We start from the raw sequence: 57,671 nt of genomic DNA on the forward strand, positions 1-57,671 counted from the left end.
ACTCGTCGGATGGCGAAAGCAGACTACGTACCATCGCCCGGTCCACATGGCTCAATCCGCGCGCGATCCACGGCAGCACCGGCCAGGCGATGAACAGCCCCACCAGGGTGATGGCGAACGTCAGCACATCCCACGGCAGGCGGATGAGCAGGTAGAGCGTGTGCCGCCAGCCGACCGTGTCCTTCAGGCTCGTCCACAGCCAGGAGAAGAAGCCGCCGTGCGTACGGTGGCGCAGCGGGCTCGGCTCATCGACGTGTACCCCGAGCAGCGCCCTGGCGCGGGCCCGCTCGAACTTGCCGATCTGTCGGCTGCCGAGCAGTCCGAGCGCCAGCATCGGCAACCCGATGACGGTGACCGACAGGGCGATGCCCGCGAAGACCCAGATCGATACGTAGACAAACCCAAAGATTCCCACCGGCAGATTGGCGAGCAGATGCGCGATTTCACGCCAGGTCGCCGCGGGAAACGCGAAGGCCGGGAGGCGCGGCAACCGCTCGTTGGAGGTGGCGCCGGACGAGACTTCGCTGCCGGTGCTGGTACCGCTATTGGCCCCGGGGCCGGGACCGGCTCCCGTTCCAGCGCCGGGACCGGTGCCGGAGGTGGCGCCACCTCCTGGGGCGGACGCGGGGTGCGGCCAGGCCGCGGGAGCGCTGCGGGTCTGGTCGCCGGGTCCGCGGCCGTCGGACGTGGCGCCGGACACATTCGCGCGGGAATCGGCCGTAGATCTGGCGTTCATACCCCTAAGACTGCCGGGCCAAGTCCCCAAAAGGCCATGGGGAAAGTCCCTCCGACGAACTGGGGATAACCCCACCCCCCTGCGGACAGGCTGGTCACCGGGGCGCGCACAGGGCCTAGACTCCCGTGCGTACGGATCGCCGCACCGCGAAAACGGCGATGAGCAGGTCACAGAGCAGTCATAGAGCAGTCACCGAGCAGGAAAGCGGCAGAAGGAGCGAGGGGCGGACGTGACGTATGTGACGGACGTGCCGGAGGCGACGATTGTGTCCGCCGTGGGTTTCTCGGGCCATGGTGCCGCTGGTTCCCCAGCTCCCGGTCTGGACCGCCTCGGTGATGAGGTGCCCACCCACGCCGCCCAGGTGTTGGATGGCAGCCTGACGCCGCCCGCGGCTGAACCCGCGACGGCCCACGATGTCGTCCGGCTGGCCGCCGACTACTTCGACGGCTACTCGACAGTCGGCCTGCTCGCGGTGGTCGGCGTTCTCTTCGTGACCGTCGCCTTCGTGGGCGGACGGCTACTGCGCCCCGTGGTGCCGACGCCGGAGAAGCTGCTCACCTACGAGTGCGGCGTGGACCCGGTCGGCGAGGGGTGGGCACACACCCAGGTCCGCTACTACGTCTACGCCTTCCTCTACGTGATCTTCGCGGTGGACTCGATCTTCCTGTTCCCGTGGGCGACGGTCTTCGCCGAACCCGGCTTCGGCGGCACCACCCTGGTGGAGATGTTCGTCTTCCTCGGTTTCCTGACAGTCGGCCTGTTGTACGCATGGAAGAAGGGCGTCCTCGAATGGACGTGACCCCCCGAACGACTCCCGTGGACCTCCCGGCCCCCACGCTGACCCGGCCCACCAGCAGCGTAGGCACGCTCGGCTCGTTGGCCCGCCTGGCGCCGGAGCCGATGAAGGTCGTCCTCAACTGGGGCCGCCGCTACAGCCTCTGGGTCTTCAACTTCGGGCTGGCCTGCTGCGCGATCGAGTTCATCGCCGCATCCATGGCCCGGCACGACTTCATCAGGCTCGGCGTCATCCCCTTCGCGCCGGGGCCGCGCCAGGCCGACCTCATGATCGTCTCGGGCACCGTGACGGACAAGATGGCACCCGCCGTCAAGCGGCTGTACGAGCAGATGCCCGAGCCGAAGTATGTGATCTCCTTCGGCGCCTGCTCCAACTGCGGCGGCCCGTACTGGGACTCGTACTCCGTCACCAAGGGCGTCGATCAAATCATCCCGGTCGATGTGTACGTACCGGGCTGCCCGCCCCGCCCCGAAGCACTTCTCCAGGGCATCCTGAAGCTTCAGGAGAAGATCGCCAACGAGTCCCTCGCGAGCCGCTACTCGAACAGCGACCCGGCCCCGCGCCCGTCCACCGATGCGCTACGCAGCGCACTGGTGCCCGCGCCGGAACGGCCCGCGCCAACGGTGGAGGGCACCCCATGAGCACGCCCGACGACCCGGGGAGGGCTGCGGACGCGGTCAGCGCCGGCGACGCGGTGAGCGTGGCTCGCGCGGCGGACACCGGCGCGCCTGCCGAGGAAACGCCCTCTGAAGACGCCGCGACGAAGGGCGAAGCGGCCGAAGACGGCGGTGCGGCTGGTACTGGTGATACGGCTGGTTCTGGTGGTACGGCTGGTACTGGTGGTGTGCGCGGGGGCGATGGTGTGACGGTTGGCTCGGCCGGCGTGGGTGAGGGCGGCGGTGTGACCGCTGACGCGGCCGGGGCGGATGTGGTTGTCGAGCAGCCGGTGGCGCCCCCTGTGGGCTGGCTGCCGCGCTCCGCCGAAGACCTGTTCGGGCCCGAGGCGCGGGCCGAAAAGACCTACGAGCTGCTGACCGTAGACGTTCCGGCCGAGTCCTGGATTTCCGCGCTTGAGACGGCCCGCACCACGCTGGGCTGCACGTACTTCGACTGGTTGAGCGCGGTGGACGAACCGGGCGCGGGCTTTCGTATCGCCGCACACCTGGTCGCCCTGCCCGACGCCGAAGCGGTGGCCCGGGCCGAGGAGGCTGCGGCCCACGCGGGATCGGCTGATGGGCCGGCCGCTGGGACGGGGCTTGGTGCGGGTGCTGAGGCGGGCGCGGGTGCTGAGACTGGGGCGAGTACGGGCACGGCGGCTGAGGCTGGCCCGGGCACGGCGGCTGGCCCGGGGATCGGTGCTGGTCAGGGCGGCTCCGGTGGCCGAGGTGGCAACGCTCCGGCTCAGGGGCTGCGGCGGCTGCTGGTGCGTACGACGGTTCCGCATGATGCACCCGTGCTGCCGACCGCCGTCGGCGTCTACTCAGGTGCCGCCTGGCACGAGCGAGAGACGCACGAAATGTTCGGCGTTGACTTCACCGGCCATCCCCATCTCGCCCCGTTGCTGCTTCCCGATGGCTTCGAGGGCCATCCCTTGCGAAAGGACTTCGTGTTGGCGGCACGGGTCGCCAAGGCGTGGCCGGGAGCCAAGGAACCGGGGGAGTCCGACCACGGCGGCCCGAAGCGGCGTCAGATGCTGCCGCCCGGTGTTCCCGACCCCAACGAGTGGGGCCCGCTCAAGGGTCAACTCCCGCCCGCCCCGGCCCGCGCAACGCGCGGGACTCGTGCGGCGGCCGGTGCCAAGGGCGACCGCCCGGTCCGGCGTGCTCGCTCCGCCGACGCCGGCTCGGCGAGCCAGCGGACCGAGGGCAGCGCGCCGGCGGCCGAAGGCGCCGGCGCGGAGTCGAGCCAGGAAGCGCCCCCGCAGTCCGAGGCGCCCGCCGCACGTCCGCCGCGCCGTACGCGGAGTGCGAACACGGGCTCGGCCGGCCAGCGCGGCGCTGAGGCGCGCGAGCCGCGGCCCAGCACACCGGAGGGTGACGAGCCCACGGCCAAACCCGCACGCCGAGCCACCGACGCCCCCTGGCACCACCCCCACCCAGCGACCGAGGAACCGCAGACAACCCCGGAGCCGCAGGCTGCGCCCGATGAGTCTGCGGCTGTGTCTGGTGGGTCTGACAGGTCCGGTGGGCCTGGTGGGTCGGAGGCTGCGACTGACGGGGCTGACGGGACTGACAGGGCTGACGGTACGGGCGAGCCCGCGGTGCCACCACGGGCTGCGCAGCCGGAGCCGGAAGCTCCGCAGCAGGCGGCCGAGCCAGGGGCGGGACCAGTGGACCCAGCGGGACCCACTGGCGATGCCGGCACGGATGCCGACCGAAACGCTGGCGGTGCCGGGCGGGATGCCGGAGGTGACGCATGAACGACACCCTTGAAATCGCCTTGCGGCTGATCGCCGTCTTTGTGATCTTCCTGGTGTTCCCGCTGGTCGTCGGCCAGACCGAGCACAAGGTGATGGCCCACATGCAGGGCCGTCTCGGGCCCATGTACGCGGGTGGCTTCCACGGCTGGGCTCAACTTGTCGCGGATGGCGTGAAGTTCGCGCAGAAGGAAGACGTCGTTCCGGCGGGAGCCGACCGGCGGATCTTCCACCTTGCACCTGCCGTCGCGTTGCTCCCGTACCTGCTGGTGCTCCTCGTCATCCCCATCGGCCCTGGCAACGCCGTGGGCGAGGTCATCGATGCGGGCATTTTCTTCGTGCTCGCCGTGATGGGCATCGGCGTGCTCGGCTCGCTCATGGCGGGCTGGGCTTCGGCCAATAAGTTTTCCCTTCTGGGTGGTCTACGCACCGCCGCCCAGCTCATGGCGTACGAGCTGCCGATGCTGCTCACCGCCGCCTCCGTCGCGATGGCCGCCGGCACGGTCTCGCTGCCCGGCATGCTCGACGCGTTCGAGTGGTGGTGGGTGCCGTGGCAGATCGTCGGCGGCCTGGTGTTCTTCACCGCCGGGCTGGCTGAGCTGCAACGGCCTCCCTTCGACGCCCCGGTCGCCGACTCCGAGATCATCTTCGGCGCGTATACGGAGTACACCGGTCTGCGCTTCGCGCTGTTCATGCTTGCCGAGTACGTGGGCATCGTCGTTCTCTGCGGACTGACCACGGTCCTCTTCCTTGGTGGTTGGCACGGGCCTTTCGCCGATGAGCTGGGCTGGCTGTGGACCTTGCTGAAGACGCTGGCCCTGGCGTTCGTCGTGATCTGGCTCCGGGCGACCTATCCGCGACTTCGCGAAGACCAGGTGCAGAAGCTCGCCTGGACCGTTCTCATTCCTCTCGCCCTGGCCCAGATCGCCCTCACCGGCGTCGTGAAGGTGGTGACCTCCTGATGGCCTTGGACAACCTGCCGGAGAAGAAGACCGGTTGGCCCGGCTCAGGGCTGGCCAAGGGGCTGGCCGTCACCTTGCGCACCATGACCCGGAAGACGAAGACCGCGCAGTACCCCGACGCGCTGCCCGAACTGCCGCCGCGGAGCCGGGGCGTCATCGGGCTGTTCGAAGAGAACTGCACGGTGTGCATGCTCTGCGCGCGTGAATGCCCCGACTGGTGCATCTACATCGACTCCCACAAGGAGACGGTGCCCCCCGCGACGCCCGGCGGCCGGGAGCGCAGCCAAAACGTGCTCGACCGCTTCGCCATCGACTTCGCCCTGTGCATGTACTGCGGTATCTGCATTGAGGTGTGCCCCTTCGACGCGCTGTTCTGGTCCCCGGAGTTCGAGTACGCGGAGACCGACATCCGTGAGCTGACCCACGAGCGGGACAAGCTCCGCGAGTGGATGTGGACCGTGCCGGCGCCGCCCGCGCTGGACCCGGCCGCGGAGGAGCCCAAGGAGATCGCCACCGCCCGTAAAACGGCCGACAAACGTGCCGCTGCGCATGCGGCGGAGGCCGCAGCGGCAACGGAAGCAACACCAGCCGCACCGGCCACACCTCCCGCCGGCGAGTCCGGTGAGTCCGCCGCACCTGGCGAGTCCAGCGCACCCGGCACATCCGGCACATCCGGCGCATCGGGTGAAGGAGCGCCCTCATGACACTCGCTGCGGGCAACGGCTTCCTGTCGCCCACGGGAGTCGAGGTCGCCTTCCTCCTGGTCGGCATCGCCACGCTCGGCGCGGCCATCGTCACCGTCACCACCAAGCAACTCGTGCACGCCGCGCTGTGGCTCGTGGTGGCGCTGGGTGGGCTCGCCGTCGAATACCTCCTCCTCACGGCCGAGTTCATCGCCTGGGTACAGGTGCTGATCTACGTCGGCTCCGTGGTCGTCCTCCTGCTCTTCGGGTTGATGTTGACCAAGGCGCCCATCGGACGGTCGCCGGACGCGGATTCCGGCAACCGTTGGGCCGCCCTTACGGTGGCGGTCGCTGCCGCGGCCACCTTGGTGTGGGTGGTCGTGGACGCCTTCCGCTCCACCTGGATCGACCTGGACACGCCCCTGCCCGGTGGCAAGGGCGAGGCCGGGCATGGCTCGACCCGGGTGACGGGAGAGTTCCTCTTTCGGCACTGGGTGCTGCCGTTCGAAGCGCTCTCCGTCCTCCTGCTCGCGGCGCTGGTCGGCGCCATCGTGCTCTCCCGCAAGGACCGCGAGGGTGGCCCCGAGGACGCTAAGGGCCGGCGTACCCCCGGGCGCCGCCCGCCGCGTAACGGCGGCGGCCGAAACACAGCGGTCGGGGCTGTCGGGCCGGGCGCACGGTCCGGCCGGCGCGCCGGGACAACCGGCAGCGCTGCCCGGGCCAACACCGCCACCGGCACGCGCACCCCTCGTACCACCCGAGCCACGAGTGACGCCCCCGCCACCCGCGACGCGCGCACCCCTCGTGCCGCCGCTGCCCCCCGTGACAGCGACGACGTCGCGAGGCCGACCAGGCCCCCTGGTCCTGCCGATCCCACCAGCCCCACCGGTGACGGCACCGACGAAGGCACCCCTAGGGAGGGCACTAGCTGATGCATCTCGTCTATCCCGCTGTGCTCGCTGCCCTCCTCTTCTGCGTCGGGCTGTACGGCGTGCTCGCCCGGCGCAATGCGATCCTCGTCCTGATGTCCGTTGAGCTGATGCTCAACGCCGTCAACCTCAACCTCGTCGCCTTCGACGTCTGGCTCCGCGACACCCTGCACGCGGGCCAGGCGCTCACCCTCTTCACCATTGCCATCGCCGCCGCCGAGATCGGCATCGGCCTCGCCATCGTGCTGCTCGTGTACCGCAACCGCGGCACATCCGACGTCGATAAGCTCCGCGATCTCGCCGACGTCCCACCCACTGCCGACAGCATGACAGCCACCACTGACAATGCCGCTGGCCCCGCCGATGGCAAGCGTCTGACCAGCGGAGAGGCCGCCGCGTGACGACCACGACCATCGCCGTCCTCGTCCCCCTGCTGCCCTTCATCGGCGCCATCGCGGGGCTGCTGTGCGGCCGGCGGGCCCCCGGGTTCGTACGGCCGCTCGCCGTGCTGCCCACGGTGGCCGCCGCGGTGCTGGCCGTCGTCGTCGCCGTACGGCAGGGCGGCGACGCGCCGGTTCAGGCGGCAACCAAGTTCACCGACACCGGGTCGATCCCGATCGACCTCGCGCTGCACATCGACGGCTTCGCCGCCCTCGTCGCCATCTTGGTCGGAACCGTCGCCACCTGCGTACAGATCTACTCGACCGGCTATCTACGCGACGATGCGCGCTACCCCTCGTACGCCGCACTCGTCTCGCTCTTCACCTCCGCGATGCTGCTCGTCGTCTACTCCGACGACCTGATCGTGCTGCTCGTCGGCTGGGAGGTCATGGGCATCTGCTCGTACTTCCTGGTCGGGCATTACTGGGAGACGGCCGCGGCGCGCTCCGCATCGCTGAAGGCGTTTCTGATCACCAAGTTGGGCGACGTACCGTTTTTGATCGGTATCTTCGCGCTTGCGGCCGATGCTGGAACGTTTCGGATCAGCGAGATTTACACCGGCCTGACCGCCAGTGGCTCCGGGCACCCCGGAAGCGGCTTCGAGCTCGACCATCCGACCGCCATCGCCCTACTGCTGCTCGCCGGAGTGGCGGGCAAGTCGGCACAGTTCCCGCTGCATACCTGGTTGCCGGACGCGATGGCCGGCCCGACCCCGGTCTCCGCGCTGATCCACGCCGCGACGATGGTTGCGGCCGGTGTCTACTTCATCGCCCGACTGCTGCCCGTCTTCGCCGCCTCAGCCGTCGCGCTGGCGACGCTCGCCGTCATGGCCGCCATCACCATGGTGGGCTCCGCGCTCGCCGCGCTCGCGCAGGACGACATCAAACGTGTCCTGGCCTACTCGACCATCGGGCAACTCGGCTACATGACCGGCGCGCTGGCCGTTGGCGATCGAGGCGCGGCCGTCTTCCACCTGATGGCACATGGCGCGTTCAAGGCCCTCCTCTTCCTCGGCGCGGGCGTCATCATCCACGCAGCCGGCACCAATTCACTCGCCGCCATGTCCCGGATGAGCGGCCTAGCGCGACGTATCCCCGACGCGTACTGGACGATGAGCGTGGCGCTGCTAGCCCTCGCCGCGATCCCGCCGTTCGCCGGCTTCTTCTCCAAGGAGGCCGTGCTCGGCGCGGCCGAATCCGTCGCCACCGGGCACGGCGCCACCGAGCACGCCTACGACGTCCCCGGCGCGGTCGGCTGGATCGTGCTGATCGCCGGTCTGATCACCGCCCTCCTCACCGCGGGCTACGCCACCCGGCTGTGGCTCCTCGCCTTCCGCGGCAGCGGCACCGAGGCACCCGACCACGGTCAGCAGCCGCTCGTCATGAACGCCGTGTTGTGGGTCCTGTTCATTCCGGCAGCCGGGCTCGGGGTGACCGTGGGCCACCTCCCCGGCTGGTTCGACGATCACTCGCTCGATCCCACCCTCGCCACTTCCATCCTCGGTACGGGCTTCGCCCTGGTCGGCGGGTTGATGACGTACGCAACATGGCGGCACACCACCGCACTCGCCGGCCGGCCACCGCTCGGCGCCGTCGCGGCCCACCCGCAAGCCGAACCTGCCGTCTCCGAGGCCGAGGCCATCGCCAGCCACGAGCCCGCCTACGGCAGCATCGCCTCCGCGCCCGACCCGGCCGACCCAGGCCGACTGCTGCTCGGCCCGCTGCACCGACACGCGGCAGTCGGCTTCCACTTGGACGCCGTCTACGCGACCCTGTTCGTCCGCCCGGTACAAGCCGCCGCCCGACTCGTACGCTTCCTGGACCGCGAGGTCATCGACGCGTACGTCAAGGGCGCCGGCGCCGCACCTCGCCTCCTTGGCACGGTCGTACGCAAGACGCAGACCGGCAACGTCCAGACGTACCTGAGCGCGCTGCTGGCCGGTTCGCTGGTCCTCGCCGTCGCCGTTGTCCTCACCGCGACGGGAGGCTGAACCGTGCTTCCACCGCTGCCCGTACAGCGCACTGAGCTGTCGTCTTCCGCGCCCGCTGACCGACCCCCCGACGCCCGCCCCGGCATGGCCCACCCCAGCCCACGCCGAGGCACGGCAGGACGACGTTCGGGCCCTGATGCGGCCGGGCACACAGCAACACCGGGCCGCCCATCCACCATGACCTGGCCCGTCCATCACGTGGCCGACAACCCGAGGAGCCCTTGAGGTGAGTCAGAACGTGATGCAACTCCTCCTCGCGGCCATCGTCGTCCTCCCCCTGATCGGCGCCGTCGCCGCGCTGCTGCCCGCCCCGCCCGGGCTGCGTGGCCGCGACCCCGAGCAGGCGGTGCTGCGGCATGGCGTCACCGTCACCGGGCTGGTACTCGCGCTGGCGATCGCCCTCGCGGCTGGCTTCGACCACGACAGCCCCGAATCGATGCAGGCGACCACCGACATCAGATGGATTCCAGCGCTGGATATTCGTATCCATCTGGGCATCGACGGCATCTCGCTCCCGCTGCTCGTCATGACCGCGCTCCTCACCTTCCTCTGCGCGCTCTACAGCTACTTCAAGATGCCCGCGGGCCCCTCTCCGATGGCATTCGTCGCGCTGCTGCTCGTCCTGGAAGCCGGCACCCTCGCCACCTTCGCCGTCCTCGACCTGATCTTGTTCTTCCTGGCGTTCGAGATGGTGCTCATCCCGATGTACTTCCTGATCGCCCGCTGGGGCGGCCAGGAAGGCCCTGCACGGGCCGGCGACTTCGCCCGCACGGCGCCAGCCACCGCCACCGCTGCCACAAACACCCCCGCTACCGAGATCGACGCCGCTAGCACCGCCGCCCAATCCGTCGCTCACTCTGACGCCAGCGCCGGCGACCAGTCCGGCAGCGGGCGCGAGCGCGCCGCCTGGCAGTTCATCCTTTACACGCTGCTCGGCTCCGTCGTCATGCTGCTCGGCCTCCTCCTCATCGGGCTCAAGGGCGGCACCTTCGACATGGTGGCACTCGCCTCTGACAATGGCGCCGGGCTCAGCCACACCACGCAGCTCATCGCCGTCCTCGCGATCGGCATCGGCCTCGCCGTCAAGGCCCCGATGTGGCCGCTCCACAGCTGGCTCCCGGACGCGCACACCGCCGCGCCGACCGTAGGTTCCGTGCTCCTTGCGGGCGTACTGCTGAAGATGGGCACGTACGGCTTCGTCCGTATCGTGCTGCCGATCGCCCCAGACGGCGCCCACACCTTCGCCCCGTACCTCGCGGCGTTCGCGGTTGTGGGGATCATCTACGGTTCGCTGGCCTGCCTGGCGCTGGCCCTCCCCTCATCCGATCAGCGCGCCGAGGTCGGACCCGGCGCGACGCTGGCTCCCACGGGCAGGAAGGCCGACCTCAAGCGGCTCATCGCGTACTCGTCGGTCGGTCACATGGGCTTCGTCCTGCTGGGCATCTCCACCCTCACGCCCACCGGCATCAACGGCGCACTCTTCGCCAACATCGCCCACGGCCTCATCACCGGCCTGCTGTTCTTCCTGGTCGGAGCCCTCAAGGAGCGCTTCGGCAGCACGGATCTCAACTACCTGGCCGGCGGCGCGCGAGCGTCCGGCGCCGCGCTGTACGGCAGGGCCCCGCGGCTGGGCGGCCTGGTGGTCTTCGCCGCCGTCGCCTCGCTCGGCCTGCCGGGCCTCGCCGGATTTTGGGGCGAGATGCTGGCCATGTTCGGCGCGTACGAACCCGCAGCCGGGCTCAGCCGCCCCGCCTACCTCACCTTCCTCGCACTCGCCGGCGTCGGCACCCTGCTGACGGCCGCGTACATGCTGGTGGTGGTGCGGCGCGTGTGCATGGGCGAGCCCGACGCGGGCGGTTACGGCGCGGCGCGTACCGCGGGCGCGGCCGTTCCGGTGGCGGTCGGAGCGGCGGCCGGAGCCACCGGTGCCACGGCCGCGGGCGACCTGGCCGGCACGGAACAGACGAGCAGCGCGGACAGCCGGCGCAGTAACGGCAGCGCAGGCAGTGACAGCAGTGACAGCACTGACGGCAGTGACAGCGGTGCAGGCAGTGGGGGCGGTGCAGGCAGTGACGGCGCGATTGCGGACGTACGGGGGTACGAACTGGCCGCGTGGGCGCCGCTCGTCGCCCTCACGGTCATCGCCGGGCTGTGGCCCGCGGTTCTACTGGGGCTGACCGACCCGGCCGTGCAGCACCTTCTCGGAGGCGGGAGCTGATGAACACCATCGCCGCGAGCGCCGTCCAGTCCATCGACTGGCTGGCCATTGCCCCGCCGACCATCACCGCCGTCCTCGGGCTCGTCGTCCTGGTCGCCGACCTGTTTTTGGCCGAACGGCACAAGCCGCTGCTCGGCTGGGTCTCGGTGGCCGGACTCGCCATCGCCGGGCTGTCTCTGCTGCCTCTACGCGACGGCGATCGGACGACGTTTTGCCTAGTCTCAGACGGAAATGTGTGCAGCTACGTCGCCGACGACTTCACCATCGTCATTCAGCTCCTCGTGCTCGGTGGCGCGCTGCTGACGGCCTTGCTGTCCGTGCACGCCGTCGCGGAACTGAAGCTTCCGGCGGGGGAGTATTGGTTCCTGCTGCTGTCATCCGCCGCGGGCGCCGCGCTTTTGCCCGCCTCCCGTGACCTGGCGACGCTGGTCATCGCCCTTGAGGTTGCCTCGCTGCCGGCCTTCGCGCTCGTCGGCCTGCGCCGCGGCGACCGGCTTGCCGCCGAGGCGGCGCTGAAGTTCTTCCTGTCATCGGTCGCCGCGACCGCCGTCACGCTGCTGGGCGTGAGCTTCGTGTACGCCACCACCGGCAGCATGCACGTCGCCGAGATCGCCGATGGCCTGACACACGTCGATTCCCGCCTGGAGACCCTCGCACAGGCAGGCGTCGCACTCACCTTGATCGGCTTCGCCTTCAAGACGGCGGCGGTGCCGTTCCACTTCTGGGTACCGGACACGTATGTCGGCGCGCCGCTGCCGGTCGCCGCGTACCTCTCCGTGATCGGCAAGGCGGTTGGCTTCACCGGTCTGATCGTGGTGACCGTACGTGCCTTCCCGTCGTACGCGGACGTCTGGGGCCCCGCTATGGCGGCGCTCGCCGCACTCACCATGACCGTGGGCAATGTGGCAGCACTGCGCCAGCGCCCCGACCGCGCACACAGCGCCGTACGCCTCCTGGCCTGGTCCTCAGTTGGTCAAGCGGGCTATCTACTGGTCCCCATCGCGGCGGCGGGGTACGCCGATTCCACCGCCGAAGCGGAGCACGCAATCGGCGCGACGGTCGCCTATGCGCTGATGTACGCGGCGGTAAACCTCGGGGCGTTCGCCGTAGTAGCGCTCGTGGCCCAGACGACACAGACGGCCCAGCCGGTTCAGTCAGCACAAGCGACACACACGACACACACAGCGCAGGCAGCACAAACGGGCCAAACGGCTCAGCCGGCACACGCAACGGAGACGGCCGAGCCGGCCCAGCGGTCGAACGACGGTGCCGGTCACCGCCTCACCGACCACCGCGCCCTGTACGCCACCCACCCGCTCGCCGCCCTCTCGCTCGGCTTCTTCCTGCTCTGCCTGGCCGGGCTGCCGCCGGGTGTGATCGGCTTGTTCGCCAAGGTCACCGTCTTCTCCGCGGTGGTGGACGCGGGCCTCGGCTGGCTCGCGGTCGTCATGGCGGTCAATGTCGTGATCGCGCTCTACTACTACCTCCAGTGGACGGCAGCCCTCTTCCGCGCGCCGACCGCTGTTCCAGCCACTGTCCCAACCGCCGCTTCGGCCGCTCCCTCGTCCGCTGGCGAGGCGTCGGCCGCGGGCGAACCCGTACCGGTATCGGCGGCGGTCCCGGAGGCCCAGGTGGTCTCTGGCACCGCGCCGGGGCCCCGAGTGGACGTCGGCACATTGGCGTCAGGGACGCCCGGCACGGCAGCACATCAGGCCGCGCACCGGGGCGCGCGCACCGGCGAAAGCGCGACGGATGCCGTACGCCCCCGAGTCCCGGCCCCACTGGCCGCAACGGTCGCCCTGACAGCCGCCATCGCGGTCGCCCTGTCCGGAGCCCCACAACTCGTCCTACGTTTCGCGTCCGGCACGCTGTTCTAGAAGTTCCAGGGGTTCTAAGCGAGCCGCTCCGGGGCCGGTGCGCGGGTCGGTGGCGGGCTTGTCGCCGACCCGCAGCGGGGCTCATCGCTGCCGTACGAGGGCGCGCCAGCGCGCCGGACCGTACGCCCATGCCGTACGCCTCGCCCTCGGTTCTCCTCGAACGGGCCAGCGCCCGCCGGCCGGGCACAAGGGAACTAGGACCCCTCATCTGGCGTTGACCAGTGATGGAGGGTCCACTGGAAGCTGGAGAAACCACGAAAGGGTTCCCCTGCCGTACTGCTTGGAGGGCGTACCGTGCACCGCCGGCACAATGGGCTCAAGACCGCCGTACTCCTCGGAGGGCTGTCCGCACTCATCATCGCCATCGGTGGGATGTTCGGCAGTACGGGACTGATCATCGCCGTGGTCGTCGCCCTGGGCACCAACGCGTACGCCTACTGGAACAGCGACAAGCTGGCGCTCCGCGCGATGCGAGCCCGCCCGGTCAGCGAGTTCGAGGCGCCACAGCTCTACCGCATGGTCCGCGAGCTCTCCACGGCCGCGCGCCAGCCGATGCCCCGGCTGTACCTTTCGCCGACCGATGCCCCGAACGCCTTCGCCACCGGGCGCAACCCGCGCAACGCGGCCGTGTGCTGCACCGACGGCATCCTCCGGCTGCTGAACGAACGCGAACTGCGCGGTGTCATCGGCCATGAACTGAGTCACGTCTACAACCGCGACATCCTCATCTCGTCCGTCGCGGGCGCGCTGGCGAGCGTGGTGATGTTCTTGGTCAACTTCGCCTGGCTGATCCCCATAGGCCGGTCAGATGACGACGACGGCCCCGGCTTCCTCGGCATGCTGCTGATCATGCTCTTGGGCCCGCTGGCCGCATCCGTCATCCAACTCGCCGTGAGCCGGTCCCGTGAGTACGAGGCGGACGCGTCGGGCGCACAACTCACCGGCGACCCGCTGGCCCTCGCCAGCGCCCTGCGAAAGCTCGAAGCCGGCACGAAGGCGTTGCCGCTGCCGCCGGAGCCACGGCTGGAGACGGCGAGCCACATGATGATCGCCAACCCCTTCCGCCCGGGCGTGGGCATGGCGAAACTGTTCTCGACACACCCACCCATGGCGGAGCGCATCAGCCGCCTCGAAAAGATGGCGGGACACTGACCTGATGAAGACGATTTTGAACATCATCTGGCTGTTCCTGTCCGGCTTCTGGCTGGCCTGCGCTTATGTACTGGCCGGCCTCGTTCTCTGCATTACGATCATCGGCATCCCCTTCGGTATAGCGTCCTTCCGTATCGCCCGCTTTGCGCTGTGGCCGTTCGGCTACATGGCGGTCGAACGACGTGACGCGGGCGCCCCGTCCTGCATCGGCAATGTCCTGTGGCTCGTCCTAGCCGGCTGGTGGCTGGCGCTCGGCCATATCATCACCGGCCTGTTGCTCTGCATCACGATCATCGGCATCCCCCTCGGCATCGCCAACTTCAAGCTGATCCCGGTCTCGCTGATGCCACTGGGCCGCGAGATCGTCCCCACCAACCAGCCGTTCGCGACGCGCTAAGCCACCCCCTACTGCGGCGCCCAACCCCTCAGGCGCTACGTACTGAACTCCGGGCCTCGGGCGTGACACATGGCGTAGTGCAACCGCTCGGCGACCGAGAGCAGCTCCGCGCGGAACGTCTCTCGGGTGCGTCCTCGCGTTTTGACCGCATGGCAGTTGGGGCACAGAGCGATCATCTGCGAGGGATGGTCGCGTCCACCCAGGGCGAGCTCCTGTACGTGATCGACCTCAAGTATGGGGTCGCCATTGTCCGTTCGATCATCGGGTTGGCCGCAGCAACGCGGGTTCTCACAGCGGTCAGCGCTGCGTATCAGCACAGCCTCCCGAGCGGGGGCGGAGCGCAGCAACTCCTGGGTCTGCCGCGGCACCCGCCGGCCGTGTCGGGCCACTTCCCCACGTTCGACCGACCGGCACAACTGCTCGTACCGCGCCGCCGTCCGCACGGCGTCGGCATACGCGGTCTCGGCGCCCTCCAAGGCGACCGGACCAGCCGAACTGGCGGGAACACCGCCTTCCTGCCCGAGGCCCACCTCAGACAGGAAGGCGAAAACGGCCGGTTGGTCCACACCGACGAAGTACCTCAGCAGCGTGCCAACGGAGCGGGCGCGATCGGGCGGGGAGTCGCGCATCGTCTCGTACACCGGTAGCGGCAGACCAGTACGCGGCTGCTGGGCGTCGAACCACCTGGCGAGGTCGCGATCACCGTCCGCGCTGGGCGCCGGGCCGCCGTGATCGCGCATTTCCCATAGGCCCGCGCGGTGGAGGGCGGCGGCGGGGTAGTCGGGGCGCGGTCGCTCTCCACGCGCCCCGTGCCGGGACAGCAGCTTTCCGACCTCGCGTTCGGTCGTGCTCCACGGGGTCAACCGTGCATCACCACGTCGGGCCCGCCCAATGGCCCAGAGCAGCAAGATCGGCTGGTGGAGCGCAGGGCCCTGCCGAGTCGCCCGCATCCTCAGATCGGCTATGGCTGCCTCGAACGCGGTGTACTCCGGGTGTCCAGCGCTTCCGTCACCTTCGGTGGCCTTCGCGTCGATCACGGTGAACCCAAGTCGCCGCAGTAGTGCGACGACGGTGGCCACGCCACCGGAGAAATCCCGCGCAACCAGGGCCGACTGGCCCGGCAGGTACCCATGCGCCGCTCCGACGATCGCCTTGGAGTCGTAGAGCCTGCCTTGGTACGACAGCCGGAAACGGCGAGCCTCCCCGAAGCCCTGCGCCAACAAAAAGACGTCCCGGCCGAGCCGGTCGTACTCCTCGATGGCGCGGAGCACCTCCACGCGCGTGATCTCCCTCAAGGCCATGACACGTACGCTAAGCGATGGCACTGACAACGAGTTCGTCCCCGGTGCACGGCCCGAACCGTGGAGCGCGCGGCGCTAAGGTCTGGCCTACCCGGCCCGGAGGAGGGTCACGGCCCAGGTGTATCGCGCGAAGGTGCTTCCTTTGCCGCGAGGAGCCCCGCAGAAGGCCCGGGCACCGCACAGCCGGTGTGGCCGGCGGAAACCGCACCGCGCGACGGCGTTGGGCTGTCGCCGGCAGGCCCGGCAGGCGACAGCCCAACGGTGGTTACCGGTAGTTCACGAACTGTAGAGCGAAGTCGAGATCCTTGCCCTTGAGTAGAGCCTGGACGGTCTGTAGGTCGTCGCGGCTCTTGGAGGAGACCCGCAGCTCATCGCCCTGGACCTGCGCCTTGACGCCCTTTGGGCCCTCATCGCGGACGATCTTGGCGACCTTCTTCGCGTTGTCCTGCGAGATCCCCTCCTCCAGCGAGGCGGTGATCTTGTACTCCTTGCCGGACGCCTGCGGCTCGCCAGCGTCCAGCGCCTTCAGCGAGATCCCACGCTTGACCAGCTTCGTCTCGAAGATGTCAAGGACAGCCTTTACCCGCTCCTCAGCGTTGGCGCGCATCTCGATCTTCTCACCCGACCAGGCGATCGAGGCGTCCACACCCTTGAAGTCATAGCGCTGTGAGATCTCCTTGGCAGCCTGATTGAGGGCGTTATCGACCTCCTGCCGCTCGACCTTCGAGACGATGTCGAAACTGGAGTCGGCCATATTGAGTTGGCTCCTCGTACGTAGATCCGTCAGGGGGGCGGTCCAGTGGACCGTGCTGCCAGCCTAGCTACCCCGGCCGTACTCCCACGGCGATCAACCCGGTGGCGAACCACCCCCTGACATCGGGTAGGGTTTACGTCGTTGCCAGGGAGCTCCAAACAGGGAGCGGATTTCCTGGTCACATCCCAGGCGGTGTGCCCGAGCGGCCAATGGGAGCGGACTGTAAATCCGTCGGCTTAGCCTACCCAGGTTCGAATCCTGGCGCCGCCACGCATTGGGATACGGCCCCTGACCTGCTGAGAAGCAGGTTGGGGGTCGTTTTGTTGGGGTGGGGTGGTGGGTGGGGCTGTCTCGCTTCGGCTCGGCGTGAGCCGTGCTCTACCAGCGGTTAACCGCCGCCGAAGCGGTGTCGTGGTCCTGACGCTTCGGTGCCGATGTGAGGGCGACCGGCGGTGTAGGTGGTAGCCGCTGAGGAAGAGAGCGCACAGAGCGCGATGGCCTACTCGCTTAGCCCACCGTTGCCATTGTTGATGGTCATTGAGCCGGGTGTCCCTGACGCCCGCTGACGGACCCGTTGCCTCCCCGCCAGGAACCCCATCGCCCAGAACTCGTAGCTCAGCCGTTCGCTGCCGCCTGCACCGCCTCCGCGATCGGTGTTGTGCCGCCGATCAGCTCCAACGTCAGGCCCGCGGTGCCCGGCTCGTTCAGGAGGGTGGCCAGGACCGCAGCCACGTCCTGGCGGGTGACCTCGCCGCGGCCCGTGGATTCGGCGAGGGTGATTAGACCCGTACCAGGGTCGTCCGTCAGGCGGCCCGGGCGGAGGATGGTCCAGTCGAGGGCGGTGCGGGAGCGTACGTCCGTGTCCGCCGCGCCCTTCGCGCGCTGGTACGCCGCGAAGACCGGGTCCGTGTCCGCCGTGGGCTCTTGATCGGCGCCCATCGAGGAGACGACGAGGAAGCGGCGTACCCCGGCGCTCACGGCCGCGTCCGCGAACAGGACGGCCGCCGCGTGGTCCACCGTCTGCTTTCGGTCAGTGCCGCTTCCCGGACCTGCGCCCGCCGCGAAGACCGCCGCGTCCGCGCCCTGCATATGCTGGGCCACCTCTTCCACCGACGCCTGCTCCAGGTCGCACACGACCGGTTCGGCGCCCGCCGCCAACAGGTCCCCTGCCTGCTCCGGTTTGCGAACGATGCCCGCAACCTCATCCCCGCGCCCGGCGAGCAACCGCTCCAGCCGAAGCGCGATCTGACCATGTCCACCAGCGATAACAATGCGCATACTTCCGACCGTACGCCGAAGCATCACGCAACCATCACTGCCACTCACGCGTCTTTTATTCAGCCTTTGACGAGGCGGTCTCCGACCAGCCTGCTGTGCCGAAGAGGCGTACGGCAGGTACTGGTGAGCACCGGGGGCGCACGGCACGGCGCTACAGATGCGTGACAGCGCGCCCATACCTGGGCGCGCGGGTGCGAGGTGGCCATTTAGGGAAGCCATGGCCACCGCTCTTACGTACCATTCATGCGTCAGATGTCCCTCGGCGGGCGCGTGGTGGCGCTATCGTGCGCCGGCTCGCTGGTCGGGGGCACATCGTGATCCGTGTGAGAACCGCACATGGTCAAGAGGGAAGCGCGGGGGAGGAGTGCCTCGCTCGCGCCACCGCGCAAGAGGAGCCTGCCATTACCGTCATCCGTAAGTCCCTGGTCGCCGTCGGCTGCACTGTCGTGCTCGCAGCCGGTTCCACTGCCTGCGGTACCGAGGAGAACCTCTCCGCCGGGCAGCGCCTTTCGCGTGCCACCGACAATCTCGGCGAGGGGGACTCGATATCCGTACAGATGTCCTTCGGCGCCACCCCCGAGCAGTTGCTCGCTCTTTCGGAAGGGTCGGATGACCCGATGCCGCCGGAGGCCGCTGAATTCGTATCGAAGATGAAGGTGACGTTCTCCGCGCAGTCCAAGAAGTCGCTGGAGTCCTCGGACGAGAAGGACCTGACGGGCAGCCAGCTCAAGGTGTCCGGGCCGGACGGCGACCTCATCGAGTACCGACTGGTGGACAAGACCGCGTACTACCGGCTGGATCTGGAGCAGTTCGCCAAGCTCAGCGGTGAGGCCATGCCGCCGCTGGACGAGATAAAGAGCGAGCTCCCGAAGGGGTTCAAGGCTGCTGAGGCGATTCTCGCCGGCAAGTGGGTCAAGATCGACATGGCGGATCTGGAGTCGCTCCAGCGCGACATGGGAGCGCAGGCGGACGAGGACGGACCCAGCGGTGATCCCACGCTGAGCGCGGAGACCAGCAAGAAGCTGCTCCTGTCCATCCAAAACGCGTTTGCCGGCCAGGTCACCACCAAGGAGGCTGGGCGCAAGGACGGCGCGGACCACGTCCTTGCCACGGCGCCGGTACGGCCGCTGGTGACGGCCATTGTCAATGGTCTGCGGCCGATCGCCAGGGAGCTGCCGGGCGGCGCCAAGGACCTGCCCACCGCCAAGGATCTGCAAGAGCTCCCGAACGACAAGGTCACCGTGGACTTCGCGCTGAAGCACGGCCAACTCAGCGGTGCCACGGTGGATGTGGCCCAGTTCGACAAGAAGCTTCAGAAGAAGCTGGCGGCCCACGGCGATGGGAAGCTGCCGGTGGAGCTGGCGTTCGGCGAGCCTGACAGCGTTGACGCCCCGTCCGACGCCACCAAGATCGACCTCAAGGACCTGATGACGGGTATCGGGTCCCTGATGCCGGGCGGCCTGGGCCAGGACGCCATGGCGGACGGCACCGATGGTGCCTTCGGTGATCAGTCAGACGGCAGCACCGAAAGCGACAGCTTCGCCGACCTCGGCTAACCACCGGCAAGCTCGGGCCCTGGTGGCCAGCCGGGGCCGCGGGCTCGGCTGCCGGCAGCCCGGGCTGGCCTCGGCTGCCGTAGCCCGTGCTCGGCGGCTACCAGCCGCCCTGCCGTGGCCCATCCCCCTGCTGGCCGGTCGCCCCGCTGGCGGGTCGGCTCAGCCTCGTGGGGGCTGACGGTTGTCGTCCTGTGCTGTACGTGACTGGCGGGGCAGGTCGAGCGCGACCACGGCCGCCGAGTCGCAATACTCGCGGACCGCGCTGGTACGCGCCACGATCCGGCCCCGGTGGACGACGACTCGGCTGTACGCGAGGGAGAGCATGCCGGCGAGGCTCTCCCCCCGTACGGCCAACAGCTCTGCCGGAAACCCCGCCTCCACGCGCACCTCGGGCAGGCCCATCGCTGCCCGGGCTTGGCTGCTGACGGCCTCGTACGCCTCCTTTGGCGTGAGCCCCTCGCGCGAGGCGAGTAGGAACGCGGCCTCCAACGGATCGCCGCGGCCGACAGGGTTGGCCGTATCGCGTAGGGCGCCGCTGCCCGCGGCGATGCGTACGCCCGCGGCGCGCAGCAGCCGCACCGGCGCACAGGGTGAGACGGGCGCGCGCCTTTCCTCCAACGCGCCGCACTCCGCCTGTGGCAGACAGCCCACGGTGATTCCGGCCGCGGCGAGCTGGTCGGCGGCGCGGAGGGCGAGTTGCCTCGGCAGCTGGGCGAGGCCGCCGCACGGGCCGAGCATGACGCTGGTCCGCAGCCCGCCGGCCATCGCCGCAAACCGGGCGAGCAGCGCCGGGTCGTCGCCGTCAAGGTGCAGATCGACGGCGCAGCCGTGTTCGGCGGCGATGGCGAGCACGGCCTCCACGTAGCCGGTCGGGTCGGGGTCGAGGTCGGGGCAGCCGCCGATGGCGGAGGCGCCCATCTTCACCGCGTCCCGCAGCATCGCCAGGCCGTCCGCCCCCGCGACGCCGGTCAGGGCGTGCGGCATGGCGACGGCCGACAGGTCGATGAGGCCGCCCAGCGTCCTGCGGGCGAGCAGCACGGCCTCCAGGGCGCCAAGGCCCAGCACGTCACCGATGCGCACATGGGTGCGTAGCGCCGTCGCACCATGGCCGAGTTGGAGGAGGGCGGCCTCGGTGGTGCGCCGCTGGACGTCTTCGGGGGCGTACGCAACAGGGCCGTCCACCTCTGCGGTGAGGGCTGTGTCGGTGTGCCCGTGCGGTTCGGCCGGGGCGGGCAGCAGGAGGTAGCCGCTGAGATCGACGCGGGCGCCGGGGGCGAGGCTGCCCGCGGTGCCCACCGCATCGACGCGACCGCCGCTGAGCCGCACATCGACGGCGCGCCCGTCCGCGAGCCGGGCGCCGCTGAGCAGCAGCACGGTCGCGTCGGGGGCCGCGCCGTCGTTCCTGGGGGGCTGCTGCGGCTGGCTGTCGGGCATCGCGCTCCTGGAGTGGCGAGAAGTGCGGGTTGGGGGAGGCCTGGCCCGCGACGGCCGGTGGCTGGATGGTCCATGGGCGGGACCGACGCTGCGGGTGAGGGCGGGTGCTGGGCTCCGGGCGGGAGCCAGCGCGGGCGAAGGGGCGTGCGAGGGCGCGCGGGGGCGCGTCACGCCAAGATCACTCAGCGCGTTCCGAGCCTAGGGCGCGTCTGGGGCGGCTTCGAGGAGGAGCCGAATAGTCGTACCGGTGTGGTGCCGTAGGCGCTCACGGCCCGTCACGAGGCGGCGGATACGGATTTCACGATCGGCCGCAGAGCGTGTAATGTCTTCATCGCTCGCCCCAATAGCTCAGTCGGCAGAGCGTCTCCATGGTAAGGAGAAGGTCTACGGTTCGATTCCGTATTGGGGCTCTGATGTGTGAGGTTGCCTATCCGGGTTTTGCCGGATAGGTGCCCCTCGCATCACAGCGGTGTAGCTCAGTCGGTAGAGCAAGCGGCTCATAATCGCTGTGTCACCGGTTCAAGTCCGGTCACCGCTACTGACAGTAGCCGATTGTGGGGTCGGTCCTTCGATCGGCTACTCTTTTCTGCGTTCATCCATCCGTCCCCGCGGGCTGACTCCCCTGGGGCGGCCCCACGTTCAAGGAGCACTCACGTGGCTGCCACCGACGTCCGCCCGAAGATCACGCTGGCCTGCGTGGAGTGCAAGGAGCGGAACTACATCACCAAGAAGAACCGGCGTAACAACCCGGACCGTCTTGAGATGAAGAAGCACTGCCCTCGTTGCAACTCGCACACCGCGCACCGCGAGACGCGATAATTTCAGGCTCGTTCGCGAGGCCGCTCCCAGCTGGGGAGCGGCCTCGCGGCGTTCTACGTAATGATCACGACTGTCGCAGGAGGTGCGAGCGATGCCGCTCGACGAGACGTACGTCGGACGGACCTATCCGCCCACCGAGCCGTACGAGGTGGGCCGGGAGAAGATCCGAGAGTTCGCCGAGGCGATCGGTGAGACCAATGGTGTCTACACCGATCCCGAGGTCGCGCGTGCACTCGGATATCCGGATGTGATCGCCCCACCGACCTTTGTGTTCTCCATCTCCTATCGCGCGGCGGGTCAGGTGATCCATGATCCGCAACTCGGTCTCGACTACAGCCGGGTCGTACACGGCGATCAAGGTTTTACGTACGCTCGACCTGTTCAGGCGGGCGATTGCCTATCGGTCACATCCACCATTGAGTCGGTGAGGTCCATGGCGGGTAACGACATCCTGGTCGTGCGCGGTGATGTGCACGATAAGAGCGGCGAACTCGTGGTGACCGCGCGCACGATGCTCGTGGCCCGTGGCGCTGACGGGAAGTGAGACAGATGGCAGCGAAGATTTCGTACGACGATATCGAGGTCGGCACCGAACTGCCCGCCCAGACCTTTCCGGTGACCCGCGAGACGCTTGTGCGGTACGCGGGTGCTTCCGGCGACTTCAATCCCATTCACTGGAATGAGAAGTTCGCCAAAGAGGTTGGGCTGCCCGACGTCATCGCACACGGCATGTTCACCATGGCCGTGGCGATCCGCGTCGTGACCGACTGGGTCGGTGACCCGGGGGCGGTCGCGGAGTACGGGGTGCGGTTCACCAAGCCCGTTGTCGTGCCGAACGACGACAAGGGCGCGCTCATCGAGGTCAGCGCCCGAGTGAGCGCCAAGCTTGACGACGAGGCGCGTACGGTACAGATCGACCTCACGGCGGTCAGTAGCGATCAAAAGGTGCTTGGCCGCTCCCGCGCGGTCGTCCGGCTCGGCTGAGTGCTTGCGCCGAAGTCGTTGCGTCGAAGTCGTTGCGCTAAAGCCGTCGCGCTGAGATGCCGCGTGGAGGCGCCGTACTGAGCCGTTGCGCAGGACCGCTGCAACCCCGCCCGCGCGGGGCGCGCAGGGCTGCTGTTGCGCCGGCTGGACCGCCTGCGTAGGCGGTGCTGGATGCGGGGACCGGGTCGCGCCCTGCCGGCGGCTGCTGCTGGCGAGAGCCGACTGGCTGCGCTGCACGCCGGGGCGCGTGCTCCGCGGAGCCGGGGTGGCAGTGCGTTTTCGCTGTCGCTACGAGGCCAGCACACTTGACTGCGTAGGTTATTGAGTAATAACTTACCTCCCATGGCGCACTCCACACCCCGAATGAGCGCGGACGAGCGGCGGTCCCTCGCGGTCCGTGCGGCGATGTCGGAGTTCTCCAAGGGCGGGTATCACGGCACCTCCACCGAGGTCATCGCCCGGCGCGTTGGCGTGTCCCAGCCGTACCTCTTCCGGCTCTTCCCCAACAAGAAGGCCCTCTTTCAGGCCGCCGCCGCGCACTGCTTCGCCCGGACGACCGAGACCTTCGTACGAGCCGCAGATGGCCTGCACGGCGAGGCGGCGCTGGAGGCGATGGGGGGCGCGTACTCCGCGCTCATCGTCGATCGGGAGCTGCTGCTGATGCAGATGCAGCTCTACGTCACGGCGGGCGGCGTGGATGACGAGGAACTTCTGGCGTACGTGCGGCAGGGCTGGCAGGAGGTATGGGAGACGGTCCGCGTGTTGAGTGGTGCGTCCGGGGAGGAGCTGGAGCAGTTCTTCTCCCGCGGGCTGCTCATCAACGTCCTGGTCACTCTGGGTATCCCCGGCGACGACCGGTGCTGGGCGACCTTTGACGAGTACAGCAAGAAGGCCGCGACGCGGACGGCGAGTGAGGTCGTGGGCGGTCCGCCCGGTTCTCCGGCCGATGGCGCCTGATCCCGGTCCGCCTCCGGTTGAGCGAGGCTAGTGGGCTCAAAGCAGCCCGAAGCGCTCGCGACTTCCCATCAATGACCCTGACCCACCTATGCCCGGCGTGGGTCTCGATCGCGTGCCGCGCAGACGTACGCCCCAGAAACTTAGTAATCAATCACTAACCTAGGAGTCTCGATGGTACGTGAAGACCGGCCGCCAACCCTGGCCGCCGCCGTGTGGACCCTGGTCATCACCAGCCTCGCCGGGTTCATGGCGGCGCTGGACAACCTCATCGTCATCACCGCCATACCCGACATCGGCAAGGACCTCGGGGGCGGGATCGAGGAGCTGGAATGGACCGTCAGCGCGTACACGCTCACCTTCGCCGTGCTGCTGATGCTCGGCGCCGCGCTCGGTGACCGCTTCGGGCGCCGGCGTCTGTTCCTCGTCGGCATCGCCGTCTTCACCGCCTCATCGGCCGCGGCGGCCCTCTCCTCCGACATAGGCGTGTTGATCGGCGCCCGCGCCGTACAGGGCGCCGGCGCGGCGTTGCTGATGCCCCTCAGCCTGACGCTGCTGACCGCCGCCGTCCCGGCGGAGCGGCGAGGGACCGCCTTCGGCATCTGGGGCGCGGTCAATGGCCTCGCCGTCGCCTGCGGACCGCTGATCGGCGGCGTCGTTGTGGAACACATTTCCTGGCAGTGGATCTTCTGGCTGAACGTGCCCATCGGTATCGTCTTGCTGCCCCTCGCCCGACTGCTACTCACCGAGAGCCGGGGCCCGGCCGATTCGCTCGACGTCGTTGGCACCGTGCTGGCCAGTCTCGGCCTGTTGGGCATCACCTTTGCCCTGATTCAGGGCAATATCGATGGCTGGGCCAGCGCGCAGGTGTTGACTGGGTTCGCGGTCGGGGGCGTGCTGCTGGTCGCCTTCGTACGCTGGGAGCTACGCACAGCCGCACCGATGCTGCCGATGCGACTGTTCCGGTCCCGGACGTTCAGCACCGTCAACGCCGCGGGGCTGCTGATGTACCTCGGGATGTTCGGTTCGATCTTCCTCCTCACCCAGTTCCTGCAACTCATCCAGGGCTACTCGCCACTGGAGGCGGGGCTGCGCATGTTGCCGTGGACCGCGATGCCGATGGTCGTCGCGCCCATCGCCGGTGTCCTCGCGGATCGGATCGACGGCCGTTTCATCGTCGCCACCGGGCTCGTGCTCATGGCCACGGGCATCGGCTGGTTGGCCGTCGTCGCCGAGCCGGGCCTCGCGTACGCGGCGCAAATCCTGCCCTTCGCGATCAGCGGCGTGGGCATGGCGCTCTTCTTCGCGCCCGTCTCGGCCCTGGTGATGAACTCCGTACGCCCGGCCGAGCAGGGCATCGCCTCGGGCGCGAGCAACGCGCTGCGCGAGATCGGCGGCACGCTGGGGGTCGCCCTCCTCGCCTCGGTCTTCAGCGCGCGAGGCGGCTACGGGTCGCCACGGGAGTTCACTGATGGCCTGGTGCCCGCGTTGTGGGTGGGGGCCGCGGCGCTGGCCGCCGCGGCATGCCTGGTGATGCTCGCACCGCGCCGGCGACCTGCCACGGAGACCGTGTTGGTGGATGCGGTGGATGCGGTGGACGCAACGTACCCGTTGGACGCGATGGACGTGCCCATGGTGGGTGCGGGGGTGCGGACGACACAGGAGGCTGCGAAGCCGCCGGTACGGGGGTGAGCGCGGGCACGTGCCTCGGGGCGGGCGGTACGGGTCTGGGGGCGGGCGGTACGGGTCTGGGGCGGGCCGGCAGGGCCGACCGGTCTCGACGGCTGGCCCGCCCCGAGGCGGCGAACGAGCGCGGGCCGCCGTGGCCCGCCCCGGCGCCCGCCGCCGGGGAGTGTCGTAGGCGTTCCGTACGCTTGGGCCTGTGCAGGAACTCCACGACGCGCCCCTCGCCCCGCTGACCACCTTCCGACTCGGGGGCCCCGCCACCCGGCTGATCACGGCCGCCACCGACGACGAGGTGATCACCGCCGTCCGCGCCGCCGACGCCGCCGGCACGCCGCTGCTGGTCATCGGCGGCGGCAGCAACCTGGTCATCTCCGACAAGGGCTTCGACGGCACCGCGCTGCGCATCGCCACCTCCGGGTTCGCTCTCGCCGCCGAGCCCACGGCCGCCGGCGGCGTCCAGTTGGAGCTCGCGGCGGGCGAGAACTGGTCCGACGCCGTGGCCCGCACGGTCGAAGCGGGGCTGGCCGGCATCGAGTGCCTGGCGGGCATCCCCGGCTCGGCGGGCGCCACGCCCATCCAGAACGTGGGCGCGTACGGGCAAGAGGTCTCCTCGGTCATCACCGAGGTCGTCGCCTATGACCGGCACACCGACGAGGTCGTGACCCTTGCGAACGCGGATTGCGGCTTCTCTTACCGGCACAGCCGCTTCAAACAGCACCCGAACCGCCATGTGGTGCTGCGCGTGCGGTTCGCACTGGAGGACGCGGGCGGGCTGTCCGCGCCAGTGAAGTACGCCGAGACGGCGCGGGTGCTCGGCGTCGAGGCCGGGGACCGGGTGCCGATCGGCACGGCCCGGGAGACCGTGTTGCGGCTGCGGGCGGGCAAGGGCATGGTGCTCGACCCGGAGGACCATGACACCTGGTCGGCAGGGTCGTTCTTCACCAACCCGATCCTCACCGATGCCGAGTACGCGACCTTCCTGACGCGGGTAGCGGAGCGGCTGGGTCCGGATGTGTTGCCGCCCGCCTATCCGGCGGGTGAAGGGCTGACCAAGACGTCCGCTGCATGGCTGATCGACAAGGCGGGCTTCACCAAGGGCTATGGGCAAGGCCCGGCCCGCATCTCCACCAAGCACACCCTGGCACTGACCAACCGAGGCGCAGCCACCACCGATGACCTGCTCGCACTGGCCCGCGAGGTGGTGGCCGGGGTGCGCGCCGCCTTTGGAATCACGCTGGTCAACGAGCCGGTGACGGTGGGAGTCGAGCTGTAGGGGTGGGGCTGCGCGGGGTGAGGGCATGAGCCGATACGGCGTGAGTCAAGCCGCCAGCCAGGCGTCGATCTCCGCGATCAGCCCGTCTCGCACACCCGCTGGTGCCGCCGAGCCGCGGATCGACTGGCGGGCCAACTCGGCCAGTTCCGGATCGGTGAAGCCGTGATGTTGGCGAACCAGTTCGTACTGGGCCGCCAGCCGGGAGCCGAACAGCAGCGGATCGTCCGCGCCGAGCGCCATCGGCACCCCCGCATCGAACAGCGCCCGCAGCGGCACGTCCGCGGCCTTCTCGTACACCCCGAGCGCCACATTGGACGCCGGGCACACCTCGCAGGTCACCTGCCGGTCGGCGAGGCGCTGTAGCAGTCGCGGGTCCTCGGCGGCCCGTACGCCATGGCCTACGCGCGCCGCGTGCAGGTCGTCCAGGCAGTCCCGCACGCTGCCAGGCCCGGCCAGCTCGCCGCCGTGCGGGGCGGCCAGCAGGCCGCCGTCACGGGCGATGGCGAACGCCCGGTCGAAGTCGCGGGCGAAGCCGCGCCGTTCGTCGTTGGACAGCCCGAAACCGACGACGCCCCGGTCCGCGTAGCGCACCGCGAGCCGGGCCAGGGTACGAGCGTCCAGCGGGTGCTTCATGCGGTTCGCGGCCACCAGGACCCGCATGCTGAGGCCCGTCTCCCGGGAGGCGCTGTCCACCGCGTCCAAAATGATCTCCAGGGCCGGGATCAGACCACCGAGCCGTGGCGCGTACGAGGTCGGATCGACCTGGATCTCCAGCCATCGAGACCCGTCCCGCACGTCCTCCTCGGCCGCCTCCCGCACCAGCCGCTGGATGTCCTCCGGCGTTCTCAGGCACGAGCGCGCGATGTCGTACAGCCGCTGGAAACGGAACCAGCCGCGCTCGTCGGTCGCGCGCAATCTGGGCGGCTCACCGCCGCTGAGAGCATCCGGAAGATGGACGCCGTATTTGTCGGCCAGTTCGATGAGCGTGCCGGGGCGCATCGAACCGGTGAAGTGCAAATGCAGATGCGCCTTGGGCAGCAGCCGCAGGTTCCGTCCGGTGGGGGCGTCGGCGGCACGTCCACCGGGGGAAGCGGGGGTGGGGAAGTGCAACATCCCCAGATCTTGCCGTATGGCCCGATGGACCCGGAAGCGGGTATCACCGATCGGTGACGGGTCCGCACAAGTGGACGGGCGCCCGGCTCACGCCGAGCGCCCGTCCGTCTCGCTGTTGCCCCTCGGTCGAGGGGCGCTGTCAGCGGGCCTCCGCCAGCAGCTTCTGCATCCGCGATACGCCTTCGGCCAGGTCCTCGTCGCCCAGCGCGTACGAGAGCCGCAGATAGCCGGGCGTGCCGAACGCCTCCCCCGGAACGACCGCGACCTCGACCTCTTCCAAGATCAGCTCGGCCAACTCCACCGACGACTGCGGGCGCTTGCCCCGGATCTCCTTGCCGAGCAGCGCCTTCACCGAGGGATACACGTAGAACGCGCCCTGCGGCTCGGGGCACTCGACGCCGTCGATCTCGTTCAGCATCCGCACGATCGTCTTGCGCCGCCGGTCGAACGCCTCCCGCATCTGCGCGACCGCGTCCAGGTTGCCGGAGACCGCCGCGAGAGCCGCAGCCTGCGCCACGTTGGACACGTTGGAGGTGGCGTGTGACTGGAGGTTGGTTGCGGCCTTGATGACGTCCTTGGGACCGATGACCCAGCCCACCCGCCAGCCCGTCATCGCGTACGTCTTGGCCACGCCGTTGACCACGATGCACTTGTCACGCAGCTCGGGCACGACGACCGGGAGCGAGGAGAACGTGGCGTCCCCGTAGACCAGGTGTTCGTAGATCTCGTCGGTCATCACCCACAGCCCGTGCCCGGCGGCCCAGCGGCCGACGGCCTCGACCTGCTCGCGCGGGTAGACCGCGCCGGTCGGGTTGGAGGGCGAGACGAAGAGGACGACCTTGGTCCGCTCGGTGCGCGCGGCCTCAAGCTGCTCGACGGAGACCTGGTAACCGGTCGTCTCATCGGCGACCACCGGCACCGGCACCCCGCCCGCCAACTGGATCGACTCGGGGTAGGTGGTCCAGTACGGGGCAGGGACGATGACTTCATCGCCCGGGTCGAGGATGGCGGCGAACGCCTGATAGATCGCCTGCTTCCCGCCGTTGGTGACCAGCACCTGGGACGCCTCGACCTCGTAGCCGGAGTCGCGCAGCGTCTTGGCGGCGATGGCGGCCTTCAGCTCGGGCAGCCCGCCGGCCGGGGTGTAGCGGTGGTTCTTCGGGTCGCGGCAGGCTGCCACTGCGGCCTCGACGATGTAGTCGGGCGTCGGGAAGTCCGGCTCGCCTGCGCCGAAGCCGATCACCGGACGGCCGGCGGCCTTCAGGGCCTTGGCCTTGGCGTCCACGGCGAGCGTCGCGGACTCGGAAATCGAACCGACGCGGGCCGATACCCGGCGGTCGGTAGGAGCGGTCTCTGGAGGGGTAGCAGCGGTCATGGCTGCATCGTCGCAGACCGGCTCCGCGGGTGGCACGGGGGTTTGACCGGTCGTTGTGCCGCCGATCGTTCGACTGCTGGCCCTTCAGCACGTACACTCATGCGTCGTCGGGTCCCAACAGCCGTTCCAGCTCACGCACTCCGTGCAGCTAGCTGGATGCTGTACGTTGGGGGTCACAAAGGGTCGTAGCTCAATTGGTAGAGCACTGGTCTCCAAAACCAGCGGTTGGGGGTTCAAGTCCCTCCGGCCCTGCTACACACATCTGGCAGGTTTGGATGTGTGCATGCGAAGGTACCCAAATGCACCGCTGTGCGGCCGGACCGGACGCGGCACGGCCACGACCCGGATTCAGGTGAGGACGAGTGACGGAAGCCCTTGGCTCCACCGCAACGCCTGAAAGCGGTCGTCCTGAAGACGACGAGGCCGCCAAGAAGGGCCGCCGTGGTGGCAAGCGCGGGAAGAAGGGGCCGTTTGGCCGTCTCGCGCTTTTCTACCGCCAGATCGTCGCGGAGCTACGCAAGGTCGTCTGGCCTTCGCGTCAGCAGCTCTCGACGTACACCACCGTAGTGATCGTCTTCGTTGTCATCATGATCGGTCTTGTTACCGTGATTGACTACGGGTTCAACGAAGTCGTCAAATACATCTTCGGCTGATCCCGCGTAGGGCACCGCGCACCCGTGCGGCGCCCCTATCGCACGTTCCACCCCTCATGTAGCCAGGAAGAAGCAGCCACCGTGTCTGACCCGAACCTGAACGACGCCATCGAGCCCGGCGAGGGCGAAGAGGCTGCGGCGACGGATGGCCCGGTGGCTGCCCCGAGTGCGGCCGATGAGGGCGTCACCCCTGGTGTCACCGAGGGAGCAGCCGACGAGGCCGCTGCCGACGCTGCTGCCAGCGAGCCGGCCGCCGAGCCGCTCGTGGAGGCTGAGGTTGTCGCGGAGATCGCCGAGGACGCTGCGGTCGCCGAGGACACTGCGGACGTCGAGGCCGCTGAGGCTGGGGACGCTGCTGAGGACGCTGTGGCTACCGAGGACGCTGAGGTCGAGGTCGAGGCCGACACTGAGGATGCAGACGACGCCGAGGACGCCGCACACGAGGACGTAGACGCTGCCGAAGAGGCCGAGGCGACTGACGAGGCCGAAGAGGTTGCAGAGGTCGCTGTTGACCCGGTCGAGGCGTTGCGTGCGGAACTGCGCGCGCTGCCCGGCGAGTGGTACGTGATTCACACCTACGCGGGATACGAGAACCGGGTAAAGACCAACCTTGAGCAGCGCGCCGTCTCGCTCAACGTTGAGGACTACATCTTCGCGGCCGAGGTGCCGCAGGAAGAGGTCGTCCAGATCAAGAACGGCGACCGTCGTACGGTCCGGCAGAACAAGCTCCCCGGCTACGTGCTGGTGCGCATGGACCTGACGAACGAGTCCTGGGGCGTCGTGCGGAACACGCCGGGCGTCACCGGCTTCGTGGGCAACGCCTACGACCCGTACCCGCTGACCCTGGACGAGATCGTGAAGATGCTCGCCCCGGAGGCCGAGGAAGCCGCTGCCAAGGCCGCTGCCGCCGAGTCCGGCCTCCCGGCGCCGAGCCGCAAGCTTGAGGTCCAGGTCCTCGACTTCGAGGTGGGCGACTCCGTCACCGTCACCGACGGCCCGTTCGCAACGTTGCAGGCGACCATCAACGAGATCAACGCCGACTCGAAGAAGGTCAAGGGCCTCGTTGAGATCTTCGGCCGCGAGACGCCGGTCGAGCTGAGCTTCGACCAGATCCAGAAGAACTAGCTTCTTCGGACCGCATCAACCACTGCCGAGCAGGTCGGACCGGCTCTCCCAAGCCCCCGCAAAAGGGCCCAGGAGAACCGTCTGACCTGCTCGGTTTTTGGCCGCACAGCTATACCCGTTATCGTTGTGCGGTATGCCTCCATCCGGACGATCGGATGGACAGGCGAAAACCTCTCACTCAGACCCGGAGAGAGCATGCCTCCCAAGAAGAAGAAGAAGGTCACGGGGCTAATCAAGCTCCAGATCCAGGCCGGTGCGGCCAACCCGGCTCCGCCGGTCGGCCCCGCGCTGGGTCAGCACGGCGTCAACATCATGGAGTTCTGCAAGGCCTACAACGTCGCGACCGAGTCGCAGCGTGGCATGGTCGTGCCGGTGGAGATCACGGTCTACGAAGACCGCTCCTTCACCTTCATCACCAAGACTCCGCCGGCTGCCAAGCTGATCCTCAAGGCCGCGGGCGTGGACAAGGGCTCAGGCGAGCCGCACAAGACCAAGGTCGCCAAGGTCACCCGCGACCAGGTCCGTGACATCGCCACCGCCAAGATGGCCGACCTGAACGCCAACGACCTCGACGCCGCCGAGAAGATCATCGCCGGCACCGCCCGTTCGATGGGCGTCACGGTCGAGGGCTGAGCACCTCCACGTCCCGGGGACCGATTCCCCAGTGGAAGGGCCAGGCGCTGGCCCGTACCACGACTCCATCCCTGACTCGCGGCGGCAGCTGTGAGTGCGACAACCAGGAGCAGCAGTGAAGCGCAGCAAGGCTTTCCGCGGCGCGGATGAGCAGATCGACCGGGAGCGGCTGTACGCCCCGCTTGAGGCCATCCGTCTCGCTAAGGACACCACCTCTTCCAAGTTCGACGCGACCGTCGAGGTTGCCATGCGGCTGGGCGTTGACCCTCGCAAGGCCGACCAGATGGTTCGCGGCACCGTAAACCTGCCGCACGGCACCGGCAAGACCGCCCGGGTCCTGGTCTTCGCGACCGGTGACCGTGCCGCAGCCGCGGAGGCCGCGGGCGCCGACATCGTCGGCTCCGACGAACTGATCGACGAGGTCGCCAAGGGCCGTCTCGACTTCGACGCCGTCGTCGCGACCCCGGACCTGATGGGCAAGGTCGGCCGACTCGGCCGCGTGCTCGGTCCGCGTGGTCTGATGCCGAACCCGAAGACCGGCACCGTGACCCCGGACGTCACCAAGGCTGTCACCGACATCAAGGGTGGCAAGATCGAATTCCGCGTCGACAAGCACTCGAACTTGCACTTCATCGTCGGCAAGGTGTCGTTCGGCGAGCAGCAGTTGGTCGAGAACTACGCGGCGGCGCTGGACGAGATCCTTCGTCTGAAGCCGTCTGCCGCGAAGGGCCGTTACATCAGGAAGGCCGTGGTGACCACCACGATGGGGCCGAGCATCCCGCTCGACTCCAACCGCACTCGTAACCTGCTCTCGGAGGAAGACGCCGTCTGATCTTTCAGGCGTCCTTCCCCTACGCACAAGCCCCGCATCTTCGTGGAGATGCGGGGCTTGTGCGTTGCGCTGTCGTGCTCCTCGGCTACTCTCCTGAGAGGAAGTAAACAAGAATTAAAGAGGGGGACGTTGTGCGTAGTTCGCGTAAGGCAGCCCGGTTCGGCACCGGTGCCGCGGCTGCGGTGGGAGGTCTGGCGCTGCTGGCCGGTCTGACCGCGTGCGGCAGCGACTCCGGTAACAGTGACAAGCCGGCGTCTGCGAAGAACGCGATAGCCGCGCTTCAACTCGCCTCCGAGAGCACGGATAAGCAGCACTCGGCGAAGGTCGATGGCAGCACCGCGATAGCGGGCGCGAAGTCCGAGATGTCCGGCAGCATGGACTGGTCGGACGGCATGCGGGCCTCGATGACCATCACGCAGCACGGCGGCGCGTCCGACCAGACGGGGTTGAGCGGCAAGCCGATGGAGGCTCGCTACACCCCAGATGCGATGTTCATGAACCTCGGCGACAAGTTCGCCAGCGCGCCGGAGTCCGGCGGCAAGCACTGGATGAAGTACGACTACGCCACGCTCGCCGAGAAGGCGGGCCCCTCGGGCAAGTTCCTCAAGGACCAGATGAAGAACACCGACCCGGCGCGCGCTGTGCAGGTGTTGATCGCCACCGGCAAGGTGCGCGAGGTCGGCAAGGAGGACGTGCGGGGCAGCAAGACCACGCACTACACCGGCGTGGTGAACGTCTCAGAGCTGGCCAAGATGCAGTCCGAGGACCTGTCCAAGCAGGATCTGCTCGACCTACAGGAGCAGCTCAAGCAATCTGGCATGGAGACCGAAACCGTCGATCTGTGGATCGGTGACGACAACCTCCTGGTCAAGAAGCGGGAGCACGCCCAGAGCAGCCAGGGCACGTTCGAGACGACGGTGTTCTACACCGACTACGGCACCGACGTCAGCGTCGAGGAGCCGCCCGTATCGGACACCATGAACTTCGAGGAAGCGCTGGCACAGCAGGGCCAGTAGCCCGGATTTGCCCGTTCGCAATGCGTTCGCGTACTCTTCCACAGAAGCCAAAGACCGCTGGTTGTTGCCGTGCCTCGACAGAGATACGGCGGCCGAAGGATTCCGCTAACTGCGGACGGCCTGCGTAGGTGTCTGTGGATGAGTTCCCGGAGTTTCTCCGGTTGAGCTACGCCCCGTGCGCCTGCGCCGGGGCGTTTGTTGTGCCCAGTCTCCTTCCTCCAGCCGATGCGGTCCGATCACCCGGAAGGAGGCCGAGACTCATGGTGAGGCCCGATAAGGCTGCCGCGGTTGCCGAGCTGACGGACAAGTTCCGTAGTTCAAGTGCCGCAGTGGTCACGGCGTACACCGGTCTGAGCGTTGCGCAGCTCCAGGAGCTGCGCCGTTCTCTCGGTGAGAACGCCCAGTACCGCGTGGCGAAGAACACACTGACCAAGATCGCGGCCAACGAGGCCGGGATCACCTCGCTCGACGACCTGTTCACGGGTTCGACGGCGATCGCCTTCGTCACCGGCGACCCGGTGGAGTCGGCGAAGGGTCTGCGCGACTTCGCCAAGGACAACCCGCATCTCGTCATCAAGGGCGGTGTCCTTGATGGTAAGGCGCTGTCCGCCGATGAGATCAACAAGCTTGCGGACCTTGAGTCCCGTGAGGTTCTGCTCTCCAAGCTGGCGGGTGCCATGAAGGGCAAGCAGTCTCAGGCTGCTGCGCTCTTCCAGGCCCTTCCGTCGAAGTTCATCCGCACCGCGGAAGCGCTTCGCGCCAAGAAGGAAGAAGAGCAGGGCGGTGCCGAGTAATTCGGCTCACGCATTGATCGCCGCATAGAGCGACGGTCGCAGCGGGCCCGTCTACGGAGCAATGCCGTAAGGCACACGCCCGCCGACATGTACATCCGGCACCAGCCGAATTAGTGGAAGGACCGCCATCATGGCGAAGCTCAGCCAGGAAGACCTGCTCGCGCAGTTCGAGGGCATGACCCTCATCGAGCTCTCCGAGTTCGTAAAGGCCTTCGAGGAGAAGTTCGACGTCACCGCCGCCGCCCCGGCCGCCGTCGCTGCCGCCGCTCCGGGTCAGGGTGGCGGCGCCGAGGCCGTCGAGGAGCAGGACGAGTTCGACGTCATCCTCACCGGGGCCGGCGAGAAGAAGATCCAGGTCATCAAGGTCGTGCGTGAGCTGACCTCGCTGGGTCTGAAGGAGGCCAAGGACCTCGTCGATGGCACTCCGAAGGCCGTCGTGGAGAAGGTCAACAAGGAGGCCGCGAACAAGGCCAAGGAGTCCCTTGAGGCCGCCGGCGCGTCGGTTGAGGTCAAGTAACGACCTCCCTCTCGCGCGCCCCGCTGCGCGCGATCTGAGTCGCTGACTCAACTGTTTTCAGGGCGATCACCCATCAGGGTGGTCGCCCTGGCGCGTTCGGGCACCGGGTACGGTGTCTTAGCGCTCGCGTGTCAGTGCCTGCGGGTATGGTGATCTTCGTTGACGCGTCGGTATGTTCTGTGACGATCTCGGCGCGCGGGTGGCCCTTGACGAACGGCACGTGGCGCGCAATTCTCAGGACGCGAGGTCAGACCGGGCTCAGATGGATTTCCGGGCTGAGGCATGGAACGAGCGCCAAGCGGGAAGCCTTGCCGCAGGCGTTGGAAGACGGCGTGGGAAGACAACGAGGGGGCAACTCCTCGCGGAGGGAGAGGTTGGCGCTGCCAGTCTCCGGATATCCGCTCTGGACATCAGTGGGCCAAGTGGCTACACTGACCCTTTGCGCTGCCGTTTAGCTGCCCCCTGCCCGTCACCAGGGGCATGCCCGCACGTGAGTACGCCGACTGAAACACCCTGATCAGGGCTTTTGTTCTGTGTGCTCCGTAGGGACCGGTATGCGCGTAGTGAGTCCGAGCCCTCGGAAGGACCCCCTCTTGGCCGCCTCGCGCAACGCCTCGACTGCCAATACGAACACCGGCGACAGCACTGCCCCGCTGCGCATCTCTTTTGCGAAGATCAAGGAACCCCTCGGGGTCCCGAACCTCCTCGCGCTGCAGACCGAAAGCTTCGACTGGCTGCTCGGCAATGCCGCCTGGAAGGCTCGCGTCGAGGCCGCGCTGGAGAGTGGACAGGACGTCCCCAGGAAGTCAGGTCTGGAAGAGATCTTCGAGGAGATTTCTCCGATCGAGGATTTCTCCGGGTCGATGTCGCTGACGTTTCGTGACCACCGCTTCGAGCCTCCGAAGAACTCGATCGACGAGTGCAAGGAGCGCGACTTCACATACGCCGCGCCGCTCTTCGTCACCGCCGAGTTCACCAACAACGAGACCGGTGAGATCAAGTCTCAGACGGTCTTCATGGGCGACTTCCCGCTCATGACCAACAAGGGCACCTTCTGCATCAACGGCACCGAGCGTGTCGTCGTTTCGCAGCTAGTCCGCTCGCCGGGCGTCTACTTTGACAGTGTCATCGACAAGACCTCCGATAAGGACATCTTCACCTCCAAGATCATCCCGTCCCGGGGTGCCTGGCTGGAGATGGAGGTTGACAAGCGCGACATGGTCGGTGTGCGCATCGACCGGAAGCGTAAGCAGTCCGTTACCGTACTTCTGAAGGCGCTCGGCTGGACCACCGAGCAGATCCTGGAGGAGTTCGGCGAGTACGAGTCCATGCGCGCCACCCTGGAGAAGGACCACACCCAGGGTCAGGACGATGCGCTGCTCGACATCTACCGCAAGCTGCGTCCGGGCGAGCCGCCCACGCGTGAGGCCGCGCAGACGCTTCTTGAGAACCTGTACTTCAACCCGAAGCGCTACGACCTGGCCAAGGTCGGTCGCTACAAGGTCAACAAGAAGCTCGGTGCCGACCAGCCGTTGGACGCCGGCGTGCTGACCAACGAGGACGTCATCGCGACGATCAGGTACTTGGTCAAGCTGCACGCTGGCGAGACCGAGACGCGCGGTGAGAACGGCAACACGATCGTCGTCGAGACCGACGACATCGACCACTTCGGCAACCGTCGTCTGCGGAACGTCGGTGAGCTGATCCAAAACCAGGTCCGTACGGGTCTCGCCCGTATGGAGCGTGTCGTGCGTGAGCGCATGACCACCCAGGACGTCGAGGCGATTACGCCGCAGACGCTGATCAACATCCGGCCGGTCGTCGCCTCCATCAAGGAGTTCTTCGGCACCAGCCAGCTCTCCCAGTTCATGGACCAGACCAACCCGCTGTCGGGTCTGACCCACAAGCGTCGTCTTTCGGCGCTTGGCCCCGGTGGTCTGTCCCGTGAGCGGGCCGGCTTCGAGGTCCGTGACGTGCACCCCTCGCACTACGGCCGGATGTGCCCGATCGAGACGCCGGAAGGCCCGAACATCGGCCTGATCGGCTCGCTCGCCTCCTACGGCCGGGTCAACGCCTTCGGCTTCGTGGAGACCCCGTACCGCAAGGTCACCGGCGGCCAGGTCACCGACGACGTGGACTACCTGACCGCGGACGAGGAAGACCGCTTCGTCATCGCGCAGGCCAACGCGCCGCTCAGCGATGACATGCGATTCGCTGAGTCCCGCGTGCTGGTGCGCCGCCGTGGCGGCGAGGTGGACTACATCCCGGGCGACGAGGTCGACTACATGGATGTTTCGCCGCGCCAGATGGTGTCGGTCGCGACGGCCATGATCCCCTTCCTTGAGCACGACGACGCCAACCGCGCGCTCATGGGCTCGAACATGATGCGTCAGGCCGTGCCGCTGATCAAGGCGGAGGCGCCGCTGGTCGGCACCGGCATGGAGTACCGCTGCGCGGTTGATGCCGGCGACGTCATCAAGGCCGAGAAGCACGGTGTCGTCCAGGAGGTCTCCGCCGACTACGTGACGGTGGCCAACGACGACGCTACGTACACGACCTACCGCATCGCGAAGTTCTCCCGCTCCAACCAGGGCACCTCCTTCAACCAGAAGGTCGTCGTGGATGAGGGCGCCCGCGTGGTCACCGGCCAGGTGCTCGCCGATGGTCCGTCCACCGAAGAGGGGGAGATGGCCCTTGGCAAGAACCTCCTGGTGGCGTTCATGCCGTGGGAGGGTCACAACTACGAGGACGCGATCATCCTCAGCCAGCGTTTGGTGCAGGACGACGTCCTCTCCTCGATTCACATCGAGGAGCACGAGGTTGACGCCCGAGACACCAAGCTCGGCCCCGAGGAGATCACCCGGGACATCCCGAACGTCTCCGAGGAGGTCCTGGCCGACCTCGACGAGCGCGGCATCATCCGTATCGGTGCCGAGGTCGTCGCGGGCGACATCCTCGTCGGCAAGGTCACGCCCAAGGGCGAGACCGAGCTGACCCCCGAGGAGCGGCTGCTGCGCGCGATCTTCGGCGAGAAGGCCCGTGAGGTCCGTGACACCTCGCTGAAGGTGCCGCACGGCGAGATCGGCAAGGTCATCGGCGTCCGCGTCTTCGACCGCGAGGAGGGTGACGAGCTGCCGCCCGGCGTGAACCAGCTCGTGCGTGTCTACGTCGCCCAAAAGCGCAAGATCACCGATGGTGACAAGCTCGCCGGCCGACACGGCAACAAGGGCGTCATCTCGAAGATCCTGCCGGTCGAGGACATGCCGTTCATGGAGGACGGCACCCCGGTTGACATCATCCTCAACCCGCTGGGTGTCCCGTCCCGAATGAACCCGGGCCAGGTCCTGGAGATCCACCTCGGCTGGCTGGCCTCACAGGGCTGGAAGGTCGATGGTGACGAGGAGTGGATGAAGCGGCTCCAGATGATTGGCGCCGACGAGGTGACCGGCGGCACCAACGTCGCGACCCCGGTCTTCGACGGCGCCCGCGAGGACGAGATCGCCGGTCTCTTCCAGGCCGCTGTCCCGAACCGGGACGGCGAGCGGATGGTGCAGTCCACCGGCAAGGCATGGATGTTCGACGGTCGCTCCGGCGAGCCGTTCCCGGACCCGATTTCGGTCGGCTACATGTACATCCTCAAGCTGCACCACCTGGTGGACGACAAGCTGCACGCCCGGTCCACCGGCCCGTACAGCATGATCACCCAGCAGCCGCTGGGTGGTAAGGCTCAGTTCGGTGGCCAGCGCTTCGGCGAAATGGAGGTGTGGGCGCTGGAGGCATACGGCGCCGCGTACGCCCTCCAGGAGCTGCTGACGATCAAGTCCGACGACGTGACCGGCCGTGTGAAGGTCTACGAGGCCATCGTCAAGGGCGAAAACATTCCGGAGCCCGGCATCCCCGAGTCCTTCAAGGTGCTCATCAAGGAGATGCAGTCCCTGTGCCTCAACGTGGAGGTGCTGTCCTCGGACGGCATGTCCATCGAGATGCGTGACACTGACGAAGATGTCTTCCGCGCGGCGGAGGAGCTCGGAATCGACCTGTCCCGGCGAGAGCCGAGCAGCGTCGAAGAGGTCTGACGGGCCCGACCGGGGCTCCCACTCAGGAGCCCCGGTCGCCCAGGACCCGTACAGACCATGATGAAGAGCCCAAATTCTCGCTGACGCGAGGGGCACGACCCTGAAAGAGGGATTGACGACAAGTGCTCGACGTCAACTTCTTCGACGAGCTGCGGATTGGCCTGGCCACCGCGGACGACATTCGGCAGTGGTCCCACGGCGAGGTCAAGAAGCCGGAGACCATCAACTACCGCACCCTCAAGCCCGAAAAGGACGGACTCTTCTGCGAGAAGATCTTCGGTCCCACCCGGGACTGGGAGTGCTACTGCGGCAAGTACAAGCGCGTCCGGTTCAAGGGCATCATCTGCGAGCGCTGCGGCGTTGAGGTGACGCGCGCCAAGGTGCGTCGCGAGCGGATGGGCCATATCGAACTGGCCGCGCCGGTCACCCACATCTGGTACTTCAAGGGTGTCCCGTCACGCCTGGGCTACCTGCTTGACCTCGCGCCGAAGGACCTGGAAAAGGTCATCTACTTCGCCGCATACATGATCACCTGGGTTGACGATGAGCGCCGCACGCGCGACCTGCCCTCCTTGGAGGCGCATGTCTCCGTAGAGCGCCAGCAGATCGAGCAGCGCCGCGACGCCGACCTGGAAGCCCGAGCCAAGAAGCTTGAGACCGACCTGGCCGAGCTGGAGGCCGAGGGCGCCAAGGCCGACGTGCGCCGCAAGGTGCGCGAGGGCGCTGAGCGGGAGATGAAGCAGCTCCGCGACCGTGCGCAGCGCGAAATCGACCGCCTGGACGAGGTGTGGAGCCGCTTCAAGTCCCTCAAGGTCCAGGACCTAGAGGGTGACGAGCTGCTCTACCGCGAGCTGCGCGACCGCTTCGGCACCTACTTCATGGGTGGCATGGGCGCCGCCGCACTGCAAAAGCGCCTGGAGTCCTTCGACCTCGAAGAAGAGGCGGAGCGGCTGCGGGAGATCATCCGTACCGGCAAGGGCCAGAAGAAGACCCGTGCGCTGAAGCGGCTGAAGGTCGTCTCGGCGTTCCTTCAGACCCGTAACAGCCCCAACGGCATGGTCCTTGACTGCGTGCCGGTCATCCCGCCGGACCTGCGTCCGATGGTGCAGCTCGACGGTGGCCGCTTTGCGACCTCCGACCTGAACGACCTGTACCGCCGTGTCATCAACCGGAACAACCGCCTCAAGCGTCTCCTTGACCTCGGTGCCCCCGAGATCATCGTGAACAACGAGAAGCGGATGCTGCAAGAGGCCGTCGACGCGCTGTTCGACAATGGCCGCCGCGGCCGTCCGGTCACCGGCCCTGGCAACCGCCCGCTGAAGTCCCTGAGCGACATGCTCAAGGGCAAGCAGGGCCGCTTCCGGCAGAACCTGCTGGGTAAGCGCGTCGATTACTCGGCCCGTTCGGTCATCGTCGTCGGCCCGCAGCTCAAGCTGCACCAGTGCGGTCTGCCCAAGGCGATGGCGCTGGAACTGTTCAAGCCGTTCGTGATGAAGCGCCTGGTGGACCTGAACCACGCGCAGAACATCAAGAGCGCCAAGCGGATGGTCGAGCGCGGTCGTACGGTCGTGTACGACGTGCTCGAAGAGGTCATCGCCGAACACCCGGTGCTCCTCAACCGTGCTCCGACCCTGCACCGCCTGGGCATCCAGGCGTTCGAGCCGCAGCTCGTCGAGGGCAAGGCCATCCAGATCCACCCGCTCGTGTGCACCGCGTTCAACGCGGACTTCGACGGTGACCAGATGGCCGTGCACCTCCCGCTGTCCGCGGAGGCGCAGGCCGAGGCCCGCATCCTGATGCTGTCCTCGAACAACATCCTCAAGCCCGCCGATGGCCGGCCGGTGACGATGCCGACCCAGGACATGGTCCTTGGTCTGTTCTTCCTCACCACCGACGAGGCGGAGCGCAAGACCGTCGGTGAGGGCCGGTTCTTCGGCTCGACGGCCGAGGCGATCATGGCGTTCGACAACCGGGAGCTCTCGCTTCAGGCGAAGGTGGACATCCGCTTCCCGGTGGGCACCATCCCGCCGCGTGGCTGGACGCCGCCGGAGTCGGTGGAGGGCGAGGAGCCCTACCAGCCGGGCGACAGCTTCCGGCTGACCACCTCGCTGGGCCGCGCGCTCTTCAACGAGCTGCTGCCCGAGGACTACCCGTTCGTCGACTACTCGGTGAGCAAGAAGCAGCTCTCCGAGATCGTCAACGACCTGGCGGAGCGCTACCCCAAGGTCATCGTGGCGGCGACGCTGGACAACCTGAAGGCGGCCGGTTTCCACTGGGCCACCCGCTCGGGTGTGACCGTGGCGTTCTCCGACATTCTCGGCCCGCCCGAGAAGCCGGCGATCTTGGACGAGTACGAGGCCAAGGCGCTGCACGTCCAAAAGCAGTTCGAGCGGGGTCTGATCACCCGCGACGAGCGGCACCAGGAGCTCGTGGTCATTTGGAACAAGGCCACCAACGAGGTCTCCGAGGCGATGCAGCGGAACTTCCCGCGCACCAACCCGATCTTCATCATGATCGAGTCCGGCGCGCGCGGAAACATGATGCAGATGCGTCAGATCGCCGGTATGCGTGGTCTGGTGTCCAACGCCAAGAACGAAACCATCTCGCGCCCCATCAAGGCGTCCTACCGTGATGGCCTGTCCGTTCTTGAGTACTTCATCGCCACCCACGGCGCCCGTAAGGGCCTCGCGGACACGGCCCTGCGGACCGCCGACTCGGGTTACCTGACCCGTCGTCTGGTGGACGTCTCGCAGGACGTGATCATCCGCGAGGAGGACTGCGGCACCGAGCGCGGCCTGAAGCTCAAGATCGCCACCAGGGGCACAGACGGTGTGCTGCGCAAGACGGACGACGTCGAGACCAGCGTGTACGCGCGGATGCTCGCCGAGGACGTCGTGGTGGACGGCAAGGTCATCGCGCCGGCCAACGTGGACCTGGGCGATGTCCTCATCGACCAGCTCCTCGCGCACGGCGTGGAGACGGTCAAGACCCGCTCGGTCCTCACCTGCGAGTCCGCCGTCGGCACCTGCGCCTACTGCTACGGCCGCTCGCTGGCCACCGGCAAGCTCGTGGACATCGGCGAGGCCGTCGGCATCATCGCGGCCCAGTCGATCGGTGAGCCCGGCACCCAGCTCACGATGCGTACCTTCCACACCGGTGGTGTGGCCGGTGACGACATCACCCAGGGTCTGCCGCGTGTCGTCGAGCTCTTCGAGGCCCGTACGCCCAAGGGCGTCGCCCCCATCTCGGAGGCGGCCGGTCGGGTGCGCATCGAGGAGACCGAGAAGACCAAGAAGCTCGTCGTCACCCCGGACGACGGCTCCGAAGAGACTCCGTTCGGCGTCTCGAAGCGAGCCCGAGTCCTGGTAGGCGAGGGCGACCACGTCGAGGTGGGACAGCCGCTGACGCTGGGCGCCATCAACCCGCACGACGTGCTGCGCATCCTCGGCCAGCGCGCCGTGCAGGTGCACCTGGTCGGCGAGGTGCAGAAGGTCTACAACTCGCAGGGTGTGTCGATCCACGACAAGCACATCGAGATCATCATCCGGCAGATGCTGCGCCGCGTGACGATCATCGAGTCCGGCGACGCGGAGCTGCTGCCGGGCGAGCTCGTGGAGCGCTCGCGCTTCGAGAACGAGAACCGCCGCGTGGTGCAGGAGGGCGGTCACCCGGCCTCCGGGCGTCCGCAGCTCATGGGTATCACCAAGGCATCGCTGGCCACCGAGTCGTGGCTGTCGGCGGCGTCCTTCCAGGAGACGACCCGGGTGCTCACCGACGCGGCGATCAACGCCAAGTCGGACTCCCTGATCGGCCTCAAGGAAAACGTCATCATCGGCAAGCTCATCCCGGCCGGTACGGGTCTGTCCCGCTACCGCAACATCCGGGTCGAGCCCACCGAAGAGGCCAAGGCCGCGATGTACTCGGCCGTTGGCTACGACGACATCGACTACTCGCCCTTCGGGACGGGGTCGGGCCAGGCGGTTCCGCTGGAGGACTACGACTACGGTCCGTACAACCAGTAGGCGCCAACCGGCCGGTGAGGCCGGAACTCAGTAAACCGCGGGGCGGTCATTCCAGTCAGGGATGACCGTCCCGCGGTTTGTCGTGGATGATAGAGGGAGCTGTCTAGCTGGGGGAGGTTTCTCAGGTGGCGTTCCAACCATGGCAAGGCGGTCAACCGGCGCAGCCGGCGAGCCAGTCGCCGATGATGCGGGCCTCGCACGCTGAGCGGGAGCGCGCGGTCGATGTGTTGAAGGCTGGTTTTGCCGAGGGGCGGCTTTCGCAGAACGAGTACGAACAGCGCATCACCCGGGCCTATCAGGCGCAGACCTACGGTGAAATCCAAGTGTTGGTCGCGGACTTGCCCCAAGGGCCCATCGGCCAGGCGCAGTTCGCGCCCCGGCCGATGGTGCCGCCGACGTTCTTGCCGGCGCCGCGGACCAACGGGAGCGCGACGGGCGCGCTGGTGTGCGGCATCTTGGGCACCATGGTCGGCGTCACCGCCATTCCGGCGGTGATCTTGGGGCACAAGGCGCGGGGGGAGATCCGGCGTACCGGGGAGCAGGGCGACGGCATGGCGGTCGCGGGCCTGGTGCTCGGCTATCTGGTGATCGGCTTCCTGGCGCTGATGGTGGCGGTGGTGGTCCTGGCGGTCGGCGCGTCGAGCTGAGCCGGCGGTCGTCTGCGGCCGGGTGCCCGGTTCGTGCTGCGGGGCTGTGCCGGCTGTGCTGGCTGGCCCTGGGGCTGCGCCCGCTGACCCGGCTGCGCTGGCACCGGCTGTGGGGAGGCGGCGCGGGGGTTGTGCGGGAGCGCGTGCGGTGCGCTCGGCCGCTGCGACGTGCTTTCGCGCGAGAAGAGAGCACACTACGGTAGCGGCAGCGCCGTAAGCCGCCCGGCGTGTCCTACGCGTGTGCATTTGTTTTGACCGGAGCCGATGCGGTAGGTACGCTCTGACCTTGTGCCTGGCGTGTCCCCGGGCTCCCATGCGTGCATACTCCTCCGGCTCCGTTCGGAGTGAGATGCCACGGACGGAGCCTGGTGGAGTGCCCCCAGCTTTGGGGGACCGAGGTGTTTACACCAAACTCCGCACTCTTTCGCTCATTGCAGCGGTCTGGAGTGCGCGACACACCCGACCGCGTGGGTCGGGGAGTTCCAGGTTAGCTTCACTACACGGCACACAGAAACCGGAGAAACGGTGCCTACGATCCAGCAGCTAGTCCGTAAGGGCCGGCAGGACAAGGTCGAGAAGAACAAGACGCCCGCACTAGAGGGTTCCCCTCAGCGTCGTGGCGTCTGCACGCGTGTTTTCACGACCACCCCGAAGAAGCCGAACTCGGCCCTGCGTAAGGTCGCGCGTGTGCGTCTGACCAGCGGGATCGAGGTCACCGCTTACATTCCGGGTGAGGGTCATAACCTGCAGGAGCACTCGATCGTGCTCGTGCGTGGCGGCCGTGTGAAGGACCTGCCGGGCGTTCGCTACAAGATCATCCGTGGCTCGCTCGACACCCAGGGCGTCAAGAACCGCAAGCAGGCTCGCAGCCGCTACGGCGCCAAGAAGGAGAAGTAAGAATGCCTCGTAAGGGCCCCGCCCCGAAGCGCCCGGTCATCATCGACCCGGTCTACAGCTCTCCTCTTGTCACCTCCCTCATCAACAAGGTGCTGCTGAACGGTAAGCGCTCCACTGCTGAGCGCATCGTTTACGGCGCCATGGAGGGGCTGCGCGAGAAGACCGGAAACGACCCGGTCATCACGCTCAAGCGCGCTCTGGAAAACATCAAGCCGACCCTTGAGGTGAAGTCTCGCCGGGTCGGTGGCGCCACCTACCAGGTGCCGATCGAGGTCAAGCCCGGTCGCGCCGCCACCCTCGCGCTGCGCTGGCTCGTGGGCTACTCGCGTGCTCGTCGCGAGAAGACCATGACCGAGCGCCTGATGAACGAGCTCCTGGACGCCAGCAACGGTCTGGGCGCCGCGGTCAAGCGTCGCGAGGACACCCACAAGATGGCCGAGTCCAACAAGGCCTTCGCGCACTACCGCTGGTAGTCGCTACCCCCATCGAGACCGAGGGAAGACTGAGCCAAATGGCCACCACTTCACTTGACCTGGCCAAGGTCCGCAACATTGGGATCATGGCCCACATCGACGCGGGCAAGACGACGACCACCGAGCGGATTCTGTTCTACACCGGTGTGAGCTACAAGATCGGTGAGGTCCACGACGGCGCTGCCACGATGGACTGGATGGAGCAGGAGCAGGAGCGCGGCATCACGATCACGTCGGCCGCGACGACCTGTCACTGGCCGGTGAACGACGTCGATCACACCATCAACATCATCGACACCCCGGGCCACGTGGACTTCACCGTTGAGGTGGAGCGTTCGCTACGCGTGCTCGACGGCGCCGTGACGGTGTTCGACGGTGTCGCCGGTGTGGAGCCGCAGTCCGAGACGGTGTGGCGTCAGGCTGACCGCTACAACGTTCCGCGCATCTGCTTCGTGAACAAGCTGGACCGTGTCGGTGCCGAGTTCCACCGCTGCGTCGACATGATCGTCGATCGCCTCGGTGCGACCCCGCTCGTCATGCAGCTTCCGATCGGCGCCGAGGCGGACTTCAAGGGCGTTATCGACCTCGTCCGCATGAAGGCGCTGGTGTGGCCCGTCGAGGCCGCCAAGGGTGAGATGTACGACACCCTGGAGATCCCGGACACCCACGCCGACGCCGCCGCCGAGTGGCGCGACAAGCTCCTGGAGACCGCCGCCGAGGGCGACGAAGAGCTGATGGAGCTGTACCTGGAGGGCCAGGAGCCCACCGAGGAGCAGCTCAAGGCCGGCATTCGCCGCGCCACCATCGCCGGCAACCTCACGCCGGTCTTCTGTGGCACCGCGTTCAAGAACAAGGGCGTTCAGCCCCTGCTCGACGCGGTGGTTGACTACCTCCCGTCCCCCGTGGACGTCGAGGGTGTCACCGGCCACAAGGTGGACGACGAGAACGTCGAGGTCTTCCGTAGGGCCTCCGAGGACGAGCCGTTCGCTGGTCTTGCCTTCAAGATCATGAGCGACCCGCACCTCGGCAAGCTCACCTTCATCCGGATTTACTCCGGCCGCATGGAGGCCGGCACTCAGGTGCTGAACTCCGTGAAGGGCAAGAAGGAGCGCATCGGCAAGATCTACCGGATGCACGCGAACAAGCGTGAGGAAATCGCGAGTGTGGGTGCCGGCGACATCGTCGCCGTCATGGGTCTCAAGCAGACCACCACCGGCGAGACCCTCTGCGACTCCGGCCAGCCGGTGATCCTTGAGTCCATGAACTTCCCGGCCCCGGTGATCCAGGTCGCCATCGAGCCGAAGTCCAAGGGCGACCAGGAGAAGCTGGGTATTGCCATCCAGCGCCTCGCCGAGGAGGACCCGTCCTTCCAGGTCCACACGGACGAGGAGACCGGCCAGACCATCATTGCGGGTATGGGCGAGCTCCACCTCGACGTGCTGGTTGACCGGATGAAGCGCGAGTTCCGCGTCGAGGCCAACGTGGGCAAGCCGCAGGTCGCGTACCGCGAGACGCTGCGCAAGGCCGTTGAGCGGATCGATTACACGCACAAGAAGCAGACTGGCGGTTCCGGCCAGTTCGCCAAGGTGCAGATCGCGATCACGCCGCTTGAGGGCGACGGATACGAGTTCGAGAACAAGGTCACTGGTGGCCGCATCCCGCGGGAGTACATCCCGTCCGTGGACGCGGGTTGCCAGGAGGCCCTGGAGTTCGGCGTGCTGGCCGGCTACCCGCTGACCGGCGTGAAGGTGACGCTGCTCGACGGTGCCTACCACGAGGTGGACTCCTCCGAGCTCGCGTTCAAGATCGCTGGCTCCATGGCGTTCAAGGAGGGTGCCCGCAGGGCGTCGCCGGCTCTACTGGAGCCGATGATGTCCGTCGAGGTCATCACTCCCGAGGACTACATGGGTGACGTCATCGGCGACATCAACTCCCGCCGTGGACAGATTCAGTCCATGGAGGACCGTAGCGGCGCCAAGGTCGTCACCGGCCTGGTACCGCTCTCGGAGATGTTCGGTTACGTCGGTGACCTGCGGAGCAAGACGTCTGGCCGCGCCAGCTACTCCATGCAGTTCGACTCCTACGCCGAGGTTCCGCGGAGCGTCGCCGAGGAGATTATCGCGAAGGTCAAGGGCGAGTAACGACGGTCCGTCCCCGCAGTAGCGGGGATGAGCCCAGCACGTTGCTCAGCCTTTAGGCTGGAGCAAAGGCATCGGGGCATTCCGCCACAGATCGCGTCAAGCGCCCTGTGGCGGGGCCTCGGGCGCCGGCCCCCCAAGCGAATACGGCCAAGGGCATCCCCTCGGGGTCCTGGTCGGTTCGATACAGACCACCTGAACCCATCCGCAAGGTGTGGATGGAGTACAGCACCAGTCCACAGGAGGACCCCAGTGGCGAAGGCGAAGTTCGAGCGGACTAAGCCGCACGTCAACATCGGCACCATTGGTCACATTGACCACGGTAAGACGACGCTTACCGCGGCGATCACCAAGGTGCTGCATGACGCGTTCCCGACCCTGAACGAGGCCTCGGCCTTCGACCAGATCGACAAGGCTCCTGAGGAGCGTCAGCGCGGTATCACCATCTCCATCGCGCACGTCGAGTACCAGACCGAGTCGCGTCACTATGCGCACGTTGACTGCCCGGGTCACGCGGACTACATCAAGAACATGATCACCGGTGCCGCCCAGATGGACGGCGCGATCCTCGTGGTCGCCGCAACCGACGGTCCGATGCCGCAGACCAAGGAGCACGTGCTCCTCGCCCGCCAGGTCGGCGTGCCGTACATCGTTGTCGCGCTGAACAAGGCCGACATGGTGGACGACGAGGAGATCATGGAGCTCGTCGAGCTTGAGGTTCGCGAGCTGCTCTCCGAGTACGAGTTCCCGGGCGACGACCTGCCGGTCGTCAAGGTCTCGGCGCTCAAGGCCCTTGAGGGCGACGAGGAGTGGGGCAAGACCGTCCTCGACCTGATGAAGGCCGTTGACGAGTCGATCCCGCAGCCCGAGCGCGACGTTGACAAGCCGTTCCTGATGCCCATCGAGGACGTCTTCACGATCACCGGTCGTGGCACCGTCGTCACCGGTCGTATCGAGCGTGGCATCCTCAAGGTCAACGAGACCGTGGACATCATCGGTATCAAGACCGAGAAGACCACCACCACGGTCACCGGCATCGAGATGTTCCGCAAGCTGCTCGATGAGGGCCAGGCCGGTGAGAACGTCGGTCTGCTCCTCCGTGGCATCAAGCGCGAGGATGTCGAGCGCGGCCAGGTCATCATCAAGCCGGGTTCTGTCACGCCGCACACCGAGTTCGAGGCGCAGGCGTACATCCTGTCGAAGGACGAGGGTGGCCGTCACACCCCCTTCTTCAACAACTACCGCCCGCAGTTCTACTTCCGTACCACGGACGTGACCGGCGTGGTGACCCTCCCCGAGGGCACCGAGATGGTCATGCCGGGCGACAACACCGAGATGTCTGTCTCGCTGATCCAGCCCGTCGCCATGGAAGAGGGCCTCAAGTTCGCCATCCGTGAGGGTGGCCGGACGGTGGGCGCCGGTCAGGTCACCAAGATCGTCAAGTGATCTGACCCCTTCCGCTCCACGGGTCGGGTTCCGCTCTTCCGCGGAACCCGGGCCTCGGATCGGGGCCGCCCCCGAGGCGGCCCTGCTCTTCGGGGCGAGCGCTTCCCTTCGGGGCGGCGACCTCGCCGAGCTACGGGGTGGAAGGCCGCGTCCTTTCGCGGCATGAGCCCGGGTCCCATTCGCTTTTAAGCGAGTGGGACCCGGGCTTTTTTGTGCGTACGGGGGGAGTGCGGGACGTCATGGAGTTGCGCGATGTGGTGGGGCGCTGCGCGGCGCGGTGGGCGCCGTGGGGCGCCGCCGGGTCGCTGAGGGCGCGCCGTGGGATGTGGGGGCGCTTTGTGGCGCGCCGAGGGTTGGGGCCGCGGCTGCGTGGTGTGCCGGGGGCGGGAGCGTACGGGAAGCGAGCGCGCGGCTGTGGCGCTACGGTGCCGTGCTCACGCCCGGCCCGGTGCTGGTGTACAGGCCCGGGCGGTGCCTGGTGCTCAGGCTCGGCCGGTGGGGCGCGGCTGCCAGAGCCAGGGGGTGGCGGCGGGTGAGATGCCGATGACGCGGGCCGCGGGGGCGCGCGGGCCGGGCGGGACCAGTGCGGGCAGGCCGACGGGGCGTAGCCGGTGCGGGGAGCGCGTAGGTCGGGCGCCGGCTCCCGTGCCGTACTGGAGGATCGCCTCACCATCGCGCCCCCGACCGAGGGCCAGCAGACCAGGGGTGTTGGCGCGGCTGTCGGCATCGGCGTCGGCGTCGGTGTGGGGGTCGGTTCTGGTGTCGGCGCTGGTGGGGGCGTACGACGTGGCCAGTGGCCCGTAACCGTCGAAGGCTCGCAGCGGTGTGGGGGCGCGTTTGCTGGCGGCGGCGCCACCGCCGATGGAGTACGCGATCGGGTCGGGCGCGGCCGGGGTGCGGTAGGTGACGAGCAGGGCGCCGGACGGGTCGAGGGCCGCGGCGGGCTGTTCGCCGGGGATCGGTAGGCCGGTGGGCGGCTGGGCGGTGACCGGGCCGCCGGTGCGGCTTTGCGCCCAGTGGCGCAGGGTGCCGCGGCCCGCCGCGAAGACGTGGACCCGGCCCTTCGCGTCGAGCGTCACGGTCAGGCCGTCCTGGATCTCGCCCGCGTCCGCACTGGCGGCGGTGCCTGCGCCAGGTGCTCCTACCTCGGTGATCCGCCGCCACGGGGACCAGCGGCCGTGCGGGTCGCGGACGCGGGTCGCGATGCTCTTGTCGGCCGTACGGGCGAACAGGTGCACCCCGCCATCGGGCGTCGCCACGGCGGCCGGGCACCCCACGCGGCGGCCACGATCGGGGTCGCCCTCCGGGTTGCCAAGACTCTTCCACGCCCGGAAGGCCCCACCGCGGTGCTGCTGCTCCAGGACGACCAACTCCCGTACGTTGGCGCCCCCTTGCCCCTCCAGCGCAGCGAACCGCAGCGCGAACACAAGTTGCCGCCCCGCCCGGTCCACCACAGCCGAAAGCGCAGGGGCGAGCGGTCCGCCGCTGAGGTTGTCGGGGGCGGCCCACCGGCCACTGCCGGCCGCGGTCTCCTGCCAGCGCACCAACTGAGTGCCGAGCACGCCGAACGCCACCAGGCGCCCGTCCGCCTCGGTGACCGGGGCGAGCCGCGCGCCGGGGTAGCGGTAGTGGGTGCTGCGAATCCAGCCCTTGCGGTTGCGAAGCGGGCGGGTACCACCCTGGCTGTAGTCGCCGCAGCCGGCCGCGTTGCCGCACTCCCAGTCGGGCCCGCCACCGTACGCGGCCAGAAAACGGGCCTTGTCACCCAGCACATCGGCAGGCAGATTGTGCGGCCAGCGCTGGTTGTAGTAGCCACGGAAGGCGGTGGTGGTGAACCGCGGGGCGCGCCCGTCGCGGCGGGTGGCGTCAGAGGCCCACTGGAACATGGCCTTCCACGCGAACAGCGCGATCGGCGTGTGGTCGCGGTGGTCGGAGCAGCCCGGCTGGTCGTTGTCGCGCCGGTGCGTGGCGTCGTGCACCTGAAAGTCGGGGTCTGGGTCCAGGGTGTGGATAAGGGTGGGCCGATAGCGGTCCATGAGGTGCGCGAGGGCGTCCACCAGGCTCTGATGGCGGTACGTGCTGATGCGACGCAGCGGCGAACCGGTAGGGAGAAGGCTCTCCATGGTCGCGCCGGGCGTGTCCCACAGGTCCGGGGTCCGGTGGCCCGCGGCGGAGAGCGTGGCGATGTTGAAAAAGACCAACCGGGCCGAACGTCCGCCCTGGGCAAGGACGTTGGTCTCTGCGGTGATGCCGCCCGGTAGCTTGAGCACGGAACGCTGCCAGCGGGCGAACCGGTGCAGCCCGAGCATCTCCGCGTACGCCTGCCGCAGCCCCTGTTGGCGGGACGCCGTGTAACCGGGCTTATCGACGGCTGGCAACGGGCGACCTGGCGCGAAGTTGAGCCCCCTAGCCTCGCCAGCGGTGACGTACACGGACACCACCGAGGCCCCGCCGTCGAGCACATGCCGGGCGTCGGGGTTCATGAAGTACAGGTCGTCGTCGGGGTGCGCGAGAACCTGCAACAGCAGCGCGTCCTTGTCACCTGTGACGGAGGTGAACGGCTCGGCGGCATGCGGATCGACGGAGCGTACGGGGTCGGCGGGGCCCTCGGCCGCGGCGGACGGCGACGCGGTGGACGCGCCGGCACGGCCGCCGACGACACCAGCCGCCGTGAGGGCGGCCAGCGCGGCCACCACCTGCCGTCGCCCGGGCAATGGACGCGCGGTCGTGCTGTTCACGTGTTGGTCCTCGCGATGTCATTCCAGGGCAGCACCTAGGTCCCTGGGCTGCGCTCGCGTTAAGGCAGACGGTGCGCGGTGCGCGTTGGTTGCCCGGAGCGAATGATTTCGGTGGTCACAAGTTGATCACTGTGGGGTTGGGGTCGGGGTGGGTTGGGGAGCGGTGGCTTCCGGTGCGGGGGGCTGGGGCAACTTGGGGTGGGGTGGCGGGGGTTGGGGGTGTGGGGGTGTTGCGGTGCGGGGGGTGGTTCGGGTGGTGGGTGCCGGGGGGGGGGAGGGTGGGGGTGGCGAGGGGGTGGATGAGATTGGGCATATGGGGCGGTTTGCGGGAGATGTCGGAGTTTGAAGAAGTGGGTAAAAACCGGGGGAGTGCGCGGTAACGTCGCAGGTCGCGAACTGTGGTCCCCGCGCGTGCGGGGGTGGTCCCGTGTTCGATGAGTGGGGAGTATGGCAAAAGCAGTGGTCCCCGCGCGTGCGGGGGTGGTCCCCAGGGCCTGGGCAGGAAGATCCACGACACCGTGTGGTCCCCGCGCGTGCGGGGGTGGTCCTGACGGGCCGCCGACATGGCTCTTGCCCGTCCAGTGGTCCCCGCGCGTGCGGGGGTGGTCCCGCAGGCGAACCCGTAGACCGCGTCGTCATCGTGTGGTCCCCGCGCATGCGGGGGTGGTCCCGCGGTTGCTCAGGTCTTCCCGGCAGTGGTGTCTCGCACGGGCCCTGGTCATGGGGCCGGGACCTGTGCGGGCGTGCATTACCTGCCGGGTCGTCTGCTGTTTGTGCGTCGTGGTGTTCGTTGGTTTAGGCGGGTGAGGGTGCGGGTGTAGTGGTGGGTCCAAAGGTGGTTGATGTGGGTGAGGGCGGTGGTGGCGAGGAGTTGGAGTGCGGGTGTTGCGGTGGGCAGGCGGAGTGGTGGTTCGTTTTCGCAGAGGTCGGCTGTGCCGAAGGTGGAGACGTGGAAGCGGGCGTGGCCGCTGTGGGCGCGGTGGGTGGCCATCCACACGTCTACTTCGGCGATGGTGAGCCTGTCGTCGGCTTCTGCTTCGCATTCGTCGCCGTCTCCCAGGCAGAACGCGGCGTAGCCGTGTCGGTGGGTCTGCCAGTGGCGGGGCAGGGGGATCATGGTCGGTTTTCCTTTCGCGGTGGGGTGGTGAGGGCGGCGTGTAGGGCGCGGGTGATGACGTCGTCCAAGCCCTCGCTTGCGACCCAGCGTCGGCGGTGGGGTGTGGGGTGGCAGTGACAAGGGCTGAATTCCCCGGCCGCTACCCGGGCGTCGGTGCCGGAGGTCCATCCGCCGTCTACGACCAGGGTCATGCGCTCGGGGCGGCGGAAGTCCGTGGCCAGGACGCGATGGCGAGGTGGCAGTTGCAGCCCGAGTGCGCAGGCGGTGCGTGCGGCTGCGGACAGCAACAACTCACCGGGGCGCAGGATGACACCGGGCAGGTACCACGGCGGCGCCCCGTCGTGGACGAGGAGGATCTGCGGTAGGCCGCTGGTCACGTCGTCTGGTGCGTGGGGGTTGCGGGGTTTCCAGATCAGCAGGGCTACGCGAAGTTGCCGGGCGCTCATGAGGCGCTGTCTGGGGTGGTGGGGGTGTGGGCGAGGTGGTCGAGCCCGCAGTCGCTGGGTGTCTTGCCGTTGGTGGTCATGATCCCGGCAGCGTCCGCGCCGTCCGACCAGAAGAATCCGCCTGTCCCGGCGAGCGCGTCCAGCGGGAGTTGGATGCGGTGGGGGTTGGTGCGTAGCTCGTCGGACGCCAGCGCTTTGGGGTCAAACAACGCGTCTCGTAGGCGTGTTGGAAGTCGATGTCTGTCACGGGCTCCCACGCGTCCGTGGTTTCGGCTTGGCCGGTGTTGGCGAGGAAGAACCGCAAGACGGTGTTCCCCTGGACCGTTCGTACGGTGTGCTGCCCGGTCAGCACCGAACTCCGCTTCGCGGCACTGGTCACCGCGGGCCCGTTCTGCTCGCGCTGGTGGTGTTCCACGGCCCGGTGTGCGTGCAGTGTTTCCACGGCTTTGCGGTACCGCGGCCAATCCCGCAACGCACGAGCACGGTCCCGAACGATGACCACCGCCCGACACGTGGCACACAGCGCGGCTGCGGTCTCGGTGGCGACGTGCTCCACCAAGGGCACATCGGACGCCAACTGGTCGTTGAGAGCGAGAAGTTGAGACAGTTTGGCGTCGATGGGTTCCGGGGCGGGCGGCCAGTGGTCGGGGTGCTGGATCATCAGCGGGCCCCCTGCCCGCCGCCGCGGCGGCGGTCATATGGGTACGTAAGCTTGAGCATGGCTGCCTGCCTCTTTCAGGTGGTTCACGCCCCCGGACCGGTCGCACGGTCGCGGGGGTTTCGGCGGGGCGGTGGGCTATGTGTCCACTTGTCACCCGACGTGCGCGGCCTGTCTCTCTAAGCAACACCTGCGGCACACTGGGTGGGTACTGTCGTAGGGGTGGCAATGGGTGGCAGATGAGCGCCCTCGTCGGAGGCTGTGAGATGACCGCACCGAACGCGAAGCTCGCCGATGCTCTTCGCCGCACTGGCATGAGCAACAACGAACTCGCCCGCCGTGTCAAAGTCGTGGCTGCTGTGTGTGGACAGCCACATGTCCAGCCAGACGCCACTGCGGTACGGCGCTGGAGGGGTGGGCACCGGCCGCGCCCCCCGGTACCGGAGATCATCGCGAGTGTCGTCTCGTCCGCACTCGGATACCGCCTCACGACGTACGACCTCGGCTTCGGTGAGGGCAGTGCCGCGGAGCGCACCCTCACCTACAGCCCCATGCTCGCCGCTACGGTAGAAGCCGTTGCCGACCTGGGGAGCGCGGACGTGGATCGTCGTAATTTTTTAGCAGTGGCGCCCTTCGCCGCCGTGGCGGCTATTGGGCCCTCCCGTGACTGGCTGCTCAACACGCTGGAACAGCAGCCTGAGTCGCGGACGCACGTGAGGCTTGAGGATGTCACCTCAGTACGCAATGTTTTCGGCCAGTTCCAGCGCGTGGACGTGCTGCAAGGCGGTGGTGCCGGTCGGCGCGCACTCGCCCGGTACATGACCCAACATGTCTATCCGCTTCTTCAGCGCACCCATGCCGAGGACGTACGCAGAGCTTTGTGTGAAGCGACCGCTGAGCAGACCTATTTGCTCGGCTGGATGGCCTACGACGATGGTGAGCACGGGACTGCACAGCGGTATCTGATCCAGTCGCTTCGGCTCGCCGAGGAGGCCCGTAACGCGTCGCTCGGCGCACACATCTTGGCCGGTATGGCAGACCAGGCCACCCTGCTGGGTAACCCCGCCGAGGGGCGCAGCCTCGCCCAAGCCGGGCGACATGGTCTCGGGAAGTCGTCGTCTGCCGCCTGCTTGGCTGATCTGTGGTGCTTGGAGGCGCGTGCCCTGGCCAAGCTCGGGCAGGAGAAGGCAGCCAGGCGGGCCGTGGAAGAGTCGCAGCAGTCGTTCGATCGCGTAGTTCCGAATGCGGAGCAGGAGTGGGCGCAGTTCATCGACAGCGCTTACATCCATGGCGAGTGGGCCCACACCTTTCGGGACCTGGGTGATGCGGACCGGGCGGAAGCTCACGCACGAGTGTCGATCCGCTCGGCGAAGACCCAGAGCCGGGCGCGCCGCGGCGCGATGTCTCAGGCAGCATTGTCGGCGGTTCACTTGCAGCGTCGTGACCTGGAAGCCGCGCATGCGGCGGGACTGCGGACCATCAGTCTCGCCAAGCGGGTGAAGTCGTCGCGATGCGTCGAAGCGGTGCAGGATCTGCACCGCCGTATGGCGCCGTATGGCGCGCATCGTCTCGTCGCTGATTTCCAGGAGCGAGCAAGGGAAGTCGTCGCGGTGGTATAGAACGGGCGCGTCACCGGGCTGCGGTTCGGGAGGAGTTCGTGGTTGCGGCGTGCTCGGCAGCGTGGTTGTCCACAAGCTGGGGATGGAGGCGAGCGAAGTGCTTAGGCTGAGGGATTCGCGGCGAATGTCGGAGTTCGAAGAAGTGGGTAAAAACCGGGGTGGCGCGCGGTAAAGCTGCTGGTCGCGAACTGTGGTCCCCGCGCGTGCGGGGGTGGTCCCCCGTTGCCGAACCACACGGCGGCGCGGTGAACGTGGTCCCCGCGCGTGCGGGGGTGGTCCCGGGCCGCGAAAACTCTTGTGAGGGTCGCCCGCGTGGTCCCCGCGCGTGCGGGGGTGGTCCCCACCAGCCGCGCCTCCCACGCCGCCACCTGCCGTGGTCCCCGCGCGTGCGGGGGTGGTCCCGGGCGAGTGATGGCGGGCTGGTGGATGCCACAGTGGTCCCCGCGCGTGCGGGGGTGGTCCCAAGCGGCGCAGGATCGAGCAGTTGGCGCGCGGGTGGTCCCCGCGCGTGCGGGGATGGTCCGAGATGGCAGGCGCGGTGATCGAGGTGGACGGTGTGGGCAGTAGCCGGAACGAGTGTGTAACCCCCCTGCGGGGCGACTTCCTAGCGACAGCCCGCATGGGCGCAGGGCTACTGCGGGAGCCCGCGGTGGCCGCCAGGTGGGACGAGCCCAGCGCCCTTCCGGAGTTCAGTGTGGCCGGGCTTGCGGGGCATTTGGCGTACCAGGTGCTGGCTGTTCCGGAGATCCTGGCGCAGCCCGTGCCGCAGGAGCCGGTGGTGCCGCTGCTTGAGCACTACGCGCGGGTGGAGTGGATCGGTGCGGGCGTGGACGAGGAGATCAACGTCCGTATTCGGCGCGGTGGCGAGCAGGCTGCGGCCGGGGGAGCGGAGGCGTTGGCCGGGCGCATGGACGTCGCCGTAGGCGAGCTGGGCGCCAGCCTCGCATCCGTCGCGAACCGTCCGGTGCGTATCCCGCTGTGGGGTTCGTGGTCGCTTGCTCTCGACGACCTGTTGGTCACGCGCATGATGGAGCTCGCGGTGCACGCGGACGATCTGGCGGTAAGCGTGGAAATCGAGGTCCCGGCCCTGCCGCCCAGGGTCGCCGAAACGGTGATCGACCTATTGTCCCGGCTTGCAGTGCGCCGCCACGGGGTGACGGGTGTACTGCGTGCGCTGAGTCGGGCGGAGCGGGCTCCGGGGTCCATCGCGGCATTCTGAAACTGCGCGGCGACGAAAGGGCGCATGGGGCTCGGTCGAGCTTGTTTCCTGGCTGCGTGGGGCGGTGACGCAGTCGCTTGTAGCCAGCGAAGCAATTGGCCAGGAGAGAGGAGTGGGTGGTTTGCGTAAATTGCCGAAGTTTGAAGAAGTGAGTAAAAACCGGGGCGGCGCTCGGTAAAGCCGCAGGTCGCGAACTGTGGTCCCCGCGCATGCGGGGGTGGTCCCGCCGCTGGCACATGGATTGCCACATTTGCCCGGTGGTCCCCGCGCATGCGGGGGTGGTCCCTTGCGGCGCGTTTCGATCAAGGGGGCGCAGTTGTGGTCCCCGCGCATGCGGGGGTGGTCCCGAAGCATGGTGTGGCCCACCGTCGTAAGGAGCGTGGTCCCCGCGCATGCGGGGGTGGTCCCCAACAGAGGGCATGGGGCACCTCCTCGGCGCTGTGGTCCCCGCGCATGCGGGGGTGGTCCTCGGCCGAGCTCCGCCATGACACGCGAGGGCGCGTGGTCCCCGCCCATGCGGGGCTAATCCACAGCACCAAAAGGAATCGGATCTCGCCCCGCGGAGGCCGCGGCGGGGCTACGGTGACGCCATGGCCAGAGCGGCGACGGCCATCCGCGTTGCGCCGCAGACGCGCGGCCATCTCGCCGAGCTTGCGCGGGAGCGGGGCCTCAGCGTGGGGCGGTACGTTGAGTTGCTGGCTCAGCAGGCCACCGAGGCCCAGCGCGCTGAGCGGCTTGCCGCTGACCGTGCCGTGCTGCGGGATCTGACCGGCTGCGGCCTCAGCGACGCCGACTTCGACCAGGCCCCTGACGTCCTCCGCCATGCTTACCGGCTGGCCGCCGCGAAGGTGCGAACCGCTTAGCCGCGCCCCGTCTCATCCCCCGTCCGAGCGGCCTTGACGCGTAGAGCAGCGCTACCGGTAGTGAGCGGCTGAGGAGCGCGCCCATGGAAGGCCGCATGACCGCCGAATCGCTGCACCCCTGGCCGGTGCCGCCGCCGGACGCCTACACCGTGGACGATCTCTTCGCACTGCCCGACCTCCCGCCTCACACCGAGCTGATCGACGGAAGCCTGGTTTCCCCCGGCCCGCAGCGGCTGTTCCACATGGCGACGCTGTACCTCCTGGAGAGCGGGCTGCGCCGGACCGTTCCTGATCATCTGGTGGTTGGGCGGGAGATGACCGTGGTTCTGGGGGCCGGGGCCCGTACCGCACCGGAGCCCGATCTGTTCGTCGTGCGCGGGGAAGCCGTGGCGAGCGCGCGGCGGACCCGGTTCGAGGCGGCCGATGTGCTGCTCGTCGTGGAGGTGGTCTCGCCCGACTCCGAAGCCAGGGATCGGATACCTAGCCCCGTAAGTACGCGGCGGCCGGCATTTCGTACTTTTGGCTGGTGGAGATGGCTGGTGAGGGGGACCAGCCGGTGGTGCATACGTACGAGCATGACCCGGTGACCCAGGGGTACGGGCTCACCGGTATCCATCA

General features: G+C 68.0%; 46 protein-coding genes, 4 tRNA genes, 2 pseudogenes and 3 CRISPR repeat arrays (2 of these 55 running past the window's edge). Of the genes and pseudogenes, 41 read left to right on the forward strand and 11 right to left on the reverse strand.

Annotation, left to right across the window (positions count from 1 at the left end; translation table 11 throughout):
- On the reverse strand, positions 1-736 hold the 5' portion of the coding sequence (locus tag FHS42_RS24775; protein ID WP_184575608.1) for a sensor histidine kinase. It extends 644 nt beyond the left edge of the window; 736 of the gene's 1,380 nt are visible here — the first part of the coding sequence; its start codon is at positions 734-736; the stop codon falls past the left edge of the window.
- A gap of 376 nt (positions 737-1,112) precedes the next feature.
- Here FHS42_RS24775 and FHS42_RS24780 point away from each other — a divergent pair, with 376 nt between their 5' ends.
- The 12 genes and pseudogenes from FHS42_RS24780 to FHS42_RS24840 all read left to right on the forward strand — a co-directional run bounded on the left by FHS42_RS24780 (position 1,113) and on the right by FHS42_RS24840 (position 14,597).
- Positions 1,113-1,535 (forward strand): NADH-quinone oxidoreductase subunit A, encoded by a 423-nt coding sequence (locus tag FHS42_RS24780; protein WP_184575731.1) that lies wholly within the window; start codon positions 1,113-1,115, stop codon positions 1,533-1,535.
- Entirely contained in the window at positions 1,526-2,173 is a 648-nt protein-coding gene (locus FHS42_RS24785; protein ID WP_184575609.1) for an NADH-quinone oxidoreductase subunit B, read from the forward strand. Before FHS42_RS24780 ends, FHS42_RS24785 begins: the two co-directional genes overlap by 10 nt.
- Before the next feature lie 305 nt (positions 2,174-2,478).
- On the forward strand, positions 2,479-3,951 hold the full coding sequence (locus FHS42_RS36300; RefSeq protein WP_312867029.1) for an NADH-quinone oxidoreductase subunit C: 1,473 nt from the start codon (positions 2,479-2,481) through the stop codon (positions 3,949-3,951).
- Positions 3,948-4,910 (forward strand): complex I subunit 1/NuoH family protein, encoded by a 963-nt coding sequence (locus FHS42_RS24800; RefSeq protein ID WP_184575611.1) that lies wholly within the window; start codon positions 3,948-3,950, stop codon positions 4,908-4,910. The genes FHS42_RS36300 and FHS42_RS24800 overlap by 4 nt, the downstream gene beginning before the upstream one ends.
- A complete protein-coding gene (locus FHS42_RS24805) occupies positions 4,910-5,614 on the forward strand; it encodes a NuoI/complex I 23 kDa subunit family protein (protein ID WP_184575613.1) in 705 nt (234 codons plus the stop codon). The genes FHS42_RS24800 and FHS42_RS24805 overlap by 1 nt, the downstream gene beginning before the upstream one ends.
- Positions 5,611-6,163, forward strand: a pseudogene (locus FHS42_RS37435) (NADH-quinone oxidoreductase subunit J family protein); the annotation flags it as partial. The gene FHS42_RS24805 and the pseudogene FHS42_RS37435, both read left to right, overlap by 4 nt.
- Before the next feature lie 361 nt (positions 6,164-6,524).
- On the forward strand, positions 6,525-6,923 hold the full coding sequence (gene nuoK / locus FHS42_RS24815; protein WP_184575617.1) for an NADH-quinone oxidoreductase subunit NuoK: 399 nt from the start codon (positions 6,525-6,527) through the stop codon (positions 6,921-6,923).
- The gene (locus FHS42_RS24820) at positions 6,920-8,953 is read left to right on the forward strand and encodes an NADH-quinone oxidoreductase subunit 5 family protein (protein WP_184575618.1); all 2,034 of its coding nucleotides are present in this window, start codon (positions 6,920-6,922) and stop codon (positions 8,951-8,953) included. Before nuoK ends, FHS42_RS24820 begins: the two co-directional genes overlap by 4 nt.
- Before the next feature lie 241 nt (positions 8,954-9,194).
- The gene (locus FHS42_RS24825) at positions 9,195-11,171 is read left to right on the forward strand and encodes a complex I subunit 4 family protein (RefSeq protein WP_246495381.1); all 1,977 of its coding nucleotides are present in this window, start codon (positions 9,195-9,197) and stop codon (positions 11,169-11,171) included.
- The gene (locus FHS42_RS24830) at positions 11,171-13,048 is read left to right on the forward strand and encodes an NADH-quinone oxidoreductase subunit N (protein ID WP_184575622.1); all 1,878 of its coding nucleotides are present in this window, start codon (positions 11,171-11,173) and stop codon (positions 13,046-13,048) included. The genes FHS42_RS24825 and FHS42_RS24830 overlap by 1 nt, the downstream gene beginning before the upstream one ends.
- A 294-nt stretch (positions 13,049-13,342) precedes the next feature.
- The gene (gene htpX / locus FHS42_RS24835; protein ID WP_184575624.1) at positions 13,343-14,200 is read left to right on the forward strand and encodes a zinc metalloprotease HtpX; all 858 of its coding nucleotides are present in this window, start codon (positions 13,343-13,345) and stop codon (positions 14,198-14,200) included.
- Between the two features lie 4 nt (positions 14,201-14,204).
- Complete coding sequence (locus FHS42_RS24840; protein ID WP_184575626.1) at positions 14,205-14,597, forward strand: YccF domain-containing protein; 393 nt, start codon at positions 14,205-14,207, stop codon at positions 14,595-14,597.
- Positions 14,598-14,632: 35 nt separating this feature from the next.
- On the opposite strand, the gene FHS42_RS38290 is transcribed toward FHS42_RS24840, so the two are convergent.
- Together FHS42_RS38290 and FHS42_RS24850 are read right to left on the reverse strand one after the other, a co-directional pair.
- On the reverse strand, positions 14,633-15,898 hold the full coding sequence (locus tag FHS42_RS38290) for a phosphorothioated DNA-binding restriction endonuclease family protein (RefSeq protein ID WP_281392857.1): 1,266 nt from the start codon (positions 15,896-15,898) through the stop codon (positions 14,633-14,635).
- Positions 15,899-16,163: 265 nt separating this feature from the next.
- On the reverse strand, positions 16,164-16,652 hold the full coding sequence (locus FHS42_RS24850) for a YajQ family cyclic di-GMP-binding protein (protein ID WP_184575628.1): 489 nt from the start codon (positions 16,650-16,652) through the stop codon (positions 16,164-16,166).
- A 188-nt stretch (positions 16,653-16,840) separates the two neighbouring features.
- Here FHS42_RS24850 and FHS42_RS24855 point away from each other — a divergent pair.
- Positions 16,841-16,922 (forward strand) — tRNA-Tyr (locus FHS42_RS24855).
- A 345-nt stretch (positions 16,923-17,267) separates the two neighbouring features.
- On the opposite strand, the gene FHS42_RS24860 is transcribed toward FHS42_RS24855, so the two are convergent.
- Complete coding sequence (locus FHS42_RS24860; RefSeq protein WP_184575630.1) at positions 17,268-17,930, reverse strand: NAD(P)H-binding protein; 663 nt, start codon at positions 17,928-17,930, stop codon at positions 17,268-17,270.
- A 323-nt stretch (positions 17,931-18,253) separates the two neighbouring features.
- Here FHS42_RS24860 and FHS42_RS24865 point away from each other — a divergent pair, with 323 nt between their 5' ends.
- Positions 18,254-19,486 (forward strand): hypothetical protein, encoded by a 1,233-nt coding sequence (locus tag FHS42_RS24865; RefSeq protein ID WP_184575632.1) that lies wholly within the window; start codon positions 18,254-18,256, stop codon positions 19,484-19,486.
- Between the two features lie 159 nt (positions 19,487-19,645).
- Here FHS42_RS24865 and FHS42_RS24870 read toward each other — a convergent pair whose 3' ends face one another.
- Positions 19,646-20,920 (reverse strand): amidohydrolase family protein, encoded by a 1,275-nt coding sequence (locus tag FHS42_RS24870; protein ID WP_184575634.1) that lies wholly within the window; start codon positions 20,918-20,920, stop codon positions 19,646-19,648.
- A 337-nt stretch (positions 20,921-21,257) separates the two neighbouring features.
- Between FHS42_RS24870 and FHS42_RS24875 the strand changes: the two genes are divergently transcribed.
- From FHS42_RS24875 to FHS42_RS24910, 8 genes are all read left to right on the forward strand, one after another.
- A tRNA-Thr gene (locus FHS42_RS24875) sits at positions 21,258-21,330 on the forward strand.
- Between the two features lie 55 nt (positions 21,331-21,385).
- Positions 21,386-21,458, forward strand: a tRNA-Met gene (locus tag FHS42_RS24880).
- 116 nt (positions 21,459-21,574) lie between these two features.
- The gene (gene rpmG / locus FHS42_RS38715) at positions 21,575-21,739 is read left to right on the forward strand and encodes a 50S ribosomal protein L33 (protein WP_003956487.1); all 165 of its coding nucleotides are present in this window, start codon (positions 21,575-21,577) and stop codon (positions 21,737-21,739) included.
- A gap of 91 nt (positions 21,740-21,830) precedes the next feature.
- Positions 21,831-22,283, forward strand: a complete 453-nt coding sequence (locus FHS42_RS24890; protein ID WP_184575636.1) for a MaoC family dehydratase N-terminal domain-containing protein — start codon at positions 21,831-21,833, stop codon at positions 22,281-22,283.
- A 5-nt stretch (positions 22,284-22,288) separates the two neighbouring features.
- Positions 22,289-22,723 carry a MaoC family dehydratase gene (locus FHS42_RS24895; RefSeq protein WP_184575638.1) on the forward strand — a complete coding sequence of 145 codons (435 nt, stop codon included), beginning with the start codon at positions 22,289-22,291 and terminating at the stop codon, positions 22,721-22,723.
- 342 nt (positions 22,724-23,065) lie between these two features.
- The gene (locus tag FHS42_RS24900; protein WP_246495363.1) at positions 23,066-23,680 is read left to right on the forward strand and encodes a TetR/AcrR family transcriptional regulator; all 615 of its coding nucleotides are present in this window, start codon (positions 23,066-23,068) and stop codon (positions 23,678-23,680) included.
- 171 nt (positions 23,681-23,851) lie between these two features.
- Positions 23,852-25,369 carry a DHA2 family efflux MFS transporter permease subunit gene (locus tag FHS42_RS24905; RefSeq protein WP_184575640.1) on the forward strand — a complete coding sequence of 506 codons (1,518 nt, stop codon included), beginning with the start codon at positions 23,852-23,854 and terminating at the stop codon, positions 25,367-25,369.
- A gap of 190 nt (positions 25,370-25,559) precedes the next feature.
- Positions 25,560-26,636, forward strand: coding sequence for a UDP-N-acetylmuramate dehydrogenase (locus tag FHS42_RS24910; RefSeq protein ID WP_184575641.1), 1,077 nt, complete (start codon positions 25,560-25,562; stop codon positions 26,634-26,636).
- Between the two features lie 45 nt (positions 26,637-26,681).
- On the opposite strand, the gene FHS42_RS24915 is transcribed toward FHS42_RS24910, so the two are convergent.
- Positions 26,682-27,749 carry an adenosine deaminase gene (locus FHS42_RS24915; RefSeq protein ID WP_184575643.1) on the reverse strand — a complete coding sequence of 356 codons (1,068 nt, stop codon included), beginning with the start codon at positions 27,747-27,749 and terminating at the stop codon, positions 26,682-26,684.
- Positions 27,750-27,888: 139 nt separating this feature from the next.
- On the reverse strand, positions 27,889-29,124 hold the full coding sequence (locus FHS42_RS24920; protein ID WP_184575645.1) for a pyridoxal phosphate-dependent aminotransferase: 1,236 nt from the start codon (positions 29,122-29,124) through the stop codon (positions 27,889-27,891).
- Positions 29,125-29,303: 179 nt separating this feature from the next.
- Between FHS42_RS24920 and FHS42_RS24925 the strand changes: the two genes are divergently transcribed.
- The 15 genes from FHS42_RS24925 to tuf all read left to right on the forward strand — a co-directional run bounded on the left by FHS42_RS24925 (position 29,304) and on the right by tuf (position 48,393).
- Positions 29,304-29,376, forward strand: a tRNA-Trp gene (locus tag FHS42_RS24925).
- 110 nt (positions 29,377-29,486) lie between these two features.
- On the forward strand, positions 29,487-29,777 hold the full coding sequence (gene secE / locus FHS42_RS24930; RefSeq protein WP_184575647.1) for a preprotein translocase subunit SecE: 291 nt from the start codon (positions 29,487-29,489) through the stop codon (positions 29,775-29,777).
- A gap of 81 nt (positions 29,778-29,858) precedes the next feature.
- Positions 29,859-30,902 (forward strand): transcription termination/antitermination protein NusG, encoded by a 1,044-nt coding sequence (gene nusG, locus FHS42_RS24935; protein ID WP_376772687.1) that lies wholly within the window; start codon positions 29,859-29,861, stop codon positions 30,900-30,902.
- 195 nt (positions 30,903-31,097) lie between these two features.
- Positions 31,098-31,535, forward strand: coding sequence for a 50S ribosomal protein L11 (gene rplK, locus FHS42_RS24940; RefSeq protein WP_184575649.1), 438 nt, complete (start codon positions 31,098-31,100; stop codon positions 31,533-31,535).
- 115 nt (positions 31,536-31,650) lie between these two features.
- A complete protein-coding gene (rplA, locus tag FHS42_RS24945) occupies positions 31,651-32,367 on the forward strand; it encodes a 50S ribosomal protein L1 (RefSeq protein ID WP_184575651.1) in 717 nt (238 codons plus the stop codon).
- 131 nt (positions 32,368-32,498) lie between these two features.
- The gene (locus FHS42_RS24950) at positions 32,499-33,383 is read left to right on the forward strand and encodes an SCO4651 family lipoprotein (RefSeq protein ID WP_312867022.1); all 885 of its coding nucleotides are present in this window, start codon (positions 32,499-32,501) and stop codon (positions 33,381-33,383) included.
- A 260-nt stretch (positions 33,384-33,643) separates the two neighbouring features.
- Positions 33,644-34,177: a 50S ribosomal protein L10 gene (rplJ, locus tag FHS42_RS24955; protein WP_184575653.1), complete on the forward strand. Its 534-nt coding sequence runs from the start codon at positions 33,644-33,646 to the stop codon at positions 34,175-34,177.
- A 130-nt stretch (positions 34,178-34,307) separates the two neighbouring features.
- On the forward strand, positions 34,308-34,694 hold the full coding sequence (gene rplL / locus FHS42_RS24960) for a 50S ribosomal protein L7/L12 (protein ID WP_184575655.1): 387 nt from the start codon (positions 34,308-34,310) through the stop codon (positions 34,692-34,694).
- A gap of 593 nt (positions 34,695-35,287) precedes the next feature.
- On the forward strand, positions 35,288-38,770 hold the full coding sequence (rpoB, locus tag FHS42_RS24965) for a DNA-directed RNA polymerase subunit beta (RefSeq protein WP_184575657.1): 3,483 nt from the start codon (positions 35,288-35,290) through the stop codon (positions 38,768-38,770).
- Between the two features lie 122 nt (positions 38,771-38,892).
- The gene (locus FHS42_RS24970) at positions 38,893-42,792 is read left to right on the forward strand and encodes a DNA-directed RNA polymerase subunit beta' (RefSeq protein WP_184575659.1); all 3,900 of its coding nucleotides are present in this window, start codon (positions 38,893-38,895) and stop codon (positions 42,790-42,792) included.
- Positions 42,793-42,977: 185 nt separating this feature from the next.
- On the forward strand, positions 42,978-43,439 hold the full coding sequence (locus FHS42_RS24975; protein WP_184575740.1) for a DUF1707 and DUF4190 domain-containing protein: 462 nt from the start codon (positions 42,978-42,980) through the stop codon (positions 43,437-43,439).
- Positions 43,440-43,964: 525 nt separating this feature from the next.
- Positions 43,965-44,336 carry a 30S ribosomal protein S12 gene (gene rpsL, locus FHS42_RS24980; RefSeq protein WP_003948652.1) on the forward strand — a complete coding sequence of 124 codons (372 nt, stop codon included), beginning with the start codon at positions 43,965-43,967 and terminating at the stop codon, positions 44,334-44,336.
- A 2-nt stretch (positions 44,337-44,338) separates the two neighbouring features.
- Positions 44,339-44,809, forward strand: coding sequence for a 30S ribosomal protein S7 (rpsG, locus tag FHS42_RS24985; protein ID WP_184575661.1), 471 nt, complete (start codon positions 44,339-44,341; stop codon positions 44,807-44,809).
- Between the two features lie 38 nt (positions 44,810-44,847).
- Positions 44,848-46,950 carry an elongation factor G gene (fusA, locus tag FHS42_RS24990; RefSeq protein ID WP_184575663.1) on the forward strand — a complete coding sequence of 701 codons (2,103 nt, stop codon included), beginning with the start codon at positions 44,848-44,850 and terminating at the stop codon, positions 46,948-46,950.
- 249 nt (positions 46,951-47,199) lie between these two features.
- On the forward strand, positions 47,200-48,393 hold the full coding sequence (gene tuf, locus FHS42_RS24995; protein ID WP_184575664.1) for an elongation factor Tu: 1,194 nt from the start codon (positions 47,200-47,202) through the stop codon (positions 48,391-48,393).
- A gap of 482 nt (positions 48,394-48,875) precedes the next feature.
- Here the strand turns inward: tuf and FHS42_RS25000 are convergent, their stop codons facing one another.
- From FHS42_RS25000 to FHS42_RS25015, 4 genes are all read right to left on the reverse strand, one after another.
- Positions 48,876-51,131, reverse strand: coding sequence for a PIG-L family deacetylase (locus FHS42_RS25000; RefSeq protein ID WP_312867023.1), 2,256 nt, complete (start codon positions 51,129-51,131; stop codon positions 48,876-48,878).
- Positions 51,132-51,529: 398 nt separating this feature from the next.
- Positions 51,530-51,802: direct repeats of the CRISPR family, unit length 29 nt; unit sequence GTGGTCCCCGCGCGTGCGGGGGTGGTCCC.
- Positions 51,803-51,879: 77 nt separating this feature from the next.
- Positions 51,880-52,248 (reverse strand): hypothetical protein, encoded by a 369-nt coding sequence (locus FHS42_RS25005; RefSeq protein ID WP_184575666.1) that lies wholly within the window; start codon positions 52,246-52,248, stop codon positions 51,880-51,882.
- Positions 52,245-52,694 (reverse strand): NUDIX hydrolase, encoded by a 450-nt coding sequence (locus FHS42_RS25010; protein WP_184575667.1) that lies wholly within the window; start codon positions 52,692-52,694, stop codon positions 52,245-52,247. The genes FHS42_RS25005 and FHS42_RS25010 overlap by 4 nt, the downstream gene beginning before the upstream one ends.
- Before the next feature lie 76 nt (positions 52,695-52,770).
- A complete protein-coding gene (locus tag FHS42_RS25015; RefSeq protein WP_184575669.1) occupies positions 52,771-53,355 on the reverse strand; it encodes a hypothetical protein in 585 nt (194 codons plus the stop codon).
- Between the two features lie 263 nt (positions 53,356-53,618).
- Between FHS42_RS25015 and FHS42_RS25020 the strand changes: the two genes are divergently transcribed.
- The 4 genes and pseudogenes from FHS42_RS25020 to FHS42_RS25035 all read left to right on the forward strand — a co-directional run.
- Entirely contained in the window at positions 53,619-54,971 is a 1,353-nt protein-coding gene (locus FHS42_RS25020; RefSeq protein ID WP_184575671.1) for an NsdA family TPR-like regulatory protein, read from the forward strand.
- A 190-nt stretch (positions 54,972-55,161) separates the two neighbouring features.
- Positions 55,162-55,496: direct repeats of the CRISPR family, unit length 29 nt; unit sequence GTGGTCCCCGCGCGTGCGGGGGTGGTCCC.
- Position 55,497: 1 nt separating this feature from the next.
- Positions 55,498-56,190: a maleylpyruvate isomerase N-terminal domain-containing protein gene (locus FHS42_RS25025; RefSeq protein WP_184575673.1), complete on the forward strand. Its 693-nt coding sequence runs from the start codon at positions 55,498-55,500 to the stop codon at positions 56,188-56,190.
- 196 nt (positions 56,191-56,386) lie between these two features.
- A CRISPR array of direct repeats spans positions 56,387-56,659; the repeat unit is 29 nt; unit sequence GTGGTCCCCGCGCATGCGGGGGTGGTCCC.
- 121 nt (positions 56,660-56,780) lie between these two features.
- Positions 56,781-57,053: a hypothetical protein gene (locus tag FHS42_RS25030; protein ID WP_184575675.1), complete on the forward strand. Its 273-nt coding sequence runs from the start codon at positions 56,781-56,783 to the stop codon at positions 57,051-57,053.
- A gap of 83 nt (positions 57,054-57,136) precedes the next feature.
- Positions 57,137-57,671 (forward strand): annotated as a pseudogene (locus FHS42_RS25035) (Uma2 family endonuclease); it runs 109 nt beyond the window's last position.

Source organism: Streptomyces zagrosensis (assembly GCF_014203645.1).
GTDB classification, from domain to species: Bacteria; Actinomycetota; Actinomycetes; order Streptomycetales; family Streptomycetaceae; genus Streptomyces; species Streptomyces zagrosensis.

What these genes read in the sequence shown, in the direction of transcription:
- FHS42_RS24785 (WP_184575609.1), top strand. Translation starts at nt 1,526, where the DNA reads ATGGACGTGACCCCCCGAACGACTCCCGTGGACCTCCCGGCCCCCACG.
- FHS42_RS24800 (WP_184575611.1), top strand. Translation starts at nt 3,948, where the DNA reads ATGAACGACACCCTTGAAATCGCCTTGCGGCTGATCGCCGTCTTTGTG.
- FHS42_RS24805 (WP_184575613.1), top strand. Translation starts at nt 4,910, where the DNA reads ATGGCCTTGGACAACCTGCCGGAGAAGAAGACCGGTTGGCCCGGCTCA.
- nuoK (WP_184575617.1), top strand. Translation starts at nt 6,525, where the DNA reads ATGCATCTCGTCTATCCCGCTGTGCTCGCTGCCCTCCTCTTCTGCGTC.
- FHS42_RS24825 (WP_246495381.1), top strand. Translation starts at nt 9,195, where the DNA reads ATGCAACTCCTCCTCGCGGCCATCGTCGTCCTCCCCCTGATCGGCGCC.
- FHS42_RS24830 (WP_184575622.1), top strand. Translation starts at nt 11,171, where the DNA reads ATGAACACCATCGCCGCGAGCGCCGTCCAGTCCATCGACTGGCTGGCC.
- FHS42_RS24840 (WP_184575626.1), top strand. Translation starts at nt 14,205, where the DNA reads ATGAAGACGATTTTGAACATCATCTGGCTGTTCCTGTCCGGCTTCTGG.
- FHS42_RS38290 (WP_281392857.1), bottom strand. Translation starts at nt 15,898, where the DNA reads ATGGCCTTGAGGGAGATCACGCGCGTGGAGGTGCTCCGCGCCATCGAG.
- FHS42_RS24850 (WP_184575628.1), bottom strand. Translation starts at nt 16,652, where the DNA reads ATGGCCGACTCCAGTTTCGACATCGTCTCGAAGGTCGAGCGGCAGGAG.
- FHS42_RS24860 (WP_184575630.1), bottom strand. Translation starts at nt 17,930, where the DNA reads ATGCGCATTGTTATCGCTGGTGGACATGGTCAGATCGCGCTTCGGCTG.
- FHS42_RS24870 (WP_184575634.1), bottom strand. Translation starts at nt 20,920, where the DNA reads ATGCCCGACAGCCAGCCGCAGCAGCCCCCCAGGAACGACGGCGCGGCC.
- FHS42_RS24890 (WP_184575636.1), top strand. Translation starts at nt 21,831, where the DNA reads ATGCCGCTCGACGAGACGTACGTCGGACGGACCTATCCGCCCACCGAG.
- FHS42_RS24895 (WP_184575638.1), top strand. Translation starts at nt 22,289, where the DNA reads ATGGCAGCGAAGATTTCGTACGACGATATCGAGGTCGGCACCGAACTG.
- FHS42_RS24900 (WP_246495363.1), top strand. Translation starts at nt 23,066, where the DNA reads ATGGCGCACTCCACACCCCGAATGAGCGCGGACGAGCGGCGGTCCCTC.
- FHS42_RS24905 (WP_184575640.1), top strand. Translation starts at nt 23,852, where the DNA reads ATGGTACGTGAAGACCGGCCGCCAACCCTGGCCGCCGCCGTGTGGACC.
- FHS42_RS24915 (WP_184575643.1), bottom strand. Translation starts at nt 27,749, where the DNA reads ATGTTGCACTTCCCCACCCCCGCTTCCCCCGGTGGACGTGCCGCCGAC.
- FHS42_RS24920 (WP_184575645.1), bottom strand. Translation starts at nt 29,124, where the DNA reads ATGACCGCTGCTACCCCTCCAGAGACCGCTCCTACCGACCGCCGGGTA.
- rplK (WP_184575649.1), top strand. Translation starts at nt 31,098, where the DNA reads ATGCCTCCCAAGAAGAAGAAGAAGGTCACGGGGCTAATCAAGCTCCAG.
- rplJ (WP_184575653.1), top strand. Translation starts at nt 33,644, where the DNA reads ATGGTGAGGCCCGATAAGGCTGCCGCGGTTGCCGAGCTGACGGACAAG.
- rplL (WP_184575655.1), top strand. Translation starts at nt 34,308, where the DNA reads ATGGCGAAGCTCAGCCAGGAAGACCTGCTCGCGCAGTTCGAGGGCATG.
- FHS42_RS24975 (WP_184575740.1), top strand. Translation starts at nt 42,978, where the DNA reads ATGCGGGCCTCGCACGCTGAGCGGGAGCGCGCGGTCGATGTGTTGAAG.
- rpsG (WP_184575661.1), top strand. Translation starts at nt 44,339, where the DNA reads ATGCCTCGTAAGGGCCCCGCCCCGAAGCGCCCGGTCATCATCGACCCG.
- fusA (WP_184575663.1), top strand. Translation starts at nt 44,848, where the DNA reads ATGGCCACCACTTCACTTGACCTGGCCAAGGTCCGCAACATTGGGATC.
- FHS42_RS25005 (WP_184575666.1), bottom strand. Translation starts at nt 52,248, where the DNA reads ATGATCCCCCTGCCCCGCCACTGGCAGACCCACCGACACGGCTACGCC.
- FHS42_RS25010 (WP_184575667.1), bottom strand. Translation starts at nt 52,694, where the DNA reads ATGAGCGCCCGGCAACTTCGCGTAGCCCTGCTGATCTGGAAACCCCGC.
- FHS42_RS25015 (WP_184575669.1), bottom strand. Translation starts at nt 53,355, where the DNA reads ATGATCCAGCACCCCGACCACTGGCCGCCCGCCCCGGAACCCATCGAC.
- FHS42_RS25020 (WP_184575671.1), top strand. Translation starts at nt 53,619, where the DNA reads ATGACCGCACCGAACGCGAAGCTCGCCGATGCTCTTCGCCGCACTGGC.
- FHS42_RS25025 (WP_184575673.1), top strand. Translation starts at nt 55,498, where the DNA reads ATGGCAGGCGCGGTGATCGAGGTGGACGGTGTGGGCAGTAGCCGGAAC.
- FHS42_RS25030 (WP_184575675.1), top strand. Translation starts at nt 56,781, where the DNA reads ATGGCCAGAGCGGCGACGGCCATCCGCGTTGCGCCGCAGACGCGCGGC.